General features: G+C 69.5%; 51 protein-coding genes and 1 pseudogene (1 of these 52 only partly in view). 37 read left to right on the forward strand and 15 right to left on the reverse strand.

Annotated features, from left to right (window positions below):
- The 9 genes from BLT45_RS03275 to BLT45_RS03315 form a co-directional block, all read left to right on the forward strand.
- Positions 1-404, forward strand: partial view of a S9 family peptidase gene (locus BLT45_RS03275; RefSeq protein WP_093295111.1) — the end only. It extends 1,768 nt beyond the left edge of the window; 404 of the gene's 2,172 nt are visible here — the last part of the coding sequence; its start codon lies off the left edge, out of view; it ends in the stop codon at positions 402-404.
- Between the two features lie 224 nt (positions 405-628).
- On the forward strand, positions 629-1,060 hold the full coding sequence (locus BLT45_RS18460; RefSeq protein ID WP_256385819.1) for a YbaN family protein: 432 nt from the start codon (positions 629-631) through the stop codon (positions 1,058-1,060).
- Positions 1,061-1,103: 43 nt separating this feature from the next.
- A complete protein-coding gene (locus BLT45_RS03285) occupies positions 1,104-1,316 on the forward strand; it encodes an LPS translocon maturation chaperone LptM (RefSeq protein WP_093295116.1) in 213 nt (70 codons plus the stop codon).
- A gap of 25 nt (positions 1,317-1,341) precedes the next feature.
- Positions 1,342-2,172, forward strand: a complete 831-nt coding sequence (gene dapF / locus BLT45_RS03290; protein WP_254771775.1) for a diaminopimelate epimerase — start codon at positions 1,342-1,344, stop codon at positions 2,170-2,172.
- Positions 2,169-2,840, forward strand: a complete 672-nt coding sequence (locus BLT45_RS03295; protein WP_093295122.1) for a DUF484 family protein — start codon at positions 2,169-2,171, stop codon at positions 2,838-2,840. The genes dapF and BLT45_RS03295 overlap by 4 nt, the downstream gene beginning before the upstream one ends.
- A gap of 28 nt (positions 2,841-2,868) precedes the next feature.
- The gene (gene xerC, locus BLT45_RS03300) at positions 2,869-3,747 is read left to right on the forward strand and encodes a tyrosine recombinase XerC (protein ID WP_093295124.1); all 879 of its coding nucleotides are present in this window, start codon (positions 2,869-2,871) and stop codon (positions 3,745-3,747) included.
- Between the two features lie 74 nt (positions 3,748-3,821).
- Positions 3,822-4,373 (forward strand): ATP-dependent protease subunit HslV, encoded by a 552-nt coding sequence (gene hslV / locus BLT45_RS03305; protein ID WP_056879246.1) that lies wholly within the window; start codon positions 3,822-3,824, stop codon positions 4,371-4,373.
- Between the two features lie 37 nt (positions 4,374-4,410).
- Entirely contained in the window at positions 4,411-5,796 is a 1,386-nt protein-coding gene (gene hslU / locus BLT45_RS03310) for an ATP-dependent protease ATPase subunit HslU (RefSeq protein WP_093295127.1), read from the forward strand.
- 93 nt (positions 5,797-5,889) lie between these two features.
- Positions 5,890-6,228, forward strand: coding sequence for a zinc ribbon domain-containing protein YjdM (locus tag BLT45_RS03315; RefSeq protein WP_093295129.1), 339 nt, complete (start codon positions 5,890-5,892; stop codon positions 6,226-6,228).
- An 8-nt stretch (positions 6,229-6,236) separates the two neighbouring features.
- Here the strand turns inward: BLT45_RS03315 and BLT45_RS03320 are convergent, their stop codons facing one another.
- Positions 6,237-6,683, reverse strand: a complete 447-nt coding sequence (locus tag BLT45_RS03320) for a nucleoside deaminase (RefSeq protein WP_093295132.1) — start codon at positions 6,681-6,683, stop codon at positions 6,237-6,239.
- 158 nt (positions 6,684-6,841) lie between these two features.
- Here BLT45_RS03320 and BLT45_RS03325 point away from each other — a divergent pair, with 158 nt between their 5' ends.
- From BLT45_RS03325 to BLT45_RS03350, 6 genes are all read left to right on the forward strand, one after another.
- Positions 6,842-8,458, forward strand: coding sequence for a metallopeptidase domain-containing protein (locus BLT45_RS03325; protein WP_093295135.1), 1,617 nt, complete (start codon positions 6,842-6,844; stop codon positions 8,456-8,458).
- Positions 8,459-8,663: 205 nt separating this feature from the next.
- Positions 8,664-10,289 (forward strand): metallopeptidase domain-containing protein, encoded by a 1,626-nt coding sequence (locus tag BLT45_RS03330; protein WP_093295139.1) that lies wholly within the window; start codon positions 8,664-8,666, stop codon positions 10,287-10,289.
- Between the two features lie 44 nt (positions 10,290-10,333).
- Complete coding sequence (ubiE, locus tag BLT45_RS03335) at positions 10,334-11,095, forward strand: bifunctional demethylmenaquinone methyltransferase/2-methoxy-6-polyprenyl-1,4-benzoquinol methylase UbiE (protein WP_093295143.1); 762 nt, start codon at positions 10,334-10,336, stop codon at positions 11,093-11,095.
- Between the two features lie 87 nt (positions 11,096-11,182).
- Positions 11,183-13,096 (forward strand): M1 family metallopeptidase, encoded by a 1,914-nt coding sequence (locus BLT45_RS03340; RefSeq protein ID WP_093295147.1) that lies wholly within the window; start codon positions 11,183-11,185, stop codon positions 13,094-13,096.
- Between the two features lie 3 nt (positions 13,097-13,099).
- A complete protein-coding gene (locus BLT45_RS03345) occupies positions 13,100-14,077 on the forward strand; it encodes an alpha/beta fold hydrolase (protein WP_093295150.1) in 978 nt (325 codons plus the stop codon).
- Entirely contained in the window at positions 14,074-14,811 is a 738-nt protein-coding gene (locus BLT45_RS03350; RefSeq protein WP_093295153.1) for a hypothetical protein, read from the forward strand. The genes BLT45_RS03345 and BLT45_RS03350 overlap by 4 nt, the downstream gene beginning before the upstream one ends.
- 18 nt (positions 14,812-14,829) lie before the next feature.
- On the opposite strand, the gene BLT45_RS18410 is transcribed toward BLT45_RS03350, so the two are convergent.
- On the reverse strand, positions 14,830-16,281 hold the full coding sequence (locus BLT45_RS18410) for a GGDEF domain-containing protein (RefSeq protein ID WP_093295156.1): 1,452 nt from the start codon (positions 16,279-16,281) through the stop codon (positions 14,830-14,832).
- 137 nt (positions 16,282-16,418) lie between these two features.
- Complete coding sequence (locus BLT45_RS03360; protein ID WP_093295159.1) at positions 16,419-17,351, reverse strand: carbohydrate kinase family protein; 933 nt, start codon at positions 17,349-17,351, stop codon at positions 16,419-16,421.
- Positions 17,352-17,667: 316 nt separating this feature from the next.
- On the opposite strand from BLT45_RS03360, the gene BLT45_RS03365 reads away from it, so the two are divergent.
- The 8 genes and pseudogenes from BLT45_RS03365 (at position 17,668) to BLT45_RS03400 (ending at position 27,287) form a co-directional block, all read left to right on the forward strand.
- Positions 17,668-18,714, forward strand: a complete 1,047-nt coding sequence (locus tag BLT45_RS03365; RefSeq protein WP_055937350.1) for a rod shape-determining protein — start codon at positions 17,668-17,670, stop codon at positions 18,712-18,714.
- Between the two features lie 171 nt (positions 18,715-18,885).
- Complete coding sequence (gene mreC, locus BLT45_RS03370; RefSeq protein WP_093295162.1) at positions 18,886-20,043, forward strand: rod shape-determining protein MreC; 1,158 nt, start codon at positions 18,886-18,888, stop codon at positions 20,041-20,043.
- A complete protein-coding gene (mreD, locus tag BLT45_RS03375; protein ID WP_093295164.1) occupies positions 20,040-20,525 on the forward strand; it encodes a rod shape-determining protein MreD in 486 nt (161 codons plus the stop codon). Before mreC ends, mreD begins: the two co-directional genes overlap by 4 nt.
- A 3-nt stretch (positions 20,526-20,528) precedes the next feature.
- Positions 20,529-22,382, forward strand: a pseudogene (mrdA, locus tag BLT45_RS03380) (penicillin-binding protein 2); the annotation flags it as partial.
- Positions 22,383-22,498: 116 nt separating this feature from the next.
- Positions 22,499-23,635, forward strand: a complete 1,137-nt coding sequence (gene rodA / locus BLT45_RS03385) for a rod shape-determining protein RodA (protein WP_093295170.1) — start codon at positions 22,499-22,501, stop codon at positions 23,633-23,635.
- A gap of 61 nt (positions 23,636-23,696) precedes the next feature.
- A complete protein-coding gene (mltB, locus tag BLT45_RS03390; RefSeq protein ID WP_093295172.1) occupies positions 23,697-24,836 on the forward strand; it encodes a lytic murein transglycosylase B in 1,140 nt (379 codons plus the stop codon).
- Positions 24,833-25,972 (forward strand): septal ring lytic transglycosylase RlpA family protein, encoded by a 1,140-nt coding sequence (locus tag BLT45_RS03395; protein WP_093295175.1) that lies wholly within the window; start codon positions 24,833-24,835, stop codon positions 25,970-25,972. The genes mltB and BLT45_RS03395 overlap by 4 nt, the downstream gene beginning before the upstream one ends.
- Before the next feature lie 112 nt (positions 25,973-26,084).
- Positions 26,085-27,287: a D-alanyl-D-alanine carboxypeptidase family protein gene (locus BLT45_RS03400; protein WP_093295178.1), complete on the forward strand. Its 1,203-nt coding sequence runs from the start codon at positions 26,085-26,087 to the stop codon at positions 27,285-27,287.
- Positions 27,288-27,346: 59 nt separating this feature from the next.
- Here the strand turns inward: BLT45_RS03400 and BLT45_RS03405 are convergent, their stop codons facing one another.
- Entirely contained in the window at positions 27,347-28,210 is an 864-nt protein-coding gene (locus tag BLT45_RS03405) for an EamA family transporter (protein ID WP_093295181.1), read from the reverse strand.
- A gap of 264 nt (positions 28,211-28,474) precedes the next feature.
- Here BLT45_RS03405 and BLT45_RS03410 point away from each other — a divergent pair, with 264 nt between their 5' ends.
- The 4 genes from BLT45_RS03410 (at position 28,475) to glnE (ending at position 33,277) form a co-directional block, all read left to right on the forward strand.
- On the forward strand, positions 28,475-29,392 hold the full coding sequence (locus BLT45_RS03410) for a CsgG/HfaB family protein (RefSeq protein WP_093295184.1): 918 nt from the start codon (positions 28,475-28,477) through the stop codon (positions 29,390-29,392).
- A gap of 99 nt (positions 29,393-29,491) precedes the next feature.
- Positions 29,492-29,770 carry a DUF493 family protein gene (locus BLT45_RS03415; protein ID WP_093295187.1) on the forward strand — a complete coding sequence of 93 codons (279 nt, stop codon included), beginning with the start codon at positions 29,492-29,494 and terminating at the stop codon, positions 29,768-29,770.
- The gene (gene lipB, locus BLT45_RS03420; protein WP_093295190.1) at positions 29,758-30,426 is read left to right on the forward strand and encodes a lipoyl(octanoyl) transferase LipB; all 669 of its coding nucleotides are present in this window, start codon (positions 29,758-29,760) and stop codon (positions 30,424-30,426) included. The genes BLT45_RS03415 and lipB overlap by 13 nt, the downstream gene beginning before the upstream one ends.
- Positions 30,427-30,460: 34 nt before the next feature.
- Positions 30,461-33,277, forward strand: coding sequence for a bifunctional [glutamate--ammonia ligase]-adenylyl-L-tyrosine phosphorylase/[glutamate--ammonia-ligase] adenylyltransferase (glnE, locus tag BLT45_RS03425; RefSeq protein WP_093295193.1), 2,817 nt, complete (start codon positions 30,461-30,463; stop codon positions 33,275-33,277).
- Between the two features lie 4 nt (positions 33,278-33,281).
- On the opposite strand, the gene BLT45_RS03430 is transcribed toward glnE, so the two are convergent.
- The gene (locus BLT45_RS03430; protein WP_093295196.1) at positions 33,282-34,232 is read right to left on the reverse strand and encodes a mitochondrial fission ELM1 family protein; all 951 of its coding nucleotides are present in this window, start codon (positions 34,230-34,232) and stop codon (positions 33,282-33,284) included.
- Positions 34,233-34,369: 137 nt separating this feature from the next.
- Between BLT45_RS03430 and BLT45_RS03435 the strand changes: the two genes are divergently transcribed.
- The 6 genes from BLT45_RS03435 (at position 34,370) to BLT45_RS03460 (ending at position 39,261) form a co-directional block, all read left to right on the forward strand.
- Positions 34,370-34,957, forward strand: a complete 588-nt coding sequence (locus BLT45_RS03435) for a malonic semialdehyde reductase (RefSeq protein WP_093295199.1) — start codon at positions 34,370-34,372, stop codon at positions 34,955-34,957.
- Positions 34,958-34,979: 22 nt separating this feature from the next.
- Positions 34,980-35,558: a YceI family protein gene (locus BLT45_RS03440; RefSeq protein WP_093295202.1), complete on the forward strand. Its 579-nt coding sequence runs from the start codon at positions 34,980-34,982 to the stop codon at positions 35,556-35,558.
- A 143-nt stretch (positions 35,559-35,701) separates the two neighbouring features.
- Entirely contained in the window at positions 35,702-35,899 is a 198-nt protein-coding gene (locus BLT45_RS03445; protein ID WP_056879274.1) for a zinc-finger domain-containing protein, read from the forward strand.
- Positions 35,900-35,935: 36 nt separating this feature from the next.
- Positions 35,936-37,075 (forward strand): glycosyltransferase, encoded by a 1,140-nt coding sequence (locus BLT45_RS03450; RefSeq protein WP_093295205.1) that lies wholly within the window; start codon positions 35,936-35,938, stop codon positions 37,073-37,075.
- A gap of 1 nt (position 37,076) precedes the next feature.
- Positions 37,077-38,366, forward strand: coding sequence for an O-antigen ligase family protein (locus BLT45_RS03455; RefSeq protein ID WP_254771776.1), 1,290 nt, complete (start codon positions 37,077-37,079; stop codon positions 38,364-38,366).
- Entirely contained in the window at positions 38,356-39,261 is a 906-nt protein-coding gene (locus tag BLT45_RS03460) for a lysophospholipid acyltransferase family protein (protein WP_093295211.1), read from the forward strand. Before BLT45_RS03455 ends, BLT45_RS03460 begins: the two co-directional genes overlap by 11 nt.
- On the opposite strand, the gene lpxL is transcribed toward BLT45_RS03460, so the two are convergent.
- Entirely contained in the window at positions 39,252-40,184 is a 933-nt protein-coding gene (lpxL, locus tag BLT45_RS03465) for an LpxL/LpxP family Kdo(2)-lipid IV(A) lauroyl/palmitoleoyl acyltransferase (protein WP_093295214.1), read from the reverse strand. The two genes, BLT45_RS03460 and lpxL, sit on opposite strands and share 10 nt — an antisense overlap.
- Positions 40,185-40,223: 39 nt before the next feature.
- Here lpxL and waaA point away from each other — a divergent pair, with 39 nt between their 5' ends.
- Together waaA and BLT45_RS03475 are read left to right on the forward strand one after the other, a co-directional pair.
- On the forward strand, positions 40,224-41,525 hold the full coding sequence (waaA, locus tag BLT45_RS03470) for a lipid IV(A) 3-deoxy-D-manno-octulosonic acid transferase (protein WP_093295217.1): 1,302 nt from the start codon (positions 40,224-40,226) through the stop codon (positions 41,523-41,525).
- Positions 41,522-42,745 (forward strand): CaiB/BaiF CoA transferase family protein, encoded by a 1,224-nt coding sequence (locus BLT45_RS03475; RefSeq protein ID WP_093295222.1) that lies wholly within the window; start codon positions 41,522-41,524, stop codon positions 42,743-42,745. Before waaA ends, BLT45_RS03475 begins: the two co-directional genes overlap by 4 nt.
- A gap of 152 nt (positions 42,746-42,897) precedes the next feature.
- Here the strand turns inward: BLT45_RS03475 and BLT45_RS03480 are convergent, their stop codons facing one another.
- The 3 genes from BLT45_RS03480 to BLT45_RS03490 form a co-directional block, all read right to left on the reverse strand.
- Positions 42,898-44,244 carry a TolC family outer membrane protein gene (locus BLT45_RS03480; protein ID WP_093295226.1) on the reverse strand — a complete coding sequence of 449 codons (1,347 nt, stop codon included), beginning with the start codon at positions 44,242-44,244 and terminating at the stop codon, positions 42,898-42,900.
- Between the two features lie 21 nt (positions 44,245-44,265).
- Positions 44,266-44,922 (reverse strand): protein-L-isoaspartate O-methyltransferase family protein, encoded by a 657-nt coding sequence (locus BLT45_RS03485; protein WP_093295229.1) that lies wholly within the window; start codon positions 44,920-44,922, stop codon positions 44,266-44,268.
- Positions 44,923-45,068: 146 nt separating this feature from the next.
- Positions 45,069-45,737, reverse strand: a complete 669-nt coding sequence (locus BLT45_RS03490) for a TetR/AcrR family transcriptional regulator (protein WP_093295232.1) — start codon at positions 45,735-45,737, stop codon at positions 45,069-45,071.
- A 79-nt stretch (positions 45,738-45,816) separates the two neighbouring features.
- Between BLT45_RS03490 and BLT45_RS03495 the strand changes: the two genes are divergently transcribed.
- Both BLT45_RS03495 and BLT45_RS03500 read left to right on the forward strand, forming a co-directional pair.
- On the forward strand, positions 45,817-46,956 hold the full coding sequence (locus BLT45_RS03495) for an efflux RND transporter periplasmic adaptor subunit (protein WP_093295235.1): 1,140 nt from the start codon (positions 45,817-45,819) through the stop codon (positions 46,954-46,956).
- A gap of 4 nt (positions 46,957-46,960) precedes the next feature.
- Positions 46,961-50,125: an efflux RND transporter permease subunit gene (locus BLT45_RS03500; RefSeq protein WP_093295238.1), complete on the forward strand. Its 3,165-nt coding sequence runs from the start codon at positions 46,961-46,963 to the stop codon at positions 50,123-50,125.
- 35 nt (positions 50,126-50,160) lie between these two features.
- Here BLT45_RS03500 and BLT45_RS03505 read toward each other — a convergent pair whose 3' ends face one another.
- From BLT45_RS03505 to BLT45_RS03530, 6 genes are all read right to left on the reverse strand, one after another.
- The gene (locus BLT45_RS03505) at positions 50,161-50,490 is read right to left on the reverse strand and encodes a hypothetical protein (protein WP_093295241.1); all 330 of its coding nucleotides are present in this window, start codon (positions 50,488-50,490) and stop codon (positions 50,161-50,163) included.
- Positions 50,491-50,562: 72 nt separating this feature from the next.
- Entirely contained in the window at positions 50,563-51,651 is a 1,089-nt protein-coding gene (leuB, locus tag BLT45_RS03510; protein ID WP_093295245.1) for a 3-isopropylmalate dehydrogenase, read from the reverse strand.
- Positions 51,641-52,222 (reverse strand): 3-isopropylmalate dehydratase small subunit, encoded by a 582-nt coding sequence (gene leuD / locus BLT45_RS03515; RefSeq protein WP_093295248.1) that lies wholly within the window; start codon positions 52,220-52,222, stop codon positions 51,641-51,643. Before leuD ends, leuB begins: the two co-directional genes overlap by 11 nt.
- Positions 52,222-53,643, reverse strand: a complete 1,422-nt coding sequence (gene leuC / locus BLT45_RS03520) for a 3-isopropylmalate dehydratase large subunit (protein WP_093295250.1) — start codon at positions 53,641-53,643, stop codon at positions 52,222-52,224. The genes leuD and leuC overlap by 1 nt, the downstream gene beginning before the upstream one ends.
- A 47-nt stretch (positions 53,644-53,690) precedes the next feature.
- Positions 53,691-55,244, reverse strand: a complete 1,554-nt coding sequence (locus tag BLT45_RS03525) for a 2-isopropylmalate synthase (protein ID WP_093295252.1) — start codon at positions 55,242-55,244, stop codon at positions 53,691-53,693.
- A complete protein-coding gene (locus tag BLT45_RS03530) occupies positions 55,241-56,374 on the reverse strand; it encodes a threonine dehydratase (RefSeq protein WP_093295254.1) in 1,134 nt (377 codons plus the stop codon). The genes BLT45_RS03525 and BLT45_RS03530 overlap by 4 nt, the downstream gene beginning before the upstream one ends.
- Positions 56,375-56,420 lie beyond the last annotated feature (46 nt).

Consider the following 56,420-nt stretch of genomic DNA (forward strand, 5'->3'; position numbering starts at 1 on the left):
AATACAAGGTCATCCTGACCCTGGTGCCGTTCGTCGACGTGGCGACCACGATGCTGGATCCCACCATCCCGCTGACCACCAACGAGTACGACGAGTGGGGCAATCCGGAAGAGAAGGGGTACTACGACTACATCCTGACCTACTCGCCCTACGACAACCTGCAGGCCAAGGCCTACCCGTCGATGTTCGTCGGCACCGGCCTGTGGGATTCGCAGGTGCAGTACTGGGAGCCGGCCAAGTACGTCGCCCGCCTGCGCGATCTCAACACCGGCAAGGGCCCGGTGGTGTTCCGCACGAACATGGAAGCCGGGCACGGCGGCAAGTCCGGCCGCTTCCGCCAGTACCGCGAGCGCGCCGAGATGTTCGCCTTCATGCTGGACCAGCTGGGCGTCGCGTCGAAGTAACCGCTGCACGCGCGCAGGACCACCGAACGAGCCGGGGAAACCCGGCTCGTTCCGTTTCGGGTGGCCCACGCCGACCGGCGGCGCTCAGGTCCCGGCGGGCGCGGCCGATAGCGAGGCACGTGGACGGTGAACGGGGTGGAGTCATGGCAACGTGGGGTGCGGTCGTCCGGTCCGCGCAACTCGTCTTTGCGCCGTCCGCCACCGATTTGGGGTACAAGGTCGCCGTGCACGACACGTCTCCCCCGCCAGCACGCGAGCTTCCCGAGCCCCGGCCGACCCGCTTCCGCTGGGCCTGGTGGTTGCTGGCCTACGCCAGCCTGGGCATGGGCATCCTCGGCGTGTTCGTGCCGGGGCTGCCCACCACGGTGTTCATCCTGATCGCGGCCTATGCGGCGTCGCGCGGCTCGGACCGGCTGCATCGCTACCTGGTCACGCATCGGCGCTTCGGCCCGATGATCCACGACTGGCATCTGCACCGTGCGGTGTCGCGGCGCGCCAAGTGGGCGGCCACGTGGACGATGCTCGCCAGTGCGGCGATCCTGCTCGCGCTGATGCTGTGGACCGGGTCGCACCGCTGGTGGATGGTCGCGCTGCCGATCGCGTGCATGGCGGCGGTCGGTGCCTGGCTGTGGATGCGCCCGGAGCCGCCCCGCTGAGCGACCGCCGGCGCGTTCATCGGCCTGTGGCTATACTCGCGGCATGAACCGGAATGCCCGTCTTTTCGTCGCTGCCGCCCTGATGGCGGTCCTGTCCGCCTGCGGAGCCAAGGGCCCGCTGTTCCTGCCGGAAAAGCCTGCCGAAGACGCGCCCGTCGCGCCGGCGACGGTCCCCGAAACGACGCCCGCGCCCACGCTGCCCGCCGAGCCGCCGATCGATCCGGCCACCGTGCCAGCTACCGGCGGGAATGGCTGAGCCGATTCGCGCGCGGGACACGTCCATGCGATTCACCAAGATGCACGGCGCCGGCAACGACTTCGTCGTGCTGGACCTGCGCGACGGCCTGCCGCCGCCGGATGCAGCGCTCGCCGCCCATCTGGCGGATCGCCACCGGGGCGTGGGCTGCGACCAGATCCTGACGATCGAGCCGCCGCGCTCCGCCGGCGCGGTCGCCGCCTACGGCATCTGGAACGCCGACGGCTCGCCCTCCCAGCAATGCGGCAACGGTGCGCGCTGCGTGGCGGCGTGGCTGGTGCGCGACGGCGTGGCGCGCGGCGACACCTTCGTCGTCGATAGTCCGCTGGCGACGCATGCGGTCGAGCGCCTCGGCGAGGACCGCTACGCGATCGCCATGGGGGTGCCGGAATTCGTGCCGGCGTGCATCCCGCTGCGCGGCTTCGAGCAGCCGCGCGCGGAATACGACGCCGATGTCGATGAGGGTGTGAAGCTGCGCTTCGGTGCGGCATCGATGGGCAACCCGCATGCGGTGATCGAGGTGCCCTCGGTGGATACCGCGCCGGTGCACCACTACGGTCCGCTGCTGCAGCGCTCGCCGCATTTCCCGGAATCGGTCAACGTCGGTTTCGCCGAGGTCGTCGCGCGCGATCGCGTGCGCCTGCGCGTCTACGAGCGTGGCGTCGGCGAAACGCTGGCCTGCGGCAGCGGCGCCTGTGCGGCGGCCGCCGTGCTGATCCGCCGCGGGCGCGTGGATCGCGACGTGGCCATCGTATTGCCGGGTGGGGAGCTCCGCATCCGCTGGCCGTCCGACGACGCGCCCGTCATCATGTCCGGGCCGGCGGCATTCGTATTCGAAGGGGAATGGAAAGCATGAGCGAGACACTCGAAAAGCTGGGCGCCCACGAGGTCGCGGCCTGGCTGCGGCGGCACCCGACCTTCCTGAAGCAGTTCCCCGACCTGGCCCTCAGCCTGGTGGTGCCGCGCGACGAGGGCCCGACCGCGTCGCTGGCCAGCTACCAGCTGGAGGTCCTGCGCGACAAGAACCGCGAACTGTCCAAGCGCCTCAACGACCTGTTCGGCAACGCACAGGAGAACGAACGCCTGGCGGTGCGCACGCACCAGCTGGCGCTCACCCTGATGAAGCAGGGCAGCGCCGCCGACACGGTCCGTGCGATGGCGGCCTCGCTGGCGGAGGATTTCAACGGCGACCGCGTGAGCATCGTCCTGCTGGAGCCCGTCGCGGGCCTGGAGGAGAACGAGTGGCTGCAGGTCGTCCCCGCCGACAATCCGCACATGACGCCGTTCCGGGACTGCCTGCGCGATGGCGAGCCGATCTGCGGACGCCTGCAGCCTGAGAAGCACGTGCTGCTGTACGGCTCGCGTGCCGAAGAGGTGGCGTCTTCCGCGCTGCTGCCGCTGCCCGGCATCGGGCTGGTGGCGGTGGGCAGCCGCGACAGCAACCGTTTCTACCCCGGCATGGGCACGCTGTTCCTGCGCATGATGGGCGAGACGCTGGCGACGGCGCTGAAGCGGTTCGCCTGATTCGGGCGGATCGCGCGGACCTGCGCGCATGACGGTCGACGGATTCCTCGCCTATCTCGAAGTCGAGCGTCGCGTCTCCGCGCACACGCTGGATGCCTATCGGCGCGACCTCGCCGCGTTGACGGAATGGTCCCGGGCGCAAGAGATCGCCGATGTGGCCGAGGTGCAGTCCGAGCAGTTGCGCGGCTTCGTGGCCGCCGAGCATCGCCGTGGCCTGTCGCCCAAGAGCCTGCAACGGCGCCTTTCCGCCTGCCGCAGCTTCTACCAGTGGCTGTTGAAGCACGGCCGCATCGCGGCCAGTCCCGCGGCCGCGCTCCGGGCGCCCAAGGCACCGCGCAAGCTGCCGCAGGTGCTGGATGCCGATGAAGCGGTGCGGCTGGTCGAAGTGCCCACCGACGCACCGCTGGGCAAACGCGACCGTGCGCTGCTGGAGCTGTTCTATTCCTCGGGCCTGCGGCTGAGCGAACTGTGCACGCTGCGGTGGCGGGACCTCGACATGGCCGGCGGCATGGTCAACGTGCTCGGCAAGGGCAGCAAGGAGCGACGCGTGCCGGTGGGTTCGCACGCGCGCCGCGCGCTGGAGGAGTGGCGGCAGGAGCGTCCTGCCGGCAACGACAGCTTCGTCTTCCCCGGGCGCGGCGACGGACCGCTGTCGCAGCGCGCCGTGCAGATCCGCATCAAGCAGCTGGCGCAGCGGCAGGGACTGTTCAAGCACGTGCATCCGCACATGCTCCGCCACAGCTTCGCGAGCCACATCCTCGAATCCTCGGGCGACCTGCGCGGTGTGCAGGAACTGCTCGGCCATGCCGACATCGCCACCACGCAGATCTACACGCACCTGGACTTCCAGCACCTGGCCAAGGTCTACGACGCCGCGCATCCGAGAGCGAAGCGGAAGAAGGGCTGAACCGTCCCGCCGAAGGTCATGCTTGAACCGCCGTCGGGCGTCCCCACCTCTGGATGAACACCCCGGAGGCCTCCATGGACCCCAGCCAGAATCCGAACGTCTTCCACGCGACCACCATCCTGTCCGTGCGCCGCAACGGCCACGTCGCCGTCGCCGGCGATGGCCAGGTGACGCTGGGCCACACGGTCATGAAGGGCAACGCGCGCAAGGTGCGACGGCTCGGACGCGACGGCCAGGTGCTGGCCGGCTTCGCCGGCGCCGCGGCCGATGCATTCACCCTGTTCGAATTGTTCGAAGCCAAGCTCGAGAAACACGGCCAGCTCACGCGCGCCGCCGTCGAACTGGCGAAGGATTGGCGCACCGAGCGCCGCCTCGGCAAGCTCGAGGCGCTGCTGGCCGTCGCCGACAAGGAAACCTCGCTGATCATCAGCGGCACCGGCGACGTCATCGAGCCGGAGGACGGCATCATCGCCATCGGCTCGGGCGGTTCCTATGCGCTGTCCGCCGCGCGCGCGCTGCTCGCGCATACGGAGCTGGATGCGAAATCCATCGCCGTCGAGTCGCTGAACATCGCCGGCGACATCTGCATCTACACCAACCGCAACGTGGTGGTCGAAGAGCTCTGAGCTCCGATCCCCCGACCGCCCCCATCGACCACATCCCATGACCGAAAACACTTCATCCACGATGACGCCGCGCGAGATCGTGCAGGAACTGGACCGCCACATCGTCGGCCAGCATGCCGCCAAGCGCGCCGTCGCCATCGCCCTGCGCAACCGCTGGCGCCGCATGCAGCTGGACGCCAGCCTGCGCAACGAGGTGATGCCGAAGAACATCCTGCTGATCGGTCCGACCGGTGTCGGCAAGACCGAGATCGCCCGTCGCCTGGCCACGCTCGCCAACGCGCCGTTCGTGAAGGTCGAGGCCACCCGCTTCACCGAGGTCGGCTACGTCGGCAAGGACGTCGAGCAGATCGTCCGCGACCTGGCCGACACCGCGGTGAAGATGTACCGCGAACAGGCCAAGGCGCGCATGCGCACCCAGGCCGAGGAGCGTGCCGAGGATCGCATCCTCGACGCCCTGCTGCCGCGTCGCGACGGTGCGGGCGGCGGGTTCGGCTTCGGCGCGAACACCACCACGGTCGACATCGGCGCCGAGCCGTCCTCGAAGGAATCGGAGACCCGGCAGAAGCTGCGCCGCCAGTTGCGCAACGGCGACCTGGACGAGCGCGAGATCGAACTGGAACTGGCGGCCAACGTCGGCGTCGACATCATGACGCCGCCCGGCATGGAGGAGATGGGCCAGCAACTGCGCCAGATGTTCTCCAACCTGGGCGGCGGCAAGACCCACAAGCGCACCGTGACCATCAAGGCCGCGCGTCCGCAACTGGTCGAAGAAGAAGCCGGCAAGCTGGTCAACGAGGACGACATCCGCGCCGCCGCGATCGAGGCCTGCGAGCAGCACGGCATCGTCTTCATCGACGAGATCGACAAGGTCGCCAAGCGCAGCGGCAACGTGGGCGGCGCCGATGTCAGCCGCGAGGGCGTGCAGCGCGACCTGCTGCCCTTGGTGGAAGGCAGCAACGTGTCGACCAAGTACGGCACGGTGAAGACGGACCACATCCTGTTCATCGCCTCCGGCGCATTCCACCTCGCGAAGCCGAGCGACCTGATTCCGGAACTGCAGGGCCGTTTCCCGATCCGCGTCGAGCTGTCGGCGCTGAGCAAGGAAGACTTCATCCGCATCCTCACCGAACCCAAGGCGGCGCTCAGCAAGCAGTACGTCGAGCTGATGAAGACCGAGGGCGTGGCCTTGCGCTTCAGCGACGATGCCATCGACCGCCTCGCCGAGATCGCCGCGCTGGTCAACGAGCGCCAGGAGAACATCGGTGCGCGCCGCCTGCATACGGTGCTCGAGCGCCTGCTCGACACGCTGAGCTACGAAGCGCCCGACCGCGACGGCCAGAGCATCACCATCGACCGCGCCTACGTCGATGCGCACTTGGGCGAACTGGTGCAGGACCCGGACCTGAGCCGCTACATCCTGTAACCACCGGAACCCGCCGCAAGGCGGGTTCTTCGTTTCCGGAGGGCATCGACCCGTCGGTTACAATCGACGCCTCTTCCTGCCGTCTTCGTTTCCATGAGCTCGTTGCCTCCCTGTCCCGAGTGCGCCTCGGCCTACACCTACGAGGACGGCGCGCAGCTGGTGTGCCCCGAGTGCGGCCACGAATGGTCCGCCGAAGCGGCCGGCGCCGGCGACGACGAACGCGTCATCAAGGACGCCAACGGCAACCTGCTGCAGGACGGCGACACCGTCACCGTCATCAAGGACCTGAAGGTGAAAGGTTCGTCGCTGGTGGTGAAGGTGGGGACCAAGGTCAAGAACATCCGCCTGGTCGACGGCGACCACGACATCGACTGCAAGATCGACGGCATCGGCGCGATGAAGCTCAAGTCGGAGTTCGTCCGCAAGGCTTGAGCGGCGCTTCAGTCCTCGCCGATGTCCTCGTTCCACACCTCGGGATTGGCGCGGATGTAGTCGCCGAGCAGGGTGATGCAGGTGTCGTCCTGCAGGTCGATGACGTTGACGCCCGATTCGCGCAGCCAGTCCAGGCCGCCCTGGAAGTTCACCGATTCGCCCACCACCACGGTGCCGATGTTGAACTGGCGCACCAGCCCGCTGCAGTACCAGCAAGGGGCCAATGTGGTGACCATGATGGTGTCGCGGTAGCGGCGCTGGCGGCCGGCCTTGCGGAAGGCATCGGTCTCGCCGTGTACGGAGGGATCGCCTTCCTGCACGCGGCGGTTGTGGCCGCAGCCCAGCAGGCGTCCGTCGTTGTGGTAGAGCGCCGCGCCGATGGGGATGCCGCCTTCGGCCAGGCCCTGGCGGGCTTCGGCGACGGCGGTTTCGAGGAGGGCGCGGTAGTCGGGCATGGGGTTCTCGGGGCGGGGGAGCGTGACGCCCCTCTAGGAATCCAGCTTCACATATCGCCTACTGTGACGCTACTCGCAGCGCGGCGGGGCAGCCCTCTGGCATCCAGGGGCATGGATCGCGCCGCCACGTCAGGAGCCAGGGGATCATGGACATGGGAATGAGCACGACGACGGGTCGCGCGCTGGCGATCGTCGCCTGCGCTGCGTGGGGTATCGCGGCGCTGCCGTCCGCACGCGCACAGAGCATCGAGCAGGGCCTGCTGCAGCTGGAGTGGGGCGATCCCGCCCCGGCGGCGCCGGGCAAGGTACAGCGCGAATCCCGCTTCAACGCGCATCTGGTGAGGGACGACGGCAGCCGCATCGCGCTGGATCCCGCACAGGCGCGCCGTGCGGCGGGCGATCTGTATGTCCTCGCCAACCGGCGCGTGGCGATCGCGTTCGGCGCCCCGGGCAAGACGCCCGCGTCCGCCCCGGCGATCGAAGCCATCGTGCCCGCGGACCGCGTCAGCCAATCCGCACCGGTCACGGCGGCCAACGCCCGCGTGGCCGCCGCCGCGCCGGTGAACGGCGTCACCCGCTGGGTCACGCTGATGTGCAAGTTCAGCGACATCGCCGCCGAGCAGAAGGCGCTGCCGTTCTTCCAGTCGCAGTATGGCGAAGCGGCGGGCCAGCTGGGCCACTACTGGCGCGAAGTGTCCTACAACAAGATCAACCTCGCCGGCAGCAGCGCCTACGGCTGGTTTGCCTTGCCGCAGCCCCGCAGCTACTACGTCACGCAGGAGAACGGCAAGGACAAGGCGGACCTGAAGAAGTTGTTCGCCGACTGCGGCGCGGCCGCCGATGCGTCGGTCGACTTCGGCAGCGTGCAGGGCGTGAACATGATGTTCAACGGCGAGCTCGATGGGTTCGCCTGGGGCGGCGGCAGCTGCGCACCGCTGGAGGGTCGCGCGAACCTGTGCACGCGGGTGACCTGGAATCCGCCCTGGTCCTTCAGCAATCTCGCACCGCTCGCGCACGAGATGGGCCATGGCTACGGCCTGCCCCATTCGGACAATTCCGATGGCGACGACGACACCTACGACAATCCGTGGGACGTGATGAGCGATGGATGGAGCAACGTGGTGCGCGATGCCACATACGGTGCGCGGCCGAAGCACATCAACATCTTCCAGCGCCACCGCCTGAGCTGGGTGGACGCCGCGCGCCAGCAGGTGCTGCTGCTGGGCGACGTCACGACGCGCCAGATCGCACTGGACTACGCGCATCTGCCGGGCTCCACCAACGTGCAGATGCTGGTGCTTTCGCTGTCGCCGCAGGCCGACCCCTACGCGACCGTGGTGTACACGCTGGAAGCCCGCAAGCGCGAGGGCGCCTACGAGGGCGCGCTCGCGGGCGATGCGGTGGTCATCCACAAGATCCAGGCGTCGGGCACGGCCTACAGCGTCGATGCCGACGTCCCGCCCGCCAACACCTCGAACAACGAGGGCTCGATGTTCAAGCTCGGCGAGCGCTGGCTGACACCCGAAGGCACGCATGCGGTCACCATCACGGCGCAGACCGCCACGGGGTTCCTGGTGACGGTCGGGCCCGCCCGTGTCATGAGCAGCCCGAACCCGCCCCGGCTCAAGCCCAGTGGCGTGTCCGCGTCGTCCGCACCCTCGTCCACGGATGCGCGGGTGACCACAGGCGGTGCGCGCGTGCCGCCGGCCACCACCGAACGCTGCACGGAACCTGGCCGGACGACGGCTCAGAAGTGCGCAACGCGCGCGCGTTGATGTAGGGAAAATCCCGACATCGCGGCGGCCGGTTACGGCGGGCCCGCGCGCGTTTTCCCGACCTGCATCCCAGTTCGGAACATCACCGCTCAAGCCGCACGCTCAGCGGCCGACACCGCAGCATGGCGGCGCCATTCCGGCCCGCCCGCCGTGAGTGGAGTCGTGCGTGGTCCATCGACGATCCGCCGACGCGCGGGGTTCGCGCATGCATGCGTGGGCCGCCGGGTTCGTGTTGGCACTGGCTGGCTTGTCTGCGGTTCCGCCCTCGCGTGCGGACACCGTGGTGCAGGGCATCCTGCAGTTGCAGTGGGCGGATCCTCCGCGCGCGACCCCTGGCCGTGCGCAAGCCGCACCGCAACTCGACGTCTGGCTCGAAACCGCACCCGGGCAGCGCGTGGCGCTCGACGCCGCGCAGGCGCGCCGCGCGGCAGGCGATCTCTACGCGCTGGCCAATCGCCATGTCGCGGTGTCCTACCAAGCGTCGGCCGCCAAGACGCAGCGCCTCCTGTCCTTGTCCCCCGTGATCGATGCGATCGTGCCGACCGGCCGCGTGGCGGCGCGCGCGACCGTCGCGAGCGCGGAGGGGCGCGTGATGGCGGCGGCGCCGGTGCTCGGCAGCACGCGCTGGGTGACGCTGATGTGCAAGTTCGCCGACATCGCCACCGAACAGAAGCCGCGTGATTTCTTCCAGGCCCAGTACGGCACGGCACCCGGCCAGCTGGGCCATTACTGGTCCGAGGTCTCTTACGGCCAGGTGGACCTGTCCGGCAGCTCCGCCCATGGCTGGTACACGCTGCCGCAGCCCCGCGAGGCCTATCTGGCCGTCGTGAACGGCAAGCAGAAGGCGCAGTTGTCGCAGCTGTTCGTGGACTGCGCCGCCGCCGCGGATGCCGACGTCGACTTCCGGGGCGTGCAGGGCGTCAACCTGATGTTCAACGGCGAGCTGGACGGCAACGCCTGGGGCGGCGGTGCGTGCGCGACCCTCGACGGCGCCTATACCTGCACGCGGGTGACGTGGAGCCCGCCGTGGTCGTTCGCGAACCTGGCGCCGCTCGCGCATGAGATGGGGCACGGCTACGGCCTGCCGCACTCCAACAATTCGGATGGTGACGGCGATACCTACGACAATCCGTGGGACCTGATGAGCGATGCGTGGCGCAACGCCACCAGCGACGCCACCTTCGGCACGCTGCCCAAGCACGTCAACATGTACCAGCGTGAGCGACTGGGCTGGCTGCCCGCCGCGCGCAAGCGCGTCATCGACGCCGACAATACCGGGACGCACGAGATCGAGCTGGACGCCGGCAGCCTGCGCGGTTCGTCCAACACGCAGCTGGTCGTTCTCGCGATGCCGGCGCAGCCCGACCCCTACAAGACCGTGATCTACACGCTGGAGGCGCGCCGACGCACGGGCACGTACGAAGCGAAGCTCGCGGGCGACGCCGTGATCGTCCACACGCTGGAGGACTACGGCATCGCCTACAGCATCGACACGGATACACCGGTCGCCGACGTGTCCAACAACGAAGGCTCGATGCTGAAGGTGGGCGAGCGCTGGAACACGCCCGACGAACGACACTGGGTCGAAGTCGTTGCGGCCACGGCGGAGGGCTTCCGCGTGCGCGTGGGGCCGCGGCCCCGGATGATGAGTTCACCCGCGCCCGTGCTGGTGAAGCCTGCCACGCCCACGGCGTCGTCGCAGGCGGCCGGCGGCACCGGAACGCCCTCGGCGCCCGCCCTGGCGACGCGTTCGACCACGCCGAAAAGCCGGTGCAGCGCGCTTCCCCGCCTGCTGAGGCATCCGGCCCTGTGCGCGCTGCTGGAGCCCTGAGGGTCAGGGCCACCCGGCTGCGCGGGTAGTGCGATAATCGGGGCATGAGCGAATCCCCCTACGAACGCGGCACCACCCATTTCGGCTTCCGCGACGTCGCCGCCCGAGAAAAGCAGAAGCTGGTCGGCGAGGTCTTCACGTCGGTCGCCGGCAAGTACGACCTGATGAACGACCTGATGAGCCTGGGCATCCATCGGGTCTGGAAGCGCTATTTCGTCGGCACCTGCCAGGTCAAGCGCGGCGACCGCGTGCTCGACCTCGCCGGCGGCACCGGCGACATCGCCGCGCTGCTGAAGGATCGCGTCGGCGATGCCGGGCAGATCGTGCTGGGCGACATCAACGCCGGCATGCTGTCGGTGGGGCGCGACCGGCTGACCGACCGCGGCCTGGTGCAGGGCCTGGAGTACGTGCAGTGCAACGCCGAGGCGCTGCCGTTCCCGGACGCGAGTTTCGACCTGGTCACCATTGCCTTCGGCCTGCGCAACGTCACCGACAAGGACGCGGCGCTGCGCGAGATGCATCGGGTGCTGAAAGTGGGCGGGCAGGCGCGCGTGCTGGAGTTCTCGGAAGTGACCGTCGACTGGTTCAAGCCGGTCTACGACTTCCACTCGTTCAAGGTGCTGCCGAAGCTGGGCCAGCTGTTCGCCCAGGACGCCGGCAGCTACCAGTACCTGGCCGAGAGCATCCGCCAGCACCCGCCGCAGGCCGAACTGCAGGGCATGATGGACGCCGCCGGCTTCGCCCGGACCAGCTTCCGCAACCTGTCCGCGGGGATCGTGGCCATCCACACCGGCTACAAGGTCTGAGGACGCGCGCCGGTCAGGGACGGTAGGGGCCGGCCGCCGCGCGGCGCGGTAAACTTGGGGCTTCCCCCGATCGCTGGAAGTCCCCTGATGCGTTCACTGGCTTTGCTGTTGTCCTGTGCCGCCGTATTGGCGGCCGGGTGCTCCAAGGAACCCGAAACCACCCCCGTGGCCACGCCCAAGAAACCCGTCGTCGCCCAGGTCGCCGACCACGACGAGCACTCCTACGCCGAGCCGCAGAAGGTCGCCATCGCCGACCTGGCGCTGGACATCGCCGTCGACTTCGACGCCAAGACGATCGGCGGTACCGCCACCTACACCCTGGACTGGAAGGACAAGGCCGCCACCCAGCTGGTGCTGGATACGCGCGACCTGACCATCGCGAAGGTCGAGGGCGAGGCCAACAACGCGTGGTCGCCGCTGAAGTACGCGTTGGCCGCCAAGGATCCGGTGCTGGGCAGCAAGCTGACCATCGAGACGCCGGCACGCAACGCCAAGGTCAGGGTCACCTACACGAGCTCGCCTGAGGCCTCCGGCCTGCAGTGGCTGACGCCGGAGATGACCGAAGGCAAGCAGCTGCCCTTCATGTTCAGCCAGTCGCAGCAGATCCACGCGCGCAGCTGGGTGCCGCTGCAGGACACGCCGCAGGTGCGCTACACCTACACCGCGCACGTGACCTCGCGCCCGGAAGTGATGGTGCTGATGAGCGCCGACAACGACCCGGCCGCGGTGCGCGACGGCGACTACACCTTCAAGATGCCGCAGAAGATCCCGTCGTACCTGATGGCGATCGCCGCCGGCGACCTGGTCTTCAAGCCGATCTCCGCGCGCAGCGGCGTGTGGGCCGAGCCGGCGATGGTCGACAAGGCCACGAAGGAGTTCGAAGACACCGAGAAGATGATCGCCACCACCGAGCAGCTGTACGGCCCCTACCGCTGGGACCGCTACGACATGCTGGTGCTGCCGCCGTCGTTCCCGTACGGCGGCATGGAGAACCCGCGCCTGAGCTTCATCACGCCCACCGTGATCGTCGGCGACAAGACGCTGGTCTCGCTGATCGCGCACGAACTGGCGCATAGCTGGTCCGGCAACCTGGTGACCTTCTCCAGCGCCAAGCACGGCTGGCTCAACGAAGGCTTCACCAGCTACGTGGAGAACCGCATCGTCGAATCCCTGTATGGCAAGGAACAGTCCAGCATGGAGTACGCGATCGCGCGCAACGGTCTCAAGAAGGAGATCGTCACCATGCCGGAGGCCACCCAGGCGCTGGCGGTGAAGCCGGGCACCACGCTGGACGCCGACGACGCGCTCAGCGCGGTGTCGTACGACAAGGGCGCCTGGTTCCTGCAGATGCTGGAGGAGCGTTTCGGCCGGCAGGAGTTCGACGCCTTCCTGCGCGGTTACTTCGACCACTTCGCCTTCCAGAGCATCACCACGGAACAGTTCCTGGCGTACGCGAAGGCGAACCTGTTCGACAAGCATCCCAACCTGGTCAGCGACGCCGAGATCCAGGAGTGGATCTACGCCCCCGGCATTCCGGCGGGTGCGCCGCAGGTGCAGTCGCGCGGCTTCTCCAACACCGACACCGCGCGCATCGCCTGGCAGGGCAGCGGCCAGCTGCCGAATCCGCAGGTCACCAACACCTGGATCACCCAGCAGTGGGTGCACTTCATCGAGGGCATGGGCGAGAAGCTCACCGTCGAACAGGTGAAGCAGCTCGACGACGCCTACCATTTCACCGGCACGGCCAATGGCGAGATCGCCATGCGCTGGTATCCGCTGACGATCCGCAGCGGTTACGTGGATGCGCGTCCGGAGATCGCCAAGTTCATCGAGCGCGTCGGCCGTCGCAAACTGATCATGCCGATCTACGAGGAACTGGTGAAGACGCCGGACGGCCTGGCCTTCGCGCAGGAAACGTTCGCCCGTGCCAAGCCCGGTTACCACCCGATCACGACCGGTTCGGTCGAGGCCGTGCTGGCGAAGGCCTCGGCAGGCCCGTAAGGCATGCCGGTCCGCCTGACCCGTGCAAGGACGGTCGCCCTCGTGGCGGCCGTTCTCGTTTGCGGGCTGCTCGCGTGGGCGTGGCGCGATCCGATGGCACCGCTGCGCGGCACGATGGCGCTGCAGGGGTGGTGGATCGGCCTGACGGAAGCGCGCGTGCGCATCGGCGACCATCGCTGGGCCTACGACGAGCGCGAAGCGGAAACGCCGGGGGCGCCCACGGTGGTGCTGGTGCACGGCTTCACCGGCAGCAAGGAGAACTGGTACCCGCTGGCCGAGCGCCTGGGCGGGCACTACCGCCTGGTGATCCCGGACCTGCCCGGTTGGGGCGAGAGCCAGCGCGTCGCGGGCGCGGACTACGGTTTCCTGGCGCAGGCCGATCGCCTGGCGCAGTTCCTGAAGGCCATCAAGCGCGAAGGCAGCCCCATCGTGCTGGTGGGGCACTCGATGGGCGGCGGCATCGTCGCGCTGGTGGCGGCCGATCATCCCGAGCTTGTCGCGCGCGTCGCGCTGATCGATGCGGCGGGCGTGCGTTTCCGCGACAACCGCTTCGGGCAGGCCGTGCTGGCCGGCGACAATCCTTTCGCCGTCGACGACGAGGCATCGCTGCAGCGCTACCTGGACACGGTGTTCAACGATCGGGCCGCGCAGCCTGTACTCCCGTGGCCGGTGTCGCGCGCCGTGATCGACTGGCGCATCGCCCAGGCGCCGTTCGAGCAGCGGGTGCTGGACCGCATCGGTCGCAGCGGCGAGCGCTTCCTGCCCGGCGAGGCCGCCGCCGCCATCCACCAGCCCGCGTTGCTGTTGTGGTGCCGCCAGGACCGGGTGATCGATCCCAGCGCGATGGCGCTGTACGCCGCGCGGATGCCGCAGGCGCTGCAGGTTTCACTCGATGGTTGCGGCCATATGTCCATTATCGAAAGACCCGATGACGTGGCGGCCTCCGTCGCCCTGTTGATCCAACGAGGAACGGCAAGATGAACAAGCATGTGTGGAAGGGAGTGCTGCTGGCCGCATGCGCCGCCGCGATGGCGGGCTGCGGCGACCGCGAGGCCGAGCGCGCGGCGGCGGCCGCGGCGCAGGCGGCGGTGATCGAGCAGCAGGCCGACGAACTGGCGAAGAAGTACGACAGCGCGGCCGCGTCCCGCGACTGGGACATGGCGCGCATCCACGGCGTCGCGCTGCTCGACCAATACCCGGACAGCGCCGCCGCCAAGCGCATCGCGCCCGGGCTGGAGGAGATCAAGGCCAAGGCCGAAGGCGCGCGTGAGCAGCGCCGGATGGAATCGCTCTGGGATTATTCGCAGGTGGCGGCCGACGGCGGCACGCAGCGCTCGGCGGCCATCCTCAGCAAGGAGCCGGTCGACGTGGACGGCAGCGGCGCCAAGCCGGTGCAGCTGGTGTTCCGCGATCATCCGAAGTGGAAGCGCAGCAGCTATCTGGTGCTGCAGGCCAGCGACTTCGCCAAGGCCTGCTACAGCCGCTGCAGCGTCAGCGTGGTCGCCGATGGCGCCGCGGCGCGGAAGATGTCGGCCAACCGCCCCGATACCGACGAAGCGACGGCGATGTTCGTCGACGACAACAAGGCGTTGTGGCGGCTCGCGCGCAAGACCAAGGTGCTGGAGATCGAGTTCCCGGTGAAGGACGGCAGCGTGCGCAAGGCCGTGTTCGAGACCGGTGGCCTCGATGGCAGCCAGATGCCGGGCTGGGATTGATCTACGCGACGAACCGACTCATGACGAGGCGATGACCCGGTTCCGCCCCATCGCCTTGGCGCGATAGAGCGCGTTGTCGGCCTGGTGCAGCAGGTCCTCGAGACGGTCCAGGCCGCTTCCCGACGACACCGCGACGCCGACGCTGACCGTCACGTCCAGCGCGCGGCCGTCATCGAGCAGCACGGCTTCGCTGGCGATATGGCGGAGCCGTTCGCCCACCGCGAGCGCGGCGTCCGCGTCGACGCCGGGCAACAGCACCGCGAATTCCTCGCCGCCGAAGCGGCCGAACAGGCCGTCCTCACGCAGGTGCGTACGCACCCGTTGCGCGAACGCCGCCAGTACGGCGTCGCCGGCGGCATGGCCGTGGCGATCGTTGACGGACTTGAAGTGGTCGATGTCGAGCATCATCGCCGCGACCGGCGTTCCGTCGCCGCGGGCCTGATCGAGCCGCTGCCGGCCGCGCCGCAGGAAGGCGCTGCGGTTGAGCACCGCGGTGAGCGCGTCGTGGTCCGCCGCATGGTTGAGGGAGGCGAGCAGGTGGTTGCGCGCCGCGTTGACGCTCGCCACCGTCAGGGGCGCGACCGCCAGCAGCGCCATACCCATCCGCAGCGAGATCACCGGCTGGACGGTGGCCTCCAGTTGCAGGTCGATCAGGCCGGTGGCGATGGCGATCAGGGTCCACATGCACAACAGCAGGGTCACCACCGCGGTGGTGAACAGCCGGTACGCCAACGCGCACCACAGCAGCGCCGGGACCGGGAACGCGATCGCGCCCGGGCCGCCGATCAGGACGCCCAGCAGGATGGCCAGGCCCAGCGCGACGCCGGGCAGCAGCAATGCCGGGCGTTGCCGTATCCGGCCCAGCTGCCCGCGCAGGGTGCGGACGAAGCCGGCGGGTGTCGGCGCCAGCAGCACCACCGGCAGGATCGCGACATAGCTGACCAGTTCGGCGGAGAACCAGAAGCCACTGGCGGTCAGGAAGCCCATGCGCATCATCGCGTGCGAGCTCAGGCTGCCGGCCAGCGCGGCACCGAGGGCCGCCACGGCGGAGACCGCGAGCACCCACAGCATCGACAGCGGGTGCTGCAGCCGCCGGTCCTCGTGCCGGACATGGCGGAACAGCAGGTAACCCGCCAGCACGCCGGCCAGGTTCGCCATCGTCAGTCTGAGCGTGGTGGGCAGCGAGGTGCCGGTCAGCAGGTCCGCCGCCACATAGCCCAGCGCCGCCGCCGCCCAGCCGGCGGGCGAGGCCAGTGCGGGCCGGCGCGCGAACAGGCCCAGCAGCAGCGCGTTGGTCGGCCAGAACGAAGCCAGCTGGTGCTCGGGCCGGGTCAGGATGCCCAGGCCGCTCGCGGCGAACACCACGCAGGCGACCAGCAGGGCCTGCAGGGCCAGCCGGCGGAGCGTCGCGAACGGGGATTCGGCGACGGCGGGCGCCCCTGGCGTGGAGTGTCGAACCTGCCCGACCATGCTGCCCCTGTCCGATGACCGATTGCCCGGGGCGCGACCAGCCCCGGCTCCCCGGGGACTACCTTACGCCATGGCCATGACGGTCCGGCAAGTGCCCGAAGCGCAGGGATCCGGCGGCCGGGCGAGGGAAGGCGCGATCAGAGCGCGTAGCCGAACTGCTGCTTGAACTGCTCGTTGAACTCGGCGAAGTCGAAGCGCTGGTTCTGGGTTCCCGGATGCTCGACTTTCAGCGCGCCCATCAGGTTGCCCATGCGGCCGATGGTCAGCCAGTCGAAGCCCTTCTCGATGCCGTAGATCAGGCCGGCGCGGAAGGCGTCGCCGCAGCCGGTGGGGTCGACCACGCGGCGCTCGTGCGCCGGCGGGATCTCGTAGGTCTTGTCCGGGGTGTGGATCACCGCGCCGCGCGGGCCCAGCGTGGTGATGTAGGCCTTCACCCGCGACATGATCTGCTTCTCGTCCCAGCCCGTGCGCGTCTGCAGCAGGTTGGATTCGTAGTCGTTGACCACGACGTAGTCGGCCTGTTCGATGAACGTGCGCAGTTCTTCGCCGTTGAACAACGGCATCGCCTGGCCCGGGTCGAAGATGAAGGGGATGCCGAGCTCGCTGAACTCCCGCGAGTTCTGCATCATGCCTTCGCGGCCGTCAGGCGCCACGATGCCGAAGGTCACGCCGGCCACGTCGCGCACATGGTTGCTGTGCGAGTCCGACATCGCGCCCGGATGGAACGCGGTGATCTGGTTGTTGTCCAGATCGGTGGTGATGAAGCACTGCGGGGTGAACTGCTCGTCGAACACCCGCACGCAGTCCAGGCGGATGCCGCAGGATTCCATGTGGGCGCGGTACGGGCCGAAGTCCTGGCCCACCGTGGCCATCGGGATCGGGTCGCCGCCCAGCAGCTTGAGGTTGTAGGCGATGTTGCCGGCGCAGCCGCCGAACTCGCGGCGCATGCGCGGCACCAGGAACGACACGTTCAGGATGTGGACCTTGTCCGGCAGGATGTGGTTCTTGAACTGGTCCGGGAACACCATGATGGTGTCGTAGGCAAGGGAACCACAGATCAGTGCGGACATCGGCGAACTCGGCTGGAGAGGGTGCGGCCGTCCCGGGCCGCCCGGAAAAAGCGGGACGTGCGCCCCATTCCCGGCGCGCCGGTGCGAAGGTTACCGGGTGGGGCCGGCGGCGGCCAGTCTTGGCGACGGGCGCCTAGCGCGACGGCGGCGTCGCTCGAGCGCCGGCGCTATGGCGGCGCAGGGTGTTTTCCCCGCGGATTCACGAGATTTTTCCTTGCCCGCTCCATGCCGGATTGCTAGGCTAGCCGACCTCGTTTTTTGCCCAAAAAATCGCCATTCCGCGCGATTTCCGCCCCCAGCAGGAACCCGTCCCCCGATGTTCAAGAAGCTCCGCGGCATGTTCTCCAACGACCTGTCCATCGACCTGGGCACGGCCAACACCCTGATCTACGTGCGCGGGCAGGGCATCGTGCTGAACGAGCCCTCGGTCGTGGCGGTGCGCCAGGACCGCGCCATCGGCGGGTCGCGCTCGGTCGCGGCGGTGGGCGCGGAGGCCAAGCAGATGCTCGGCCGTACCCCGGGCCACATCACCACCATCCGCCCGATGAAGGACGGCGTGATCGCCGACTTCACCTACACCGAGGCGATGCTGAAGTACTTCATCAAGAAGGTGCACAAGTCGCGCTTCCTGCGCCCCAGCCCGCGCGTGCTGGTCTGCGTGCCGGCCGGCTCCACCCAGGTCGAGCGCCGCGCCATCAAGGAATCGGCCGAAGAAGCCGGTGCGCGTGATGTCTACCTGATCGAAGAGCCCATGGCGGCCGCGATCGGCGCCGGCATGCCGGTGACCGAAGCGCGCGGCTCGATGGTCATCGATATCGGCGGCGGCACCACCGAGGTCGCCGTCATCTCGCTGAACGGCATCGTCTACTCGCAGTCGGTCCGCATCGGCGGCGACCGCTTCGACGAATTCATCACCAACTACGTGCGTCGCAACCACGGCATGCTGATCGGCGAAGCCACCGCCGAGCGCATCAAGCTGGAGATCGGCTGCGCCTACCCGCAGGCCGAGGTGCAGGAAATGGAAATCTCCGGGCGCAACCTCGCCGAGGGCGTGCCGAAGATGATCAAGATCAATTCCAACGAAGTGCTGGAAGCCCTGCACGAGCCGCTCTCCGGCATCGTCAGCGCGGTCAAGCTGGCGCTGGAGCAGACCCCGCCGGAGCTGTGCGCCGACGTGGCCGAGCGCGGCATCGTGCTGACCGGTGGCGGCGCGCTGCTGCGCGACCTGGACCGCCTGATCAGCGAGGAGACCGGCCTGCACGTGCAGGTGGCCGACGATCCGCTGACGTGCGTGGCGCGTGGCGGTGGCCGTGCGCTGGAACTGGTCGACATGCACGGCAACGAGTTCTTCGCGCCGGAGTGAGCGGCGTAGCGGTAAGGCCGCCCGCCTCGCGGGCGGTACAGGGGAGGGGCTCGCGGATGCGCGCCACCGGCGGAACGGAACCGGTCCGTCCACGCCTTCCCGCCGAAGTGCGCGTTACCCTTGTTCCCTGCGGGCGGCGTCGCCGCCGACCTTCCTCCTGACGGCCCCCCAGTGCCTTCCTACGCCGGTCCTCCCGTCGCATCCCGCCCCGGTGAAGTCGCCAGCACGTTGCGGCTGCTCGCGTACCTGGCGCTGACGATCGCCCTGGTCGTCCTCGACCATCGCGGCGGCTGGCTGTCGCAGCTCCGCGCCCAGACCAACGTCGTCACCCAGCCGCTGTGGTGGCTGGCGGGCCTGCCGGGCCGCCTCACCACGCGCGTGCAGGACGATGCCGCGACGCGCACGGGCCTGACCGAAGAGAACCGCCGGCTGCGCAACGAGATGCTGGTGGCCAATGCGCGCCTGGCACGCCTGCAGACCGCGGCCGCGGACAACGCGCAGCTGCGGGCACTGCTCGGCGTGAAGACCTCGCGCGGCCTGGATGTACAGCTGGCGCCCGTGCTCGACATCGACCTCGCCCCGGGGCGGCAGCGGCTGGTGCTGGACGCCGGTAGCCGCGACGGCGCCACCCTGGGCCAGGCAGTGATCGATGCGGGCGGCCTGATGGGCCAGATCATCGACACCACGCCGGCGCACGCCACCGTGCTGCTGCTGACCGATCCCGACCATGCCGTGCCGGTCGTGGTCGCGCGCAACGGCGTGCGCCTGATCGTCTATGGCCGCGGCCGCAGCGACCTGCTGGAGCTGGCCGATGTGCCGCTCAATGCCGGCGTGGAAGTCGGCGACCTCCTGGTGACCTCGGGGCTGGGCGGGCGTTTTCCGGCCGGCTTCCCGGTCGGCAAGGTGACCGCACTCCGTCCGGACGACAGCCATGCGTTCCTTGTCGGCGACGTCACCCCGTCTGCGCGCCTGGACCGCGGCCGCGATGTCCTGCTGCTGAAATCGGCGCCGCCGCAGCCGTTGCCGCCGGCCGATCCCGAGCGCTTCCTGCCTGAGACCGCCGCTCCTCAGCAGGGTGCGGATACGCAGATGCCTGCCACGCCGACGACTCAAAGCCCCTCTCCCGCCGGGAGAGAAGCTGGGGAGAGGGGCAACGAAGGCGGAAATGGCGTGGGCAACCAGAACGTATCCGCGCCCGCGACGGTGTCCCCGCAAGCTCCGCGCCCCGCGAACGCCCCGACCCCCACCCCAACCTCTCTTCCGAGGGGAGAGGGGCTCAACGCGACGCCGCGACGCACCGAAACGCCACCGCAGGAGCCGCAGCGATGAGCCGCGCACGCACCGGGTGGCTGATGCCGTTGAGCTTCGTTGTCGCGTTGTTGCTGGGCCTGCTGCCGCTGCCGGACCTGCTGCAGCCGCTGCGCCCGTACTGGGTCGCGCTCGTGCTGGCCTACTGGGTGATCGAAGCGCCGGACAGTGCGGGCCTCGGTTTCGCCGTCGTCATCGGCCTCATCGCCGACCTCATGTTCGGCACGCTGCTGGGCGAACAGGCGCTGCGCCTGCTCATCATGGCCTTCATCCTGCAGCGCTTCCGTGCGCGACTGCGCTTCTTCCCGATATCGCAGCAGGCGTTGGCCATCGGCGGCCTGTTGCTCAACGATCGCATCGTGACCGCCGTGGTCCACCTGGCGCTCGGCGAACCGACGCTGCCGTGGACGTATTGGTGGGCACCGGCCGTGGGCATGTTGTTCTGGCCGCCGCTGTTCGTGCTGATGGATGCGCTGCGGCTCGGCCGCCGCAAGCGGGGCTGAGCGATGGCGGGCCTGCGCCGGCGCAGCAAGAATCCGCATGCCGAGGCCGACCAGTTCCGCCGCCGGGCGGTGATCGGTTTCGCCGTCGTCGGCGCCTGCCTCGTCGCACTGGCGGCCTGGTACTTCAAGCTGCAGGTGCTGGACCACGACGAATACGCCACGCGCTCGGAGGCCAACCGCATCCGCCCGCGCCCCGTCGTGCCCGGCCGCGGCACCATCTACGACCGCAACGGCCGGTTGCTGGCGGAGAACGTGCCCGCGTTCCGCCTCGACATCACGCCCGACAAGGTGAAGGAGCCGGCGAAGCTCGTCGCCGACCTCGGCAAGATCATCGCGCTCTCGCCCGAAGACATCGCGCGCTTCGAGGACACGCGCAAGGCGTCGCGCGGCTTCCGCCCGATCACCCTGAAGCTGCGCGTGTCCGAAGAGGAAATGGCGCGCTTCGCGGTGGACCGCTGGCGCTACCCCGGCGTAGAGCTGGTGCCCTACCTGACCCGGCGCTACCCCTATGGCGACCTCTTCGCGCACATCGTCGGCTACGTGGGCCGCGTCGACGAGAAGGACCTGGAGCAGCTCGGCGAGATCAACAGCGCGCTGACCCATATCGGCAAGACCGGTCTGGAGCGCTATTACGACGAGCAGTTGCGCGGGCGCATCGGCTACGAGAAGGTCGAGACCAACGTGGAGGGCCGCGCGCTGCGCGTGGTCGGCCGCGTGCCTGCCCAGGCCGGCACGGACCTGCGGTTGAGCGTGGATGCGACGCTGCAGCAGGCCATCGTCGATGCCTTCGGCGAGCTGGAGGGTTCGGCCATCGCGGTCGATCCGCGTACCGGCGAAGTGCTGGCCATGGTCAGCCTGCCGAGCTACGACCCCAACCTGTTCGTCAACGGCATTTCCAGCAAGGATTTCAGGTCCCTCAACGACAATCCCTCGCGGCCGCAGTTCAACCGCCTGGTATTGGGCGGCGTGGCGCCGGGTTCGACGCTGAAGCCGTTGATCGCCCTGGCCGGCCTGGACAGCGGCAAGCGCACGCCGGAAGACACGGTAGTGTCGACCGGCATGTTCTACCTGCCGGGCACGAGTCGCGGCTGGGGCGATGCCAGCAGGCGCGGCCATGGCGTGACCAACCTGCGCAAATCGATCTCGCAGTCGGTCAATACCTACTACTACCGCCTGGCGCTTGACCTGGGCATCCAGCAGTTCGACGAGTACATGGCGTCCTACGGTTTCGGTGAGCCCACCGGCATCGACCTGCGCGGCGAGATCGGCGGCATCCTGCCGTCGCCGCAGGCGAAGCTGAAGGCGCGCAAGGAACGCTGGTATCCCGGCGATACCGTCAATGTCGCCATCGGCCAGGGCGACTGGAAGGTGACGCCGCTGCAGCTGGTGCGCGCCACTGCCGGCATCGCCAGCGGCGAACTGCGTCGTCCGCACCTGGTGGCGCAGTCGCGCGTCGGCTTCGATCGTCCCTGGGAACCGACGCCGCAACCGCGGCCGGTTCCGATCAGTCCGAATCCGCAGAACGTCGCGGTCGTGCGGCTGGGCATGCAGGACACCATGCAGCCGGGCGGTACCGGCTGGCGCGTGGCGCAGGGCGCGGCGTACCTGATGGCGGGCAAGACCGGCACCGCGCAGGTGATCAGCCGTCGCGGCACGGCGGCGGTCGATCCGCGCAGCCTGCCGATGCACCTGCGTCATCGTTCGCTGTTCGTCGGCTTCGCGCCGGCCGACAACCCGACGATCGCCATCGCCATCGCGGTCGAAGGCGGCGGTTACGGTGGCAGCACCGCCGGGCCGATGGCGCGCAAGATCTTCGACGCCTACCTGCTCGGCAAGATGCCGGAGCAGGTGGACCCGGCAGGCGTACCCATCACGCCGGACGCCACGGTCGCGCCGCCGGCCGCACCCGCCGCGGTGCCGGCCACCCCGCCGCCGTCGGCGACGTCCCCCTCCGCACCGCAGGGAGCGCGCCGATGACCGACCTGTTGCGCTGGGGACTGGACCTGCTGCGTTACCTGCTGCGCACGCTGGACTGGCCGCTGCTGGGCGCGCTGCTGGCGCTGATGGCGGTCGGCCTGGCCGTGCTGTACAGCGCCGGCGGCGAAGCGCTCGGTGCGCGGCTCGTGCTGGCGCAGGGCGTGCGTTTCGGCGTGGGCCTGGCGGCGATGTGGGCGTTGTCGCGCGTCACTCCGGTGCGCTTGCGCGCGTGGACGCCGGGCGTGTTCGCGGTCGCGCTGGTGCCGCTGGTGCTGGTGCTGTTCATCGGCACCGGCAAGCACGGTGCGCACTGGATCGACCTGAAGTTCTTCTACCTGCAACCCTCGGAGCTGCTGAAGATCGCATTGCCGATGATGCTGGCCTGGTACCTCCACCGCGAGCCGCTGCCGCCGGGCTGGCGCACGACGATGGTGTCCGCGTTGCTGATCGGCCTGCCGACCGGCCTGATCCTGCTGCAGCCCGACTTCGGCACGGCCATGTTGGTCGCGGCCAGCGGTGTGTTCGGCCTCTACCTGGCGGGCCTGTCGTGGTGGTGGTTCATCACCGCGGGCGTGCTCGGTGGCACCGCCGTGGGGCTGGTGATGTTCGCGCCCATCTCCTGGTTCTCTTTCCTGCGCGAATACCAGCAGAACCGCATCCTGACCTTCCGCGATCCGGAGAACGATCCGCTGGGCGCGGGCTGGAACATCCTGCAGTCCAAGATCGCGATCGGCGGTGGCGGCTGGACCGGCAAAGGCTGGGGCCAGGGTTCGCAGTCGCACCTGGATTACCTGCCCGAGCACACCACCGACTTCATCTTCTCCGTGCTGTCGGAGGAGTTCGGCTGGGTAGGCGTGGCCGTGGTGCTGCTGCTGTACCTGTTTGTCGTCGGCCGCTGCCTGTGGATCGCGATGGATGCGCGCGACACGTACTCGCGCCTGGTCGCCGGCACGCTGGGCATGGCGCTGTTCGTCTACGTGATCGTCAACGGCGGCATGGTCTCGGGCCTGTTGCCGGTGGTGGGCGTGCCGATGCCGTTGCTGAGTTACGGCGGCACGTCGGCGGTGTCGTTGCTCGCCGGCCTGGGCCTGGTGATGGCGGTGCGTGCGCACCGGCCCGTGCACGGGTATTGAGCGCACGCCGCGCTGCGCTCTGTTCACCCTGCACGGAAAATCGCGTGCTACCCTCGCGCCGATGATGCGACGCGTACTTCCCTGTCTGTTGGTGCTGGCCCTTGCGTCCTGCGCCACACCGCAACCGCCGCCGCCGGGTTCCTCGGCGACTCCTCCCGCCGATGCGACGAAAACGCCTGCCGAGACCTCGGTGGAGCGCGTGGCCGACGTGCCGCCGGAGGCGCTCGCGCCGGTCGACTTCCCCACCGCACGCGCACAGTTCGTGCGCGACACCGCGGCGAAGTACGGCATCGCGCCGGCCGACATCGAGGCGACGCTGGGCAAGGCACAGTTCCTCGACAGCGTGGTCGCGGCCATGTCGCGGCCCGCCGAGCGGGTGAAGTCGTGGAGCGAGTACCGCGTGGGCTTCCTCACCCAGACGCGCATCGACGGCGGGCGGGCGTTCCTCGCCCAGCACCGCGACGAACTCGCGCGCGTCGAGCAGCAGTACGGCGTGCCACCGGAAGTGATCGTCTCGATCATCGGCGTGGAGACCAACTACGGCGGGTTCACCGGCCGGCACAAGGTGCTGGATGCGCTGTACACGCTGGCCTTCCGCTATCCGCGCAGCGGCAATCCCGAGCGCGTCGCCTACGAGTACCGCCGCGAGCAGTTCTTCCGCGACGAACTGGCGCAGCTGTTCGCGCTGGGCCGCGAGGAGCAGCTGGACATCGCCACGTTGACCGGCAGCTACGCGGGCGCGATGGGGCTGGGCCAGTTCATGCCGTCGAGCTACCGCGAGTTCGCGGTGGACGGCAACGGCGACGGCCGCCGCGATCTCTTCACGACGTATCCGGACATCTTCGCCTCCATCGCCAACTACTTCCGCAAGAAGGGCGGCGAGCGCGGTGGCTGGGTGCCCGGCGGTGCCGTGGTCGCACGCGCGCAGCTGCAGGACGGCTACGCGGAGTTCAACCCGGAGACCTGGACGCCGGACTACACGCTGGCGCAGTTGGCCGAGAAGGGCTATCGCCCGCTCGATCCGGTGGTGCCCGACGCGACCGCCACACTGGTGCAGCTGGACGGCGCCGACGGCAAGCAGTACTGGCTGGGCTTCCAGAACTACTACGCGATCACCCGCTACAACAATTCCAAGATGTACGCGATGGCCGTGTACCAGTTGTCGCAGGCGATCGCCGGCCGCGAGATTCCGCCGGCATGAGGTGGCTTGCGCTGCCGTTGCTCGCCGTCGCCCTGGCCGCGTGCAGCACGGCACCGAAGAAGTCGCCGTCGTCCCCGCTCTCCGGTGGCACGGCCACGTCGCCCACCGCGTCGTCGCGCCCGGCGCCCGGCAAGGACTGCTCGCGCTACGCGCCCGCGCAGGAAGACCTCTCCACGCGCGGCGACTACAAGGCCGGTGGCCTGTACAAGCCCGGCGTGGCCGATACCACGCCCGACCACGTCCCTGATCTGGACTGCATCCGTGAGCCCGTCGTCACGGCCGAAGCCCGTTCGCGCGTGGGCAACAAGTCGCCGTACACGGTGCTCGGCAAGCAGTACCGCGTGCTCGATCGCGTCGACGATTACGTGGAGCAGGGCACGGCGTCGTATTACGGCAACAAGTTCCATGGCCGGCGCACCTCCAACCAGGAGGTGTACGACATGTACGCCTACAGCGCGGCGCACAAGTCGCTGCCGCTGCCGAGCTTCGCGCGCGTCACCAACCTGGACAACGGCAAGTCGGTCGTCGTCCGCGTGAACGATCGTGGCCCCTTCCACGAGGGACGCGTGATTGATCTGAGCTACGCCGCCGCGGTGAGGCTGGGCATCACCCAGCGTGGCACCGGCCGGGTGGAAGTGCGTGGCCTGGCCCCGGATGGCCGCGCGCTGGCCGAGGCGCCCACGGCGCCCGCCGTGACCGCACCGGTGCCGTCGGCGATGGACGCGCTGGTCGACCGGCTGCCCTCGGCCACGGCTACGACCGCGACCGCGCAGGGCTTCGAACAGTGGATGCAGGCCAACGGCGTGCGCGTGGCGACCGGCAAGCCCGGCGGCGCCGCCGCACCGGCGGTGTCGTCGACGCCTGTCCCCGCACCCGCGGCACCTGTCGCGACCGTCGTTGCGCCGTCGCCGCTGCAATTGCAGGTCGCCAGTTTCTCCAGCCGGGATAACGCCGACCGGGCGCTCGCCCGCCTGGCGGCCGCCGGCATCGCCGATGCGCGGTTGACCGACGTGCCCGGCAACGGGGGCACCCTGTGGCGGCTGCGCGTCGGTGCGCCGGATGCCGCGACGGCGGAAGCGCTGGCGGGCCGCATCGCGGGCCTGGGCTTCGGCCGGCCGCAACTGGTGCGCGAATAGTCGCGGGAAACCGCTGGTTTTTTACGTTCTTCCAACCCACGAACGGGCCGGCATCCCTACAATATCGGCCTTGAATCGTCAGGCCCACGGCCTTGCCAGGAGTTTTCCGCCGATGAAGTTCCGTTTCGCCCTCGCCGCGCTCGCGACCACCGCCATGGGCCTGGCCATCGCCCAGACGCCCGCGCCGACCCCGGCGCCTGCCGCTGCCGCGCCCGCCGCGCCTGTCGAGATCCCGCCGCCGCCCAAGCCCACCGCCACCGCGTGGGTGCTCGTGGACTACATCACCGGCCAGGTGCTGGCGGGCGAGAACTACAACGAACGCGTCGAGCCGGCCAGCATCACCAAGGTGATGACGTCGTACGTGCTGGCGGCCGAGCAGAAGAACGGCAAGATCAAGCCCGACGATCAGGTGATGATGAGCGAGCGCGCCTGGCGCGAGGGCGGTGCAGGCACCGACGGCAGCTACAGCGGCTTCGCCGTCAACAAGACCGCGCCGCTGCTGGACATGGAAAAGGGCATGGCCGTGCAGTCGGGCAACGACGCCGCCATCGCGCTGGCCGAACACGCGGCCGGCAGCCAGGAAGCCTTCGCGTCGCTGATGAACAACTACGCCGCGCAGATCGGCATGAAGGGTTCGCACTTCGTCAACGCGCACGGCCTGTCGGCGCCGGAGCACTACTCGACCGCGTACGACCTGGCGCTGTTGGGACGCTCCTTCATCCGCGATTACCCCGAGCAGTACGCGTTCAACAAGATCAAGGAATTCACGGTCGGCACGATCACCCAGCCGAACCGCAACCTGCTGCTGTGGCGCGACGCCAGCGTGGACGGCATCAAGACCGGTCACCACTCGGCTGCCGGCTACTGCCTGATGAGCTCGGCCAAGCGTGGCGACCAGCGGCTGGTCGCCGTGGTCATGGGCTCCACCTCCGAAAAGCAGCGCGCCGATGACAGCCTGGCGCTGCTCAACTGGGGTTTCCGCTTCTACGAAACGCACCGCCTGTACGAACCGGGCAAGGTCATCGCCAGCCAGCGCGTCTGGAAGGGCCAGACCAAGGAAGTACAACTGGGCGTCGCCCAGCCGATGCTGGTCAGCGTGCCGCGTGGCCGCTATGGCGATTTGAAGCCGACGATGGACGTGCCCAAGACGCTGGTCGCGCCGATCACGCAGGGCCAGGCCATCGGCACCGTGAAGGTCACGCTGGACGGCAAGGTCGTCGCGCAGTCGCCGCTGGTGGCGATCACGGCGATCGAAGAGGCCGGCTTCTTCAAGCGCCTGTGGGATGCGTTCTGGATGTGGTGGGAGTCGGAGTGATCCGTCCCGCCCCATGAGGATGAAGAAGCCGGCGAACGCCGGCTTCTTCTTGTCCGGCGTCAGCCGATGCCGGCGGCGATCAGGCCGATGGCGATGATCGCCAGCGGAATGGCCAGCAGGTTGAGGCGGCTGAGTCGCTCGCCGAAGCCGAACACGCCCACGAGCGTGCCGAGTACCACCACACCGATGTTCATCATCGAGAACACCACCGCCGGATGATCCGGCAGCGCGCGATGCGCCTTCACGTAGAACAGGATGTTGGCGAAGTTCAGCGTGCCCAGCAGCAGGCCGGCGCCCAGCGCCGCGCGCGTCGGCAGGGCCTGATTGCGCCAGGCGCGCAGTCCCTGCACGAGCAGCATCACCGTAAACGCCGCGACGAACGCGACCTGCAGCGAGGCGGCGAACGGCGTGCCCGCAGCCGCCAGCCGCTTGAGCAGCACGTCCACGCTCGCGTAGCCGACCAGCACCAGCAGCGGCAAGGCCCAGGCCTGCCAGCCGTCGCTGCGCGTGCCGCGCTCCGGCCGCGCCACCAGGCAGGCGATCGCCGCCACGCCCAGCACGAGGCCGGCGATGCGCAGTGCGTTGGCCTGTTCGCCGAACCACAGGAACGCCGCCAGCAGCGACAGCACCAGCGACATCCGCTGCGCGATGTCGGTGCGCACGATGCCGGCCGCGCGTACCGACGCCGACAGCGCCAGGAAGATGCCGGGCAGCAGCAGCGCCAGCAGCGCCAGTTCGGCCCAGGGGGCGCCGGCGTGCGTCAGCGTGGCCAACGGCGGGTCCAGCAGGCCGAAGCACAGCAGCGAGGCGGCCAGGTAGTTCCAGGTGATGCCCTGGGCGGTGTCGATGCCGCGCCGCTGCATCAGCTTGAGCAGCACGGAGACCAGCACGCTGCAGGCGACGCTGATGAGCAGGTAGGCCACAGGGGGACTCGAGGGGAGGGCGCGCGATTATCGCGCCTGAACGCGAAGCCGTGCGCCCCGGCCGCCGCTGGCCGCCACCTCTCACTCTTTGCGTGCCTAGCGGGAAGGACGGCCACCATCGCCTATCATCGGGCCCGGGAGATGCGACGCGACAGCGTCTTTCGCCCGGCCCACGGAATAACCCGCGCCATGCGGATCACCACTTTTCAAGGAGATGCACGAGTGAACAGGGGAACACGACATACGGTACTGGCGACGGCCTGCATGCTGATGGCGGCCGCCGCGGCGCCCGCCTTCGCGCAGCGCCAGAGCGCACAGGACCAGCGCAAGCAGCAGACGGCCGAGATCCCGACCTGCTCCAAGCCGCTGGGCACGATCTCGGTGATCGAGCCGGAGGACGGCGTGAACTGGTGGAGCGGCCAGCAGCTGCCGGCGCCGTCGAAGCTGATCAAGGTGTTCGTCAACAAGTCGCGCTGCTTCACCCTCGTCGATCGCGGCGCGGGCATGGGCGCGGCGATGGCCGAGCGCGACCTGGCGGCCAGCGGCGAGCTGCGCAACCGCTCCAATCTCGGCAAGGGCCAGATCCGCGCGGCGGACTACGTGCTGGTGCCCGACCTGATCTCGCAGAACAGCAACGCCGGCGGCAACGCCATCAGCGGCCTGCTGGGCGGGCTGGTGGGCGGCAACGTCGGTCGCGTGGTCGGCGGGCTGGACTTCAAGAAGAAGACCGCCGACGTCGTCCTGACCGTCACCGACGTGCGCTCGTCCGAGCAGGTCGCGATGGCCGAGGGCAGCGCCAAGAAGACCGACATCGGCTGGGGTGCGGGCGGCAGCCTGTTCACCGGCAGCCACTGGGGCGGCGGCGGCGCCAGCGGCTACGCCAACACCGAGATCGGCCAGGTGATCACGCTGGCCTACCTGCAGGCCTACACCAACCTGGTCAGCGAGCTGGGCGGCCTGTCCGGCAACGCGTCGGCGTCCAACGCCCAGCAGGCGGTGGAAATGACCAAGCCCGGCCGCCTGTTCGCCAATGCCAAGGGCACCGGCAAGGCGGTACGCGACCTGGACCCCGGCATGATGCTGTACCCCACCGGCAACAAGGAGGGCGTCATGTGGGAAGTCGAGGACGAACTCGGCAACAAGGGTTGGGTCTCGTCCAGCCTGGTGCAGCTGGCGCGCTGAGCCGCGACCGCTGCCTGCCGGAGGGCCGCCCCAGGGCGGCCCTCCGCGTTTCCGGGCCCGCGGCTTGGCTTTCACGCGCCGCGTCCCAATAATTCCCGCATGGAAATCAAATCCGACAACCCCGAACACGGCTTCCAGTTCCCCGGCACCTTCGAGCTCAGCGCGATGGGCACCGCCGGCACCGGCCTGGAGACCGAACTGCCGCGCCTGCTGGAATCGGCCGGCGTGGACGTCCTGCACGAAGACATTTCGTGGAAGCACTCGAGCAACGGCAAGTACGTCTCGGTGCGCATCCGCTTCCGTGCCGATGACCGCGCGCAGTACGACGCCGCCCACAACGCGCTGCGCGATCATCCGGAAGTGAAGTGGACGCTGTGAGCGCGCCCTGCATCGTCCGCGAGCTGGGTCGCCAGCCGTACGAACCGGTGTGGCGCGCCATGCAGCGCTTCACCGACGCGCGTACCGACGCCACCGTCGACGAGCTGTGGCTGGTCGAACACGATCCGGTGTTCACGTTGGGCCAGGCCGGCAAGGACGAGCACGTGCTGGCGCCGGGCGACATCCCGGTGGTGCACGTCGACCGCGGCGGCCAGGTGACCTACCACGGCCCCGGCCAGATCGTGGCGTACCCGCTGTTCGACCTGAAACGCCTGAAAGTGGGCGTGCGCGAGTACGTCTGCAAGATCGAGCAGGCGATGATCGACACGCTGGCCGAATGGAACATCGACGCCGTGCGCAAGGACGGTGCGCCCGGCGTCTACGTCGCCGGCGCGAAGATCGGCGCGCTGGGCATCCGCGTGCGCCGCGGCTGCACCTTCCATGGCCTGGCCTTCAACATCGCGATGGACCTGGAGCCGTTCCACCGCATCAATCCCTGCGGCTACCAGGGCCTGCAGGTCGTCTCGCTGGCCGACCTCGGCGGCCCCGGCGGGATGGACCAGGTGAAGCCGGTGCTGCTGAAGCACATGGCGGAGCAGTTCGGCCTGTCCCTGCAGCACGAGGCCGCGTTGCCGGACCTGTCGCAGGCGGCATAACGAGCGCCTTGGCCGCGTGCCACAATCGGTCGCCATGAACGATGCGACCCTGTTCCCCGATGCCGAACGCGATGCACTAACCGAACGCGGCCTGGCGCGCTTGCGCGCCGCGTCGACTTCATCGGATGCGCTGCTGGCCGATCCTGGCAATGTCGAACGCGTATCGCGCGTGATCGCCACCAGCGATTTCGCCCTGGAAACATTGCGTCGGCAACCCGACCTGCTGGCGACCCTGTTTCGCGACGACGGCGCCGCACCCTGGCCGGTGCCGGCGCTGGTCGCGGACAACACCGCGCAGTGGCCCGAGTTGCTGCGTCGTTATCGCACCGCCGAATCGACGCGCCTGGTGTGGCGCGATGTGCATGGCCTCGACACCGTCGACGACACGCTGGCTGGCACCACGCGCCTGGCCGAGGTCTGCCTGCAGACCGCGCTCGAGGCGCTGGAGGCCGAGTTCGCGCAACGCCACGGCGTGGTGCGTGCGCCGGACGGCAGTGTCCAGCGGCTGGTGGTGTTCGGCCTGGGCAAGCTGGGCGGTGGCGAACTCAATTTTTCCTCCGACATCGATCTGGTCTACGCGTATCCGCAAGGCGGCGAATCCGACGGTGCGCGTGCGCTCGCGGCCGAGGACTACTTCATGCGGCTGGGCCAGCGCCTGGCGAAGCTGCTGGACGAGCTGACGGCGGATGGCTTCTGCCATCGCGTCGACCTGCGCCTGCGGCCGTTCGGCAACGCTGGGCGCGTGGCGCTCTCGTTCACGGGCATGGACCAGTACTTCCAGCGCGAAGGACGCGACTGGGAACGCTATGCCTGGCTGAAGGCGCGCGCCGTGGCCGGCGACATCGAGGCGGGCGAGCAGTGGCTGGAATCGCTGCGCCCGTTCGTCTACCGGCGCTATCTGGACTACACCGCGCTCGATGGCCTGCGCGAAATGAAGGCGGCCATCGCCGCCGAGGTCGCGCGCCGCGAACTGGCCGACGACATCAAGCGGGGTCCGGGCGGCATCCGCGAGATCGAGTTCCTTGTGCAGGCGCTGCAGCTGATCCGCGGCGGGCGCGAAGCGGCGCTGCGCGAACGGCGTTTGCGGGTGGCGCTGCCGGCGCTGGTGGCGACGCGCCAGGTCTCGCCGGAGGAAGGCGAGATGCTGGCGCAGGCCTACCGCTTCCTGCGGCGTCTGGAGAATCGCCTGCAGATGCTGCGCGATGCGCAGACCCATGCATTGCCGGACGACGCGCTGGACCGCCATCGCATCGCACGCGGACTGGACTATCCGGACTGGGACGCCCTGCGCGCCGCCCTGGACGAACAGCGCGCGCGGGTGTCGGCGGAGTTCGCGGAGTTGCTCGCACCGCGGCAGCGGGATGCGGAACCGGGTGCGCTGGCGGTGTATTGGCGCGCCTTGCCGGAGGGCGGCGATGCGTCACCGCTGGCGGCATCGGGCTTCACGGATCCCGGAAGCGCGGACCACGCATTGCGCGAGTTCGCGCAGTCCGGCGGCGTGCGCGCGCTGTCCGATGCCGCGCGTGCGCGTCTCGATCGTGTCGTGCCGTCGTTGCTCGACGCCTGCGTGCGCTCGCGCCAGCCCGATGCCGCGCTGCGTCGCGTGTTGCCGCTGCTGCAGGCGATCCTGCGGCGCGCCAGCTATCTCGCCCTGCTGGATGAACAACCCAGTGCGCTCGCACGGCTGGTCGACGTACTCGCGCGCAGCGCATTGCTGGCCGAGCGCCTGGCGCAGTACCCGCTGCTGCTGGACGAACTGCTGGATACACGCGTCGCCGGTCCCATGCCCGATCGCGCCGAGCTGCGCGCGGAGTGCGAAGCGGCATTGCTCGAGGACGACCCCGAGGCCTGCCTGCGCGTGTTGAACGAGCGGCGCCTGGCCCTGAGCTTCCGCGTCGCGCTGGCGGCGTTGGACGGACGGCAGGCGGCGCGCGACAGCGTGCGCCAGCTGGCGTGGCTGGCCGATGAAGTCGTGCGCGTCGTCCTGCAGGTGGCGACGCGCGATGTCGTCGCCGCGCACGGCACGGTGCCGGACGGACGCTTCGCCATCGTGGGCTACGGCAGCCTGGGCGGTGAGGAGCTGGGTTTCGGTTCCGATCTGGATCTGGTGTTCCTGTTCGATGCGCCGGCCGGTGCGGAGTCGAACGGAACGCGTGCGCTCGAAGCCGGGCGCTGGTATGCGCGGCTGGCGCAGAAGATCGTCGCCCTGCTCGGCGCGGTCACCGCGGCGGGCCGGCTGTACGACGTCGATGTGCGCCTGCGTCCGGACGGTGCGAAAGGACTGCTGGTGTCGTCGCTGGCCAGCTTCACCGAATACCAGCGCGATCGTGCGTGGACCTGGGAGCACCAGGCGCTGGTACGCGCGCGCGCGATGGCGGGCGACCTGTCGCTGCGCGATGCGTTCGAAGCGATCCACAGCACCACGCTGGCGGCGACGCGCGATGCGGAGGGCCTGCGCGCCGAGGTGGTGAAGATGCGCGCGCGCATGCGCGCGGAACTCGACCGCAGCGATGCCGCGCGCTTCGATCTCAAGCAGGGCGCCGGTGGCCTGGTCGACCTCGAGTTCCTGCTGCAGTACCTGGTGCTGCGCGATGCCGGCCGTCGCCCCGGCCTGCAGCGCCCGCGCGATACGCCGGGCCTGCTGGTCGCGCTCGCGGAAGCCGGGGTGCTGTCGCTGGAGCAGGCGGCCGCGCTGGATGCCGTGCATGCGACCTTCGTGGCCGAGGGGCTGGCCTGCACGCTGGACCGGCGTCCACGCCTGCTGGTGGAGAACGCTGCGCTGGCCGCCGCGCGTGCGCTCGTGATGCGGACGACGTCAGCGCATGGCCTGGATTTCGACGCGACGGCCTGAGGCGTCAGCGCATCAGTCGTGCGTGCACGTCCGCTGCGATGCGCGCGGTTTCCCGCAGCGGTTCGACGGCGAACGGTGCGATCGCGCCGTTCAAGGCGCGGATGCGTCCACGCTGCTGCAAGGCGTCCAGGAAGCGACGCGGGCGCCCGCCGACGCGTTCCGGTTCGAACACCTGCACCGGTGCCGCGGTGGCGCAAGCTTCGGACAGCATGTTGACCGAATCCGGCGTGCAGACGATGCGGTCGGCCCAGGCCAGCAGGCCGGCATAGGGATTGGGGCCGTCGGACGCATCGCACCAGAGCACCGTATCGGCGCGCGATGCGAAACGTTGGCGAAGCGCGGCGACGACATCGGCCGGCGTGCGGCGCGAGGTCGTCACCAGCAGGCTTCCATCCGTCGCGGCCTCATTGAGACGGGCGGCGAGGCGCTCGAACGCGGCGATGTCGAAGGCGTAGTGCGCACTGCCGCCACCGACCAGGATCGCCGTGCGCGGTGAGGGCAGGGCGGCGAACGCCGGGAACGCCTCGCGCGCATCGGTCAGCCACGCCTCGTCCACCGGATTCAGGCTGCCGAGCAGGGTGAGTACGTTTGGGCCGGTGAGTCCGTCGTGCGCCGGCGCGATGACCAGGTCCCAATGCGAGGGATCGATGCGCGGGTCGAGGATCTGGATCACGCGGCTGCCGCGCTCGCGCAGCAGGCGCGTCGCCAGCGCGGCCTGGCGACCGCAGCCGATGGCCAGCGCGGGCGGCGCGTCCCAGGCGGCGCGGAACGCGGGGCCGAAGGCCTGCGCGCTGCCGGGCAGTTTTCTCGGTGCCAGCCAGCGCCAGGGCGCGTGCCGGGCCAGCACGATGTCCTGTGCGGCCTGACCCAGCGCGCGTGCCAGCGCCTGCGCCTGGCGCACGTTGCCGGCATGGCCGTCGGTGAGCGTGCAGAGGCGGGTCGAATCGGCCGTCACGGGGCTTTTCCGTTCCACTGGTTAAAACAATCCGTTCCGGGACGGCTGGATGTTGCCATAGTCAGGACACTCTACACTGCCCCCGCATTCGCTGGCCCGGGACATCGGGCTCCGTCCTCTTCTGCCGCAGGTTTCCCATGCCCCAAGCCCTCGACGCCGCTTCGCTGGACCAGCTGTTCCGCACCGCCCGCACCTACAACGCCTTCGGTGGCGAGGTCAGCGACGAGACGCTGCGCCAGCTGTACGACCTGCTGAAGTTCGGCCCCACCCAGGCCAACACCACCCCGGCCCGCTTCGTGTTCGTGAAGTCCGCCGAGGCCAAGGCCAAGCTGGGTCCGGCGCTGGACGAGGGCAACTACGCCAAGACGATGGCGGCGCCGGTCACGGTGATCATCGGCCGCGATGAAGACTTCCACGAGAAGCTGCCGTTCCTGTTCCCGCATACCGACGCCAAGGCCTGGTTCGACGGCCCGCGCGAGAACCGCGGCAAGCCTGCGCTGCGCAACGCCAGCCTGCAGGCGGGCTACCTGATCCTCGCCGCGCGTGCGCTCGGCCTGGACGCGGGGCCGATGACCGGCTTCAACAGCGCCAAGGTCGACGACGCGTTCTTCGCCGGCACCGCGATCAAGTCCGACATCCTGGTCAATCTGGGCCATGGCGACCCCGCCAGCCTTTTCCCGCGTTCCCCGCGCCTGGGCTTCGACGAAGCCGCACGCATCCTCTGACCCCACCACCTGGAGATTTCCCATGCGCAAGACCCTGCTCGTCGCCGCTTTGTTCGCCTTCGCCGGTTCCGCCTTCGCCGCGCCGGTGACCTACAAGCTCGACCCCGGCCACACCAATGTGCTGGCCAGCTGGAACCACTTCGGCTTTTCCAACCCGAGCGCCAACTTCGGCCAGGCCGACGGCACCCTGGTGTATGACGCCGACAAGGTGTCCGCCTCGAGCGTGCAGGTCACCCTGCCGCTGACCGGCCTGAGCGCGCTGGCCGACCAGTTCTACGACCATCTGACCAGCGACAAGTGGTTCGATGCCGCCAAGTACCCCACCGCCACCTTCAAGAGCACCAAGGTCGAGGCCGCGGGCGAAGGCAAGCTGAAGGTGACCGGCGACCTGACCATCAAGGGCATCACCAAGTCCGTCGTGCTGGACGTGACCCTGAACAAGGCCGGCGAGCACCCGATGAAGAAGGTGCCGGCGATCGGCTTCGACGCCACCGCCACCGTCAAGCGCAGCGATTTCGGCGTGGGTGCGTACGCGCCGATGGTGAGCGACGACGTGACGCTGAAGATCACCACCGAAGCGACGGCCGACGCGAAGAAGTAAGCGCCTTTCGGCCGTCCTCCCGGCCGATGCGTCCCGGAACGCCGCCCCGTCCAGGGCGGCGTTCTTCGTTTGCGGCCCCGCGCCTTGGGACGTTCCGGAGCGGCTGGTAGACTGGCCGCCCCCGTTTCGCACCGTCCACCGCCATGAGCCAGACCGCCACCGCGCCCGCCAACGCCGAGAAGCGCTACACCGTGAGCCGCGCGGACCTGCCGCTGAGCTGCCCGCTGCCGTCGATGGCGCTGTGGAATTCGCACCCGCGCGTCTACCTGCCCATCGAGGACGCGCCGGGTGGCGACGTGCAGTGCCCGTACTGCGGTTCGCATTTCGTCCTGGCCGACTGACAGGCGGATGCGGGCCACGCGCGCGCCCGGTCGTCGATGCGCCGCCTGACCGTCGTCCAGTTGCTGCCGGCGCTGGAATCCGGCGGCGTCGAACGCTCCACCCTCGAGATCGCCGATGCGCTGGTGCGCGCCGGCCATCGCGCCATCGTGGTCTCGGCCGGCGGCCGGCTCGTGCCGACGCTGTTGGCCTCCGGTGCGGAACACATCCCCCTCGATATCGGCCGCAAGTCGCTGCTGACGCTGCGCCATGCCGGCGCCTTGCGCCGCCTGTTCGCCGAGGTGGGCGCGGACATCGTGCATGCGCGTTCGCGCCTGCCCGCCTGGCTTGGCCTGTGGGCCTTGCGCGGCATGGCTGCGACCTCGCGTCCGCGCTTCGTCACCACCATGCACGGCTTGAATTCGCCCGGGCGCTACAGCGCGGTGATGACGCGCGGCGACCGCGTGATCTGCGTGTCGGACACGGTGCGCCGCTACCTGCTGCAGCACTATCCGCGGGCCGATCCCGCGCGGCTCGTGGTGATCCCGCGCGGCATCGATCCGGCACAGTTCCCGCGGGCGCCCTCACCCGATCCCGAAGCGCGGGCATGGGCTGCCGCGCAGCATCCCGCCCTCGGGGGCGAAGGCCCGCTGCTGCTGCTGCCGGGGCGGGGCACGCGCTTGAAGGGGCATGGCGACGCGCTGTCGCTGCTTCGACGGCTGCGCCAGGCGGGCGTGGATGCGCGCCTGTGGATGCCCGGTACGCGCGAACAAGGACGCGAGCCCTACGTCGCCGAGTTGGAAGCCGAAGCGCAGCGCGAGGGCATCGCCGATGCGCTGGCCATCACCGCCCCCACGTCGGCGATCGCACGCGCGTATGCCGCCAGCGATCTGGTGCTGCAACTCTCGCGCAAGCCCGAAGCCTTCGGCCGCACCGTCATCGAAAGCCTGTCGGTGGGCCGTCCTGTCGTAGGCTGGGCCCACGGCGGTGTCGGCGAACTGCTGGCCGGGCTGCAGTCGCAAGGCGCCGTGCCGGCGTTCGAGCAAGACCGCCTGTTCGATACCGTGACAACGCTGCTCGCCCATCCACCGCCGCCATTGGCTACGATGGACGCCTGTTCCCTGCGCGCGATGCAGGAAGCGACACTGGCTCTCTACCACGACCTTGCCGATGACCGCCGACCCGTCCTCGACCGCTGACATGCCCGCACGCCGCGCCCATGGATGGCGCTGGGCGCCCGCATGGGTGCTGACGTTCGTCGCGCTGTGGCCGGCGCCGGGATATGCGGAAGCCGTGATGGTGCTCGGTGCGCTGGCGGCGATCGTCCGTCTGCTGCTCGGGCGCTTCCGCGGTGGCACGCGCCTGCTGAGTGGCGCGGCGTGGGCGCTGACCAGCGCGTTGTTCGCGGCGTACTGGCTGCCGCAGGCCATCTCGGCCATCGACGCCGTCGATGTCGGTCGTGCGCTGCGCGAAGCGGCGGTGGACCTGCGCTACCTGCCGTTCCTGTGGCTGGTGGCGGCCGCGGTCGCCAATGCCCAGGCGCGACGCACGACGTTCAACGGCCTGGCGGTGATCGTGGGCATCTGGACGCTGGACGCGCTGGCGCAGGTCGCGTTCGGCACCAGTCCGCTGTTCTGGGGTCTGGACCAGCTCAAGCAACTGATCAGCGGGCGGCCGATGTGCACCGTCGAGCAGATGGCCGGCATCGACCGGTTGAGCGGCTTCCTCGGCCCCTGCAACCGCAAGCTCGGCGTGGTGATGGCCAGCCTGTCGCCGTTCCTGCTGTTCGCGGCCGCGGCGCGCCTGCGCGTGGCGGGGTGGTTGCTCGCCTCCGCGGCGGTCGGCGTGGTGGTGTTGTTGGCGGGCGCGCGCGCCGCGTGGATCACCTATGCGCTGGTGCTGGTGTTCTCCGGCTGGAAGCTGCTCGGCTGGAAGCGCCTGTTGGGGGTGTTCGGGTTCGGCCTCGTGCTGCTGGGCGTGCTCACCGTCGCGTCGACGCAGGTGCGCGAGCGGATCCTGTTGACCACGCACGCGCTCACCGCCGATGAAGCCGGGGTGGACACCGCGCTGTCCGGCCGCGCGCAGATCTGGTCGGCCGCCGGTTGCATGATCGCCGGGCATCCGATCAACGGCGTCGGCGCCCGGGGCTTCCGCCAGGCGTACCCGGATTGCGACGGCAGCCCGGCGTCGCGCCCGGCCTGGGGTCAGGGACCGGCCTTCCACGCGCACCAGCTGGTGCTGGAAGTGCTCAGCGAGACCGGCATCATCGGCTTGCTGCTGTGGCTGGCCGGGGCCGCGCTGGCGTGGCGGGCATGGCGCTACGCCACGCCGCAGGCGAAGGAGCGCGCGCGCCCGGCGATGCTCGCGCTGGCGGTGACCGTGTTCCCGTTCAACACGCACCTCGCGTTCTATTCGACGTTCTGGGGCGGACTGACCCTGATGCTGGCGGCGCTGTACGCCGGCAGCCTGCTGGCGCGCGATGACGAATGAGGCCGGACGTGCGCGACGCTGCGCGTTCGTCGCCCCCGCTAACCTGATCGCTGCGGCGATCGCGGCCTTGCCGCAGCGCGCATTGCTCGCGCTCGGCACGCTGGCGACCTGGATGCTGTGGCCCGCACTGGGCAAGCGGCGCCGCTACGCGGCGACCAACATCGCGCTGTGTTTCCCGGAAATGGACGCGACGGCGCAGGCGCGCCTGCTGTGCGCCAACCTGCGCGCCACGGTGACCGGCGTGCTGGAACTGGTGCGCGGCTGGTTCGCTTCGTCCGACCGGCTCCGTGGCCTCGCCGATGTGGAAGGGCTGGAACACGTGCGTGCGGCGCGCGCGCGCGGGCAGGGCGTGTTGCTGTTCGGCGGCCACTTCCCGCATTCGGAACTGTGCGCGCGCCTGCTCGGGGAAGCGCTGGGCGAGCGGGTGACGATCGTCGCGCGCCACAACAACGATGCCTGCATCGAACGCTGGCTCGATGGCGCACGCCGGCGCGCCTTCGCCGATGTCATCGGCAAGAAGGATGTACGCGGTCTGCTGCGCACGCTGTCGCGCGGCGGCATCGTGGCGTACTCCGCCGATCAGGACTTCAACTACCAGAACGCCTTCGTGCCGTTCTTCGGCATTCCCGCCGCCACCCTGACGGCGACACCCGACCTGGCGCGACGCGGCAATGCGGTCGTATTGCCGTTCTGGTTCCATCGCAAGGCGGACGGCCGCTACGCGCTACGCGTCGAACCGACGTGGGAGGGATGGCCGAGCGGCGATCCCGCGCGGGATGCGGCGCGCTACATGGCCGAACTGGAAACCGTCGTGCGCCAGCACCCCGAGCAATACCTCTGGGTGCACCGGCGCTTCAAGACGCGGCCCCCGGGCGAACCCGGCCTTTACCGGTAGAGTTCGCCGCGGCCGTCGGGTTGGCGCTTGAAGCGTCGATGGATCCAGAGGTACTGCGTGGGCGCCTCGCGCACCATGGCTTCGATCGCGGCGATCACGCGCGCGGTGTCGGCGGTGGCGTCCGAAGACGGGAAGTCCTCGAACGCCGGCGACAGCGTCAGCGTGTAGCCGCCGTCGTCGCGTCGCACGTGCGAGAAGGCGATCACCGCCGCGCCGGACAGCCGGGCCAACTGGTGCGTCGAGGTCAGGCTGTAGGCGGGATGGCCGAAGAAGGGCACGAACACGCTCTCGCCGCGGCGCGTGTCCTGGTCCGGCGCGAACCACAGCAGGCCGCCCTGCTTGAGGTGCTTCAGCGCGGGACGCAGCTCGTCGCGGGTGAACATCGCGGTGGCATAACGCAGGCGGCCGCGCTTCACCGCCCACTCCATCGCCCCTTGGTCGTGTGGCCGATACATGCCGGCCAGCGGTGCGTAGTCGCACATCAGGCGGGCGGAAATTTCCAGCGTGGTGAAGTGGCCGGACACGACAATGACGCCGCGTCCCCCGGCCTGCGCCGCGGCCAGGTGCTCCAGGCCCTCGACGCGTACGCCGCCGCGCATCGGCGCGACGCTGCCCCACCAGGCGCGTGCGAATTCGAACAGGCCGATGCCGAGCTCGCCGAAGCTCGCCCGTGCGAGCGCTTCCTGCCGCGCCGCATCGAGTTCGGGGAAACACAGGGCGATGTTGCGCAGGGCCACGTGCCGGCGTTCGCGCATCAGTGCGAACAACAGGGCCCCGATGGCGCGCCCCAGCGGACGCTGCAGGCCCCAGGGCAGGCGCGCGGCGAGCCACGCCAGGCCGACGCCGGCCCAGGACGGCCACTGGCGCGGCCCCAGGGGCGGACGCTCGGTCGCGTCGGGAGATCGCTTCTGGGATTCGGCCATGACCCATTGTAGCGGCGGCCCCGGGTATCCTTGTCGACGATGCCGAACCGAACCGCCGAACGCCTGCTGCGTGCCCTGTATTCGGCGGTGCTGTACGTGCTGACGCCGGTGACCGTCTACCACCTGATCTGGCGCGGGTTCCGCTACCCGGAGTACTTCCAGCGCTGGAACGAGCGCTACGGCAGCTACGACGCCGCAGCGCGGCCGGTCGATGTCTGGCTGCACGCGGTGTCGGTAGGCGAGGTCAATGCCGCCGCGCCCGTCGTGGATGCGCTGCTGAAGCGCCACCGCGGGCTCCGCCTGCTGGTCACCACCATCACGCCCACCGGTTCCGAGCGCGTGCGCGCGCTGTGGGGCGACCGCGTGCTGCATGTGTATTCGCCGTACGATCTGCCCGGCGCCGTCGCGCGCTTCCTCGACCACTTCCCGCCACGGCTCGCACTGATCATGGAAACCGAGCTGTGGCCCAGCCTGCTGTTCGGCTGCCACGACCGCAAGGTGCCGGTCTACATCCTCAACGCGCGGCTGTCGGCGCGTTCGCTGCGCGGCTACAGCGTGCTGCGGCCGCTGATCGCGCGGACCCTGCGCACCGTGCGCCGCGTGGCCGCGCAGTCCGAAGGCGACGCGGCGCGCTTCATCCAGCTCGGTGCCTCACCGGAGCAGGTGCGCGACGTGGGCAACCTCAAGTTCGATATCCCGGTGCCGCCCAACGTGGAGGAGGTGGTGGCCGGTTTCCGCGGGCACCTCGCGCAGGGCCGTCCTGTGTGGATCGCCGCGAGCACGCACGAGGACGAGGAAGCGTCGGTGCGCGAGATCCATGCGCGCCTGCGGCAACGCTGGCCGAACCTGTTGCTGCTGTGGGCGCCACGCCATCCGGAGCGCTTCCCGCGCGTGGCCGACGCCGCGCGCGAGGCAGGCTGGAAGGTCGGCACGCGTCGCGCGGACCAGTGGCCCGCCGGCGACGACGAGGTCTTCGTGCTCGACACGCTGGGCGAACTGATGGCGTTCTACGCCTGCGCCGACGTGGCCTTCGTCGGCGGCAGCCTGCAGGCGATCGGCGGCCACAACCTGCTCGAGCCCGCGGCGGTCGGCACGCCTGCCGTCACCGGGCCGCACCTGCACAACTTCAGCGAGATCTCCCGCCGCCTGAAGGAAGCCGATGCGCTCGTCATCGCGCCGGATGCCGCCGGCGTCGCCCACGCGCTGGAAGACCTGCTGGGCGACGACGCGCGCCGCGCAGCGATCGCGGCGCACGGAAGGGCGCTGGTCGAGCATGGCCGCGGTGCGCTCGCGCGCACGCTGGTGATGATCGCGCCGCACTTGCCCGCACCGGTGGCATGAGCGCGGCGTCGCCGCGAGCGCTGGCCGGTGTGCGCGTGCTCGATCTCACGCGCGTCCTGGCGGGCCCGTGGTGCACGCAGGTGCTCGCCGACCTCGGCGCGGATGTGATCAAGGTGGAGCGTCCCGGCAGCGGCGACGACACGCGTGGCTGGGGGCCGCCGTTCCTGCGCGATGCGTCCGGGATCGATACGGACGAATCCGCCTACTACCTCTGCGCGAACCGCGGCAAGCGCTCGCTGACGGTCGATCTGTCGACCGCCGACGGGCGGGCGGTGATCCGCCGCTTGGCCACGCAGTGCGACGTGCTGGTGGAGAATTTCAAGGTCGGCGACATGGCGCGCCATGGCCTGGATGCGGCGACGTTGCGTGCGCTCAATCCGCGCCTGGTGTATTGCTCGATCACCGGCTTCGGGCAGGACGGGCCGTATGCGCAGCGCGCGGGCTACGATTTCGCGGTGCAGGGCCTGGGTGGCCTGATGAGCCTCACCGGCGAGGCCGGTGGCGAACCGCAGAAGGTCGGCGTGGCGGTGGCGGACCTGTTCACCGGCATGTACGCCACCGTCGCCATCCTCGCGGCGCTGCGCCATCGCGACGCCACCGGCGAGGGACAGGTCATCGACATGGCGCTGCTGGATGCGCAGGTCGCGATGCTCGCCAACCTGGGCAGCCACACCCTGGTCGGCGGCGAGCTGCCGCCGCGGCAGGGCAATGCGCACGCCAACATCGTGCCGTACCAGGTGTTCGCCGTGGCCGATGGGCACCTCATCGTCGCCGTGGGCAACGATCGCCAGTTCACCCGCCTGTGCGAACTGCTCGACCTCGCATCGCTCGCGCAGGATGCGCGCTTCGCGACCAACGCCGCGCGCGTGCGCCATCGCGAGACGTTGGTGCCGGTGTTGCAGGATGCGTTCCGTGCGCGCGGGCGCAGCGCGTGGCTGGCATCGTTGGAAGCAGCCGGCATTCCCTGCGGGCCGGTGAACGACCTGGCCGATGTGTTCGCGGATCCTCAGGTGCGCGCGCGCGGCATGGTCGTCGAGGTGCCGCATCCGTTGTCGGGCGCGGTGCCGCTGGTGGGCAGCCCGATGAAGCTGTCGGCCACACCGGTCGATCCGCCGCGTGCGCCGCCGATGCTCGGGCAGCACACGGTGGATGTGCTGCGCGAGGCCGGGTTCGGTGATGACGAGATCGCCTTGCTGCGCCAGCGTGGCGCGATCCGATAGGGGTGTTGTGGGAGCGACGTGAGTCGCGATGCCTTGGTGCGATAAGAGCCAAAGCGCTCGCGACTCACGTCGCTCCCACGAGAATCCCAAGTGCAGAAACGACGACGGCGGGCCGAAGCCCGCCGTCGTGATCGCGCGCGAGGCGCGAGGGGTTACTGCGAAACCGGCTGCGACGACAGGCGCGCTTCGGCGTCGGCGGTCAGCAGGCGGTTGACGTCCTGCACGTCGGCGCCGTCGAGCGTGCCGGCGGCCTGTTCCAGCAGCAGGCGGTTCTGCAGGAAGTTGTAGCGGGCCTGCGCGTACTCGACCTGCGCCTGGAACAGCGTGCGCTGGTTCTGCAGCACGTCCAGCACGGTGCGGGTACCGACTTCCAGGCCGACCTGCGAGGCATCCAGCGCGCTCTGCGCGGACACCACGGCCAGGCGGCGGGCTTCCACTTCGCTGACACCGGCGACCAGCGCCTGGTAGGCGTTGCTGGTGTTGCGGATCAGCGCGCGGCGGGTCTGCTCCAGGCCGTCAGAGGCGCGGTCGCGCTGGGCCAGCGCCTGGCGCACGCCGGACTGGGTGGCGCCACCGGAGAAGATCGGCACGGTCAGGGTCACGCCCCAGGAGTAGCCCTCGCCGTCCTGCGACAGGGTGCCCGGCACGCTGTCCCAGTCGGTGCCGTTGGAGTAGTTGCCGCGGAAGTTCAGCGTGGGGTAGTGGCCGGCGCGCGCGCTGGACACGCCGTGCTGCGCCGATTCCAGCTGGTACTGCGCCGACTTCAGGTCCGGGTTCTGGTCGATCGCGCGGTCGACCCACGCCTGCGCGTTCTGCTCGGCCGGCAGTTCCGGACGGAAGTCGTCCGGCAGGCCCTTCAGGCCGCTGATCGGCTGACCGGTGATCTCGGCGAGCGCGCGGTAGCTGTCGTCCAGGGCATTGCGGGCCAGGATCGTGTTGGCGCGCGCGCTGTCGTACTGCGCGCGGGCTTCATGCACGTCGGTGATCGGCGCCAGGCCGACGTCGAGGCGCTTCTGCGCATAGTCGAACTGCTTCTTCGAGGCGGCTTCGTTGGTCTCGGCGGCGGCCAGCGACTCGATGCCGATCAGCACATTGAAGTACGCAGCCGAGGTGCGGGTGATCAGGTCGTTGTTCGCCGAGGCCAGGTCGTAGTCGGCGGCCTGGCTGATGGCCTTCTGGCCACGCAGGTCGGCGATGCGGCTCCAGTCGAAGATCGTCTGGTTCAGCGACGCGCCGTAGCTGCGGCTCTTGCCGTCGCCGGTCGGGTCGCCCGGACGGCTGTTGTGGGTGAGGTCGTAACCGGCGCTGCCGGTGATCTGCGGCAACAGCGCAGCGCGGGCCTGCACGGCGCCTTCCTTGTCGATCAGGCGGGTGGACTCCGCGATGGACAGGGTGGTGTCGCCGGCGCGCGCCAGCTCATAGGTCTGCATCAGGTCGGTGGCACTGGCCGCGGACGGCAGGGCCAGGGCGAGCGCAAGTGCGAGGGGGCGACGGCTCATGCGGGTTCCTTTTTGAATGCTTCAGAAGACGAACTGGGGCGCCGGCGCGGCGCCGACAAGATAGGGGAGGTCGGTCTCGAACAACGATTCGATGCGCGGACCGTTGACATCGTGGGCGTGCAGCACGGCTTCCATCACCGGCGATGCCCCGCGCACGACGAACAGGCGGCCACCGGGACGCAGCCACTGCAGGAAGCGGGCCGGTACGGTGGCGACGGCGCCGGTCACGCAGACCACGTCGAAGCGGCGGTCGGTATCCCACGTCAACGCATCGGCGGTCTCGATGCGGACGTTGTTGCCCAGTCCGGTCGCGTCCAGGCGCGCACGCGCGGCGGCGGCGAGCTCGGGCTGGATTTCCAGGCTGACGACGTCACGCGCCAGGTTGCCCAGGCAGGCCGTGAGATAGCCGCTGCCGGTGCCGATCTCCAGCACGTCCTCGCTGGCCTGCGGCTTCAGCGCCTGCAGGGTGCGGCCTTCGACGACGGGCTTCATCATCGACTGGCCGTGGCCCAGCGGCAGCTCCAGGTCCGCGTACGCGAGGGCGCGGTGCGACTCGGCCACGAAGGCTTCGCGCGGCAGCGCGGCCAGCGTGTCCAGCACGCGCGCATCCAGCACGTCCCAGGGACGTACCTGCTGCTCGACCATGTTTTCGCGGGCCTGGGTGTAATCGATCGTCATGGGGTGGTCATCCGACGCGGGGGGCTGGGCCGGGCATTTTACCGGGCCGGCTGCGTCCGCGCTGGGCAAGGATCGGGGTACCCGTCGCGGCCGGCGCAGTGCCGGAAGTCACCGCGACCTCCTGCGTGCGGGGTTGGGCTTCAGCTTCACCGCCGGCCATAGGCCCTCAGGAACATGTCCACGGTGGCGTCGATGTGGCGGCCCACATCGGCCGGACGGGGCTGGCCGCACAGGCCGCAGGTCATGCGCGCATGGACTTCGCCCTTGATCAGGGTGAAGAACTGCACCGACGCGGTGGCCACGTCGGGGATGTCCAGCTCGCCCTTGGCGACCTGGGCCTGCAGCAGGGCGGCGAACGCGTCATGGGTGCGCTGCGGGCCGGCTTCCCAGAAGGTCTGCTTGAGCTTGTCGTCGATGTTGCCGGGGACCATCATCATGCGGTGCGTGCTGATGGCCTCCTCGCTGGTGATCAGCGCGAAGAAGGCCTGGGCGATGGCCTTGAGCTGGTCGCGCAGGCTGCCCTTGAGTTCGATCTCGAACAGCGCGTCCGGCAGCATCTCCTCGCACTTGGCCTGCACGGCCGCGGCGAACAGGGCGTCCTTGTCGCCGAAGTGGCTGTAGACCGTCAGCTTGGAGACCCCGGCCTCGGCCGCGATCTGGTCCATGCTCACGCCATTGAAGCCTTCGCGCGCGAACAGCTGCTTGGCGGCTTCCAGGATGGCGGCGCGCTTGCCCAGGTCCTTGGGGCGGCCCGGCCCGCTGGCGGGCTTGGCGGTGGGCTTGCGGCGGCTGGCGGAGGGGGGTGGGCTGACCATGATCTAATACTAGACTACTCGGTTCGATATTTATACTATACCGCCAAGTCCACTAATTGAAATGCCCACGGAGCGGTTTATGCGCCAGTCGCGCTGGAACGGAGTGTTCGGGATCGTCCTGGTCGGCCTGGCCGCCTGCAGTGCGGAGAAGCCGGCGGAATCGGCGCGGCCCGCCCTGGTGGTGCAGCCCGGTGGCGGCGCGGAGGCCGCGCTGTCGGCCTACGCCGGCGAGGTGCGTGCCCGCGAAGAAAGCCCGCTCTCCTTCCGCGTCGGTGGCAACCTCATTCGCCGCAACGTGGATGCCGGCGCGCGCGTGCAGAAGGGCGAAGTGCTCGCCTTGCTGGACGCAGGCGACTTCGCGCTGCAGGCGCAGGCGGCAAAAGCGCAGCTGGCCGCGGCCGATGCGGACCTCGTCCGTGCGCGCGGCGACCGCGACCGCTACGCGAAGCTGGTCGGCGACAAGCTGATCAGCCAGTCCGCCTACGACGCGCAGGTCGCGGCCTACAAGGCGGCCGAAGGCCAGGCCCGCGCCGCGCGCGCGCAGATGGATGTCATGCAGAACCAGGAAGGCTATTCGCAGCTGCGCGCACCGCGCGACGGCGTGATCGCCAGCCGCCAGGCCGAAGCCGGCCAGGTGGTCGCCGCCGGCCAGACCGTCTTCACCCTGGCCGCCGACGGCGGTCGCGAAGTGGCGATCGGCCTGCCGGAAAACCGCATCCGCGATTTCAGCGTCGGCCAGCCGGTGATGATCGAACTATGGAACGCGCCGGGCCAGCGCCTGGCGGGCGCCATCCGCGAGATCGCGCCGGCCGCCGATGCGCAGACCCGCACCTACGCCGCCCGCGTCAGCCTGGTCGGCGAAGCGATCCAGCAGGTCGAGCTGGGCCAGAGCGCGCGTGTCTACGTGCAGGAGAACGGCACCCAGGCGGCGTTGAAGCTGCCGCTGTCGGCCGTGCAGCGTGGCGAAGACGGCAAGACCTCGGTATGGGTGGTGGATCCCGCGACCGGCAAGGTGCGCGCGCAGGCGGTGCAGCTTGGCCGCTACGGCGAATCCTCGGTGCCCGTGCTCGGTGGTTTGAAGGCCACCGACTGGGTGGTCGCCGCCGGCGGCCACCTGCTGCGCGAAGGCCAGGCCGTCACGCCGGTGGACCGCAGCAACCGTCCGCTGAAGCTCGCCGCCGGTGGCGGCGCGGCCGCCATCGCGACGCGCTCGGAGTAAGCGCATGCGCCGGTTCAACCTTTCCGAGTGGGCGCTGACCAACCGCAGCCTGGTGCTGTTCGCGATGATCCTCCTGGGCATCATCGGCGCGTGGTCGTACAAGCACCTGGGCCAGTCCGAAGATCCGCCGTTCACCTTCAAGGCGATGGTCGTGCGCACCGTGTGGCCGGGCGCCACCGCCGAGGAAGTCTCGCAGCAGGTCACCGAGCGCATCGAGAAGGCGCTGATGACCACCGGCAACTACGAGTTCATCCGCTCGTACTCGCGCCCGGGCGAGTCCCAGGTGATCTTCATGGCGCGCGACTCCATGAAGTCCAAGGACGTCCCCGAACTCTGGTACCAGGTACGCAAGAAGGTCGGCGACATCCGTGCAACGCTGCCCAGCGGCGTGGTCGGGCCGTTCTTCAACGACGAATTCGGCGACACCTTCGGCAACATCTACGCCCTGACCGGCGAAGGCTTCGACTATGCGGTGATGAAGGATTACGCCGACCGCATCCAGCTGGAGCTGCAGCGGGTGGACGACGTCGGCAAGGTCGAACTGGTCGGCCTGCAGGACGAGAAGATCTGGATCGAGATGTCCAACACCAAGCTGGCCACGCTGGGCATCCCGCTCAGCGCCGTCCAGCAGGCGCTCGAGGAACAGAACGCGATGACCCCGGCGGGGTTCTTCGAGACCGCCAGCGATCGCGTGCAACTGCGTGTCAGCGGCGAGTTCGATTCGGTGGACGAGATCCGCGAGTTCCCGATCCGCGCCGGCGGTCGCACGGTCAAGCTGGGCGACATCGCCGAGATCAAGCGCGGCTTCGCCGATCCGGCGGCGCCGCGGATGCGCTTCATGGGCCAGCCCGGCATCGGCATCGCCGTGGCGATGAAGGATGGCGGCGACATCCTCAAGCTCGGCGCGACGCTGGAAGCCGAATTTCAGCGCCTGCAGAAGACGCTGCCGCTGGGCATGGAGCTGCGCAAGGTCTCCGACCAGCCGGCGGCCGTGGAGGATTCGGTCGGCGAGTTCGTGCGCGTGCTCGCCGAGGCCGTGATCATCGTGCTGCTGGTGAGCTTCTTCTCGCTGGGCCTGCGCACCGGCCTGGTGGTGGCGGTGTCGATCCCGCTGGTGCTGGCGATGACGTTCGCGGTGATGCATTACTTCGGCATCGGCCTGCACAAGATTTCGCTGGGCGCCCTGGTGCTGGCGCTGGGCCTGCTCGTCGACGACGCGATCATCGCGGTGGAGATGATGGCCATCAAGATGGAGCAGGGCTTCGACCGGCTGAAGGCGGCCAGCTTCGCCTACGAATCGACCGCGTTCCCGATGCTCACCGGCACGCTGGTGACGGCGGCCGGCTTCCTGCCGATCGCCACGGCCGCCTCGAGCACCGGTGAGTACACGCGCTCGCTGTTCCAGGTGGTGACGATCGCCCTGGTCGTCTCGTGGATCGCCGCGGTGCTCTTCATCCCCTACCTGGGCGACAAGATGCTGCCCGACCTGGGCAACCCGCAGCCGCCCAAGCCGGGTTCGCTGGCTGCGCGCTGGCACGGGTTCCGCGCGCGCCTGGCCGACCGCTGGCCGCAGTACGCGATGGTGCTCGCGCCGAAGGCGCACGATGCACACGACCACAACCCGTACCACACGCCGTTCTACCAGCGCTTCCGTGGCTGGCTGGAGTTCTGCCTGCGCCATCGCTGGCTGGTGATCGGCGTGACGGTGGCGGCGTTCGTGGCCTCGATCGCGCTGTTCCGCTTCGTGCCGCAGCAGTTCTTCCCGGACTCGGTACGCCCGGAGCTGATGGTGGACCTGGAGCTCGCCGAAGGCAGTTCGCTGAAGTCCACCGACGCGCAGGCGCGCAAGCTGGAGAAGCTGCTGGCCACGCGCGAGGGCGTGCTGAACTACGTGTCGTACATCGGCACCGGTTCGCCGCGCTTCTACCTGCCGCTGGACCAGCAGCTGCCGCAGGCCAACTTTTCCCAGTTCGTGGTGCTGACCGACGACATCGCGTCGCGCGAAGCCACCCGGCACTGGCTGATCGACGAGGTCGCGCCGCAGTTCCCCGATCTGCAGTTCCGGGTGACGCGCCTGGAGAACGGCCCGCCGGTCGGCTACCCGGTGCAGTTCCGCGTGTCCGGCGAGCACATCGACCGCGTGCAGGCGCTGGCGCGCCAGGTGGCGGAGAAGGTGCGCGCGAACCCGCACGTCACCAACGTCAACCTCGACTGGAGCGAACCGAGCAAGATCGTGCGCCTGGAGATCGACCAGGACCGCGCGCGCGCGCTGGGTGTCAGCACCTCGCAGGTCTCGCACTTCCTGTCGGGGTCGCTGTCGGGCCTGAGCGTGAGCACCTACCGCGAGGGCAACGAACTGGTCGAGATCCTGCTGCGCGGCCCGGACGACGAGCGCGCGCGGCTTGACCTGCTCGGCAGCCTGGCGGTGCCGACCAGCAACGGCGGCAGCGTGCCGCTGTCGCAGGTCGCGAACCTGGAGTACGCGTTCGAGGACGGCATCATCTGGCACCGCGACCGCCTGCCGACCGTCACCGTGCGCGCGGACCTCAACAGCGACGACGTGACGCCGCCGACCGTGGTCCAGCAGATCCTGCCGACGCTGGACGAGGTGCGCGCGCAGCTGCCGCAGGGTTATCTGCTGGAGACCGGCGGCACCGTCGAGGATTCCGGGCGTGGACAGAAGTCCATCGCCGCCGGCATGCCGTTGTTCCTGCTCGCGGTCACCACGCTGCTGATGCTGCAGCTGCGCAGCTTCTCGCGCGTCTCGCTGGTGCTGCTGACGGCGCCGCTGGGCCTGATCGGCGTGACCCTGGCGCTGTTGGTGTTCCGGGTGCCGTTCGGCTTCGTGGCGATGCTGGGGACGATCGCGCTGGCCGGCATGATCATGCGCAATTCGGTGATCCTGGTGGACCAGATCGATCAGGACATCCAGGCGGGGCATGATCGCTGGCACGCGATCATCGATGCGACCGTGCGCCGTTTCCGCCCCATCGTGCTGACGGCGCTCGCCGCCGTACTGGCGATGATCCCGCTCTCGCGCAGCGCGTTCTTCGGCCCGATGGCCGTGGCGATCATGGGCGGCCTGACCGTGGCCACCGTGCTGACCCTGTTCTTCCTGCCGGCGCTGTACGCGGCATGGTTCAAGGTGAGACCGGTCGAGAACGCCTGAGAGGACGACGCGGGCCTCGGCCCGCGTCGGTTCCATCATCGTGTGGCGAAGCGCAGCGCAGGCTCGCCTTCGCCGACCGTCTCCGGATCGGTGACCAGCGCGTTTTCGTAGCCACCGCCGCTGCCGCTGTAGAGCAGGTAGACGGGCTTCTCGTTGCGCAGCAGGTCGAGCGCGTTGGCGAAATCGTCGAGGTGGTAGTGCAGCTGCGGCTGCGTGCCGTTGAGGCCGTCGACCGGCAGCGTGGCGCCGTTGGGATGGAACACCAGCTGCCCGATGTAGGTGCCGCCGGCCATCAGGCCGATGCGGCGGTCGAAGCGGTTGGCCGAATAGATGACGTGGTACTTCTCGATCTGCGTGGTCGGCATCGTCCCTGTCCTTGCGTGAGCCCCTGTCTTCGTACCAACGCAGGGGCGCACGCGATCAGGTCAGCACGCCACTCAGTCGCGCAGGTCCGCCACGTAGCAGTGCGCCTGCATCTGCTCGATCACCGCCTGGGCGGCGACCTGCGTGGACACGCCGCGACCGCCGGTGGCGAGGTCGTTGGTGAACACCTGGGCGTTCAGTGCCGCGTCCACCGCGCGCTCGATGCAGTCGGCTTCTTCATGCAGGCCCAGTGAGTGGCGCAGCAGCAGCGCGCAGCTCAGGATGGTGGCGTAGGGATTGGCGATGCCCTTGCCGGCGATGTCGGGCGCGGAGCCATGGATGGGCTCGTACAGGCCGACCTTGCCGTCGCCCAGCGACGCGGACGGCAGCAGGCCCAGTGAGCCGGCCAGCATCGAAGCCTCGTCGGTCAGGATGTCGCCGAACATGTTCTCGGTGACGATCACGTCGTACTCGCGCGGCTTGGCCAGCAGGTGCATCGCCATCGAATCGACCAGCTGGTGCTCCAGCTTCACGTCCGGGAATTCTTCGCGGCCGATCCGCGACGCCACGTCGCGCCACAGGCGCGAAGTCTCCAGCACGTTCGCCTTGTCCACCGATACCAGGTAGCTGCGGCGCTGGCGGGCCAGCTTGAACGCGCTTCGCACCACGCGTTCGATCTCGGTGACCGAATAGCTGCACAGGTCGCTGGCGCCGCGCGCATCGCGGGTCTTCTCGCCGAAGTAGATGCCGCCGGTCAGCTCGCGCACCACCACGATGTCCACGCCGGTCAGCAGGTGCGGCTTGATCGGCGAGGCGTTCAGCGCGGCCGGGTGCGGACGCACCGGGCGCAGGTTGGCGAACAGGCCCAAGCCCTTGCGCAGCGCCAGCAGGCCCTGTTCGGGACGCACCTTCGCGTTGGGATCGGACCACTTCGGTCCACCGACGGCGCCCAGCAGCACGGCGTTCGCCTGCTGGCAGCCCTGCAGCGTCGCCTGCGGCAGCGGCTCGCCGTGGCGGTCGATGGCGATCCCGCCGATGTCGTACTCGTGGAAGTCGAAGCTGTGGCCGTGGCGGCGCGCCAGCGTGCGCAGCACGGTGATGGCGGCGGCGGTGACTTCGGGGCCGATGCCGTCCCCGGGCAGTACGGCGATGTCAGCGTGCATGGCGGGTGGCCTCGTAGGTTTCGATGTCGGTGTGGCGGGCCAGCAGGTAGCCCAGCTCGTCCACGCCTTCCAACAGGCAGGTCTGCGCGAAGGCATCCAGCGGGAAGCCGAAGACGGAGCCGTCGGGCGCACGCAGTTCGCGCGCGGCGACGTCGATGCTCAGTTCGTCGTCGGGCCGCGCCATCAGCGACTGCACGATCTCCTCCGGCAGGACGATGGGCAGCAGGCCGTTCTTCAGGCTGTTGTTGCGGAAGATGTCGGCGATCTCGCTGCTGACGATGGCCCGCAGGCCCAGGTCGGTCAGCGCCCAGGGCGCGTGCTCGCGCGAGGAGCCGCAGCCGAAGTTGCGGCCGGCCAGCAGGATGCTGCGGCCCGTGTTCTCCGGCTGGTTGAACGGGAACGCCGGGTTCGGCGACCCGTCGGCCTGCCAGCGCCAGTCGTTGAAGGCGTTCTTGCCCAGGCCTGCGCGCTCGGTCGTGGACAAGAAGCGCGCGGGGATGATCTGGTCGGTGTCGATGTTGGTCTGCGCCAACACCACGCTCTTCGAGCGCAATTCGCGGAAGCCGGCCATCACGCCACCTCCTTGTGCGCGGCGAACAGCTCGCGCGGATCGCTGACGCGACCGTTCACCGCCGCCCAGGCGGCGGTCAGCGGCGACGCCAGCAGGGTACGCGCGCCGGGACCCTGGCGCCCTTCGAAATTGCGGTTGCTGGTGCTCACGGCGAGCTGGCCCGGTGCGACCAGATCGCCGTTCATCGCGATGCACATCGAACAACCGGGCTCGCGCCACTCGGCGCCGGCCTCGCGCACGACGCGGTCGATGCCCTCGGCCTCGGCTTCGCGCTTGACGATCTCCGAACCCGGCACGACCAGCATGCGTACGCCCGCGGCGACCTTGCGGCCGCGCAGGACCTGCGCCACTTCGCGCATGTCGCGCAGGCGGCCGTTGGTGCAGGAGCCGACGAACACCACGTCCACCGGCGTGCCCGCCACCGCCTGGCCGGCGCTCAGGCGCATGTAGTCCAGGCCCTTCTGGTCGGCGGCGTCGGCGGGCGCGGGAATCGGCGCGTCGACCGCGATCGCGGTACCCGGGTGCGTGCCCCACGTCAGGGTGGGGCGGATGTCGGCGGCGTCGATGCGCACCTCCGCATCGAACACGGCGCCTTCATCGCTGCGGAGCGTCGTCCAGTAGGCGACGGCCGCGTCGAACGCAGCGCCCTTCGGGCCAAGCGGCGTGCGCGCCACCCAGTCGAACGTGGTCTGGTCCGGCGCCACCATGCCGGCGCGCGCGCCGGCTTCGATCGACATGTTGCACAGGGTCATGCGCTGCTCCATGTCCAGCGCCTCGATGGCGCTGCCGCGGAACTCGAGCACATGGCCGGTACCGCCGTTGACGCCGATCACGCCGATCACGTGCAGCACGATGTCCTTGGCGCCGACGCCGGGCGCCAGCGCGCCGTCGACGGTGATCGCCATGGTCTTCGGACGGCGCTGCAGCAGGCACTGCGTGGCCAGCACGTGGCCGACTTCGCTGGTTCCGATGCCGAACGCCAGCGAACCGAACGCGCCGTGCGTGCTGGTGTGGCTGTCGCCGCAGACGATGGTCATGCCGGGCAGGGTGAAGCCCTGTTCCGGCGCGATGACGTGGACGATGCCGCGGTTCGGCGACGCCATGTCGAACAGCTCGATCCCGTACCGGGCGCAGTTGCGCGCCAGCGTCTCAACCTGCGTCTCGGCGGCCTTCGTGTAGTAGGGCAGCTTGCCGTCGGCACCGGCAGGCAGGGTGGGCGTGGAGTGATCCATCGTCGCCTTGGTCCGGTCGGGGCGACGCGGCGCGATCCCGCGCGAGGCGAGCTCGGTGAAGGCCTGCGGCGAGGTGACCTCGTGGATCAGGTGCAGGTCGATGTACAGCACGGCGGGAGCCGCGTCGGTCTCGGGGACGACGACGTGGGCGTCCCACAGTTTGTCGAACAGGGTGCGTGGCGCGGTCATGCGGGGTCCGGTGGTGCGTTGGAAAGGGGCGGGCATGCAGTGGCGGCTCAGGCGGCCGCCGCTTCCTGTTTCTCGATGCGACGCTGGCGCAGCAGGCGGTTGGCGACATCCAGCCAGGCCAGCGCGCTGGCTTCGATGATGTCCTTGCTGGTGCCGGTGCCCTGGTACTCCTCGCCCTCGCAGCGGACCGACAGGCTGGCCTCGCCGCGCGCATCGGCGCCGATGCCGACGCTGTGCACCTGGTAGCTCTCCAGCTGCAGCTGCACGCCGGTGGCGGCGGCGAGTGCGCTGAACAGCGCGTCGACCGGGCCGTTGCCCTGCGCGGTTTCGGACACGCGGTTGCCGTCCGGGTCGGACAGTTCGACCAGTGCGTTGGCGCGGCTGCCGACATCGCTGATCGTCATCGAAGCCAGGCGGTAGCCGTCGCTGACCGCCGCGTCCTGCATCAGCGCCTGCAGGTCGGCATCGCCGACCACGCGTTGTTTCTCGCACAGGGCCTTGAACTGTTCGAAGACCAGTTTCAGTTCGTCCTCTTCCAGCCAGTAACCCAGTGCGCGCAGGCGCTGTTCGACCGCGGCGCGGCCGCTGTGGCGGCCCAGCACCATCTGCGACGACGGCCAGCCCACGTCCTGCGGCTGCATGATCTCGTAGGTGCCGCGATGGCGCAGCATGCCGTGCTGGTGAATGCCGGATTCATGCGCGAACGCGTTCAGGCCGACGATGGCCTTGTTGCGCTGGACGGGCATGCCGACCAGGCGCGACAGCAGCTGCGAGGTCGGCACGATGCGGCGCGTGTCGATGCGCGTATCCAGGTTGTAGAACGCGTTGCGGACCTTCAGCGCCATCACCAGTTCCTCGATGGCGCAGTTGCCCGCGCGCTCGCCGATGCCGTTGATCGAGCCTTCCACCTGGCGTGCGCCGCCTTCGATGGCCGCCAGCGAATTGGCCACGGCCAGGCCCAGGTCGTTGTGGCAGTGGGCGCTGAACACCACCTTGTCGGCGCCCGGCACGCGGGCGATCGCGCGCTCGAACATGCCGCGGATCTCCTCCGGCGTGGTGAAGCCCACCGTGTCCGGCAGGTTGATGGTGGTCGCGCCGGCGGCGATGGCCGCGGCGATGGCCTCGTGCAGGAAATCCTCCTCGGTGCGGGTCGCGTCCTCGGCGGAGAACTCGATGTCGTCGATATGGCCACGGGCCAGGCGCACGTGCTTGTCGATGGACTCCAGCACCTGCTCGCGGCTCATCCGCAGCTTGTGCTCGCGGTGCAGCGGGCTGGTGGACAGGAACAGGTGCAGGCGCGGCTTGGCGGCGGCGGTCACCGTGCGCAGCGAGGTCTCGATGTCCGTGGCCAGGCAGCGCGACAGCACGACCAGGGTGGTGTCGCGCAGCTCGCGCGCGATCTGCGCATGCGCCTCACGGTCGGACTGCGAACTGGCGGGGAAGCCGGTCTCGATCGCGTCGACGCCGAGTTCGGCCAGGCCGCGCGCCATCACCACCTTCTGTTGTGGCGTCATGCTGCAGCCGGGGGATTGCTCGCCATCGCGCAAGGTCGTGTCGAAGATGCGGATATGCGCGGGGGAAGGGTGGGTGGGCGTGTTCACCAGATGGGTTCCTCGTGTACTTCGGTTTCCATGACGGCGGCTTCGAAACGTCGCACACCGGTCTTCGCGGGGGAAAGGGGGATGGCCGCGCGGGAAGCGCGGCCCTTGGCAGGCGAAGGTTCGCCCTCGGCGGTGCGGCGGCGCGGCTTGCGCGGCGGGCGCGGACGCACGTCGGACAGCAGTTGCGCCAGCACGGTGGCGTCGATATTGCCGCCGGAAACGACGGCGCACTTGCGCTTGCCGGCCACGCGACGGCCGGCGGCCAACGCCAGCGCGCCGGCACCTTCGGCGATCAGGTTCTCTTCCAGCGCCAGCCGCACCAGGGTCTCGCGCAGCTCGGCTTCACGCACGATCACCACGTCGTCCAGCAACTGCGTGCACAGGCGGCGGGTGATGAAGCCGGGCACTTTCACCCGCACGCCATCGGCCAGCGAGGCGACCGGATCCTTCGGGGCGGTGTCGCCCTTCATCGCGCGGATCATCGAATCCACGCCCTCGACCTGGGCGCCGACCACGCGCACACCCTGCGACTTCAGCGCCAGCGCCACGCCCGAGGCCAGGCCGCCGCCGCCGATCGGGACGATGACGACGTCAGGCGTGTAGGGCGCGATCTCGATGCCCACCGTGCCCTGGCCGGCGATCACGTCCGGATCGTCGAACGCGGACAGGAACCGGTAGCCGTTCTGCTCGGCCAGCTCCTTCGCGAAGGCGAACGCCTCGTCGTAACTGTTGCCATGCTGGCGCACGGTAGCGCCCCAATGGGCGACGCCGGCGATCTTGGTTTCCGGTGCGCCATGCGGCATCACGGTGATCGCCTGCACGCCCAACCGATATGCGGCCCAGGCCAGGCCTTGGGCATGGTTGCCTGCGGACGCCGCGATCACCGGCCGCTGGTCGCCGCGCTCGCGCCCGGCCAGCAAGGCATTCAATGCGCCGCGGACCTTGTACGAACCGGTGCGCTGCAGGTTCTCCAGTTTCAGCATGACGCCGAAACGCTCGGCGTGGTGCAGCGGCGTTGGCGGCAGATACCGGCGCAGCCGCGCCTGCGCCGCCAGCACGTCGGCCACGGTGACGACGACGTCGCCTACGTCCGGTTCGTTGCTGGCGGGGGCGCGGCCGGCATCAGGCATCGCGGCACGCGAACGGCTGATGTCGAAGAAGACGCCTCCGGACCGC

Origin of the sequence: Pseudoxanthomonas sp. CF385, assembly GCF_900104255.1 — a bacterium.
GTDB lineage: Bacteria > Pseudomonadota > Gammaproteobacteria > Xanthomonadales > Xanthomonadaceae > Pseudoxanthomonas_A.

Bases quoted from the DNA above. Each gene is read 5' to 3' on its own strand.
- BLT45_RS03490 (WP_093295232.1), bottom strand. From the start codon at position 45,737: ATGGTCAGCCCACCCCCCTCCGCCAGCCGCCGCAAGCCCACCGCCAAG.
- mltB (WP_093295172.1), top strand. From the start codon at position 23,697: ATGATGCGACGCGTACTTCCCTGTCTGTTGGTGCTGGCCCTTGCGTCC.
- BLT45_RS03360 (WP_093295159.1), bottom strand. From the start codon at position 17,351: ATGTCCGCACTGATCTGTGGTTCCCTTGCCTACGACACCATCATGGTG.
- BLT45_RS03340 (WP_093295147.1), top strand. From the start codon at position 11,183: ATGCGTTCACTGGCTTTGCTGTTGTCCTGTGCCGCCGTATTGGCGGCC.
- BLT45_RS03530 (WP_093295254.1), bottom strand. From the start codon at position 56,374: ATGCCTGATGCCGGCCGCGCCCCCGCCAGCAACGAACCGGACGTAGGC.
- hslV (WP_056879246.1), top strand. From the start codon at position 3,822: ATGGACCCCAGCCAGAATCCGAACGTCTTCCACGCGACCACCATCCTG.
- BLT45_RS03505 (WP_093295241.1), bottom strand. From the start codon at position 50,490: ATGCCGACCACGCAGATCGAGAAGTACCACGTCATCTATTCGGCCAAC.
- BLT45_RS03440 (WP_093295202.1), top strand. From the start codon at position 34,980: ATGCGCAAGACCCTGCTCGTCGCCGCTTTGTTCGCCTTCGCCGGTTCC.
- BLT45_RS03450 (WP_093295205.1), top strand. From the start codon at position 35,936: ATGCGCCGCCTGACCGTCGTCCAGTTGCTGCCGGCGCTGGAATCCGGC.
- dapF (WP_254771775.1), top strand. From the start codon at position 1,342: ATGCGATTCACCAAGATGCACGGCGCCGGCAACGACTTCGTCGTGCTG.
- glnE (WP_093295193.1), top strand. From the start codon at position 30,461: ATGAACGATGCGACCCTGTTCCCCGATGCCGAACGCGATGCACTAACC.
- BLT45_RS03480 (WP_093295226.1), bottom strand. From the start codon at position 44,244: ATGAGCCGTCGCCCCCTCGCACTTGCGCTCGCCCTGGCCCTGCCGTCC.
- waaA (WP_093295217.1), top strand. From the start codon at position 40,224: ATGCCGAACCGAACCGCCGAACGCCTGCTGCGTGCCCTGTATTCGGCG.
- BLT45_RS03285 (WP_093295116.1), top strand. From the start codon at position 1,104: ATGAACCGGAATGCCCGTCTTTTCGTCGCTGCCGCCCTGATGGCGGTC.
- BLT45_RS03315 (WP_093295129.1), top strand. From the start codon at position 5,890: ATGAGCTCGTTGCCTCCCTGTCCCGAGTGCGCCTCGGCCTACACCTAC.
- BLT45_RS03500 (WP_093295238.1), top strand. From the start codon at position 46,961: ATGCGCCGGTTCAACCTTTCCGAGTGGGCGCTGACCAACCGCAGCCTG.
- BLT45_RS03365 (WP_055937350.1), top strand. From the start codon at position 17,668: ATGTTCAAGAAGCTCCGCGGCATGTTCTCCAACGACCTGTCCATCGAC.
- BLT45_RS03410 (WP_093295184.1), top strand. From the start codon at position 28,475: ATGCTGATGGCGGCCGCCGCGGCGCCCGCCTTCGCGCAGCGCCAGAGC.
- ubiE (WP_093295143.1), top strand. From the start codon at position 10,334: ATGAGCGAATCCCCCTACGAACGCGGCACCACCCATTTCGGCTTCCGC.
- BLT45_RS03485 (WP_093295229.1), bottom strand. From the start codon at position 44,922: ATGACGATCGATTACACCCAGGCCCGCGAAAACATGGTCGAGCAGCAG.
- leuB (WP_093295245.1), bottom strand. From the start codon at position 51,651: ATGCACGCTGACATCGCCGTACTGCCCGGGGACGGCATCGGCCCCGAA.
- BLT45_RS03435 (WP_093295199.1), top strand. From the start codon at position 34,370: ATGCCCCAAGCCCTCGACGCCGCTTCGCTGGACCAGCTGTTCCGCACC.
- BLT45_RS03495 (WP_093295235.1), top strand. From the start codon at position 45,817: ATGCGCCAGTCGCGCTGGAACGGAGTGTTCGGGATCGTCCTGGTCGGC.
- BLT45_RS03345 (WP_093295150.1), top strand. From the start codon at position 13,100: ATGCCGGTCCGCCTGACCCGTGCAAGGACGGTCGCCCTCGTGGCGGCC.
- BLT45_RS03395 (WP_093295175.1), top strand. From the start codon at position 24,833: ATGAGGTGGCTTGCGCTGCCGTTGCTCGCCGTCGCCCTGGCCGCGTGC.
- BLT45_RS18410 (WP_093295156.1), bottom strand. From the start codon at position 16,281: ATGGTCGGGCAGGTTCGACACTCCACGCCAGGGGCGCCCGCCGTCGCC.
- xerC (WP_093295124.1), top strand. From the start codon at position 2,869: ATGACGGTCGACGGATTCCTCGCCTATCTCGAAGTCGAGCGTCGCGTC.
- BLT45_RS03330 (WP_093295139.1), top strand. From the start codon at position 8,664: ATGCATGCGTGGGCCGCCGGGTTCGTGTTGGCACTGGCTGGCTTGTCT.
- BLT45_RS03295 (WP_093295122.1), top strand. From the start codon at position 2,169: ATGAGCGAGACACTCGAAAAGCTGGGCGCCCACGAGGTCGCGGCCTGG.
- hslU (WP_093295127.1), top strand. From the start codon at position 4,411: ATGACCGAAAACACTTCATCCACGATGACGCCGCGCGAGATCGTGCAG.
- BLT45_RS03350 (WP_093295153.1), top strand. From the start codon at position 14,074: ATGAACAAGCATGTGTGGAAGGGAGTGCTGCTGGCCGCATGCGCCGCC.
- BLT45_RS03400 (WP_093295178.1), top strand. From the start codon at position 26,085: ATGAAGTTCCGTTTCGCCCTCGCCGCGCTCGCGACCACCGCCATGGGC.
- BLT45_RS03325 (WP_093295135.1), top strand. From the start codon at position 6,842: ATGAGCACGACGACGGGTCGCGCGCTGGCGATCGTCGCCTGCGCTGCG.
- BLT45_RS03455 (WP_254771776.1), top strand. From the start codon at position 37,077: ATGCCCGCACGCCGCGCCCATGGATGGCGCTGGGCGCCCGCATGGGTG.
- BLT45_RS03445 (WP_056879274.1), top strand. From the start codon at position 35,702: ATGAGCCAGACCGCCACCGCGCCCGCCAACGCCGAGAAGCGCTACACC.
- BLT45_RS03475 (WP_093295222.1), top strand. From the start codon at position 41,522: ATGAGCGCGGCGTCGCCGCGAGCGCTGGCCGGTGTGCGCGTGCTCGAT.
- lpxL (WP_093295214.1), bottom strand. From the start codon at position 40,184: ATGGCCGAATCCCAGAAGCGATCTCCCGACGCGACCGAGCGTCCGCCC.
- leuD (WP_093295248.1), bottom strand. From the start codon at position 52,222: ATGGCCGGCTTCCGCGAATTGCGCTCGAAGAGCGTGGTGTTGGCGCAG.
- BLT45_RS03320 (WP_093295132.1), bottom strand. From the start codon at position 6,683: ATGCCCGACTACCGCGCCCTCCTCGAAACCGCCGTCGCCGAAGCCCGC.
- rodA (WP_093295170.1), top strand. From the start codon at position 22,499: ATGACCGACCTGTTGCGCTGGGGACTGGACCTGCTGCGTTACCTGCTG.
- mreD (WP_093295164.1), top strand. From the start codon at position 20,040: ATGAGCCGCGCACGCACCGGGTGGCTGATGCCGTTGAGCTTCGTTGTC.
- leuC (WP_093295250.1), bottom strand. From the start codon at position 53,643: ATGACCGCGCCACGCACCCTGTTCGACAAACTGTGGGACGCCCACGTC.
- BLT45_RS03460 (WP_093295211.1), top strand. From the start codon at position 38,356: ATGACGAATGAGGCCGGACGTGCGCGACGCTGCGCGTTCGTCGCCCCC.
- BLT45_RS03415 (WP_093295187.1), top strand. From the start codon at position 29,492: ATGGAAATCAAATCCGACAACCCCGAACACGGCTTCCAGTTCCCCGGC.